This is a genomic window from Arenibaculum pallidiluteum, assembly GCF_017355985.1.
Classification (GTDB): domain Bacteria; phylum Pseudomonadota; class Alphaproteobacteria; order Azospirillales; family Azospirillaceae; genus Arenibaculum; species Arenibaculum pallidiluteum.
Genome location: NZ_JAFIQU010000005.1, coordinates 111,510 through 167,437, shown reverse-complemented (window position 1 = coordinate 167,437; position 55,928 = coordinate 111,510). Strand labels below are relative to the sequence as shown.

Annotated in this window: 52 protein-coding genes (2 of these 52 cut by a window edge); 34 read left to right on the top strand and 18 right to left on the bottom strand. The window is 71.2% G+C overall.

What is annotated here, in order from left to right; translation table 11 throughout:
* The 6 genes from prsT to JUB13_RS12685 form a co-directional block, all read right to left on the bottom strand.
* Positions 1 to 1,251, bottom strand: the start of a protein-coding gene (gene prsT, locus JUB13_RS12710; protein ID WP_207479396.1) for an XrtA/PEP-CTERM system TPR-repeat protein PrsT. The gene continues 1,503 nt to the left of window position 1, outside the view; only the first 1,251 of its 2,754 coding nucleotides appear in the window; it begins with the start codon at positions 1,249 to 1,251; the stop codon falls past the left edge of the window.
* Positions 1,252 to 1,292: 41 nt separating this feature from the next.
* Entirely contained in the window at positions 1,293 to 2,666 is a 1,374-nt protein-coding gene (gene prsR, locus JUB13_RS12705; RefSeq protein WP_207479393.1) for a PEP-CTERM-box response regulator transcription factor, read from the bottom strand.
* Positions 2,663 to 4,717 carry an XrtA/PEP-CTERM system histidine kinase PrsK gene (gene prsK / locus JUB13_RS12700; RefSeq protein ID WP_207479391.1) on the bottom strand — a complete coding sequence of 685 codons (2,055 nt, stop codon included), beginning with the start codon at positions 4,715 to 4,717 and terminating at the stop codon, positions 2,663 to 2,665. The genes prsR and prsK overlap by 4 nt, the downstream gene beginning before the upstream one ends.
* A 111-nt stretch (positions 4,718 to 4,828) precedes the next feature.
* Positions 4,829 to 6,175 (bottom strand): putative O-glycosylation ligase, exosortase A system-associated, encoded by a 1,347-nt coding sequence (locus tag JUB13_RS12695; RefSeq protein ID WP_207479388.1) that lies wholly within the window; start codon positions 6,173 to 6,175, stop codon positions 4,829 to 4,831.
* A 23-nt stretch (positions 6,176 to 6,198) separates the two neighbouring features.
* The gene (locus JUB13_RS12690) at positions 6,199 to 7,830 is read right to left on the bottom strand and encodes a hypothetical protein (protein ID WP_207479385.1); all 1,632 of its coding nucleotides are present in this window, start codon (positions 7,828 to 7,830) and stop codon (positions 6,199 to 6,201) included.
* A gap of 9 nt (positions 7,831 to 7,839) precedes the next feature.
* Positions 7,840 to 9,045, bottom strand: a complete 1,206-nt coding sequence (locus tag JUB13_RS12685) for a glycosyltransferase family 2 protein (protein ID WP_207479383.1) — start codon at positions 9,043 to 9,045, stop codon at positions 7,840 to 7,842.
* A 272-nt stretch (positions 9,046 to 9,317) separates the two neighbouring features.
* On the opposite strand from JUB13_RS12685, the gene JUB13_RS12680 reads away from it, so the two are divergent.
* The 16 genes from JUB13_RS12680 (at position 9,318) to JUB13_RS31335 (ending at position 27,934) form a co-directional block, all read left to right on the top strand.
* A complete protein-coding gene (locus JUB13_RS12680; RefSeq protein ID WP_207479380.1) occupies positions 9,318 to 9,719 on the top strand; it encodes a GtrA family protein in 402 nt (133 codons plus the stop codon).
* Positions 9,720 to 9,917: 198 nt separating this feature from the next.
* Positions 9,918 to 10,541 carry an XrtA/PEP-CTERM system exopolysaccharide export protein gene (locus tag JUB13_RS12675; RefSeq protein ID WP_207479377.1) on the top strand — a complete coding sequence of 208 codons (624 nt, stop codon included), beginning with the start codon at positions 9,918 to 9,920 and terminating at the stop codon, positions 10,539 to 10,541.
* A 15-nt stretch (positions 10,542 to 10,556) separates the two neighbouring features.
* A complete protein-coding gene (locus tag JUB13_RS12670; protein WP_207479375.1) occupies positions 10,557 to 12,164 on the top strand; it encodes an XrtA system polysaccharide chain length determinant in 1,608 nt (535 codons plus the stop codon).
* A gap of 19 nt (positions 12,165 to 12,183) precedes the next feature.
* Positions 12,184 to 13,143, top strand: coding sequence for a P-loop NTPase family protein (locus tag JUB13_RS12665; RefSeq protein WP_207479372.1), 960 nt, complete (start codon positions 12,184 to 12,186; stop codon positions 13,141 to 13,143).
* Positions 13,144 to 13,161: 18 nt separating this feature from the next.
* Positions 13,162 to 14,604 (top strand): TIGR03016 family PEP-CTERM system-associated outer membrane protein, encoded by a 1,443-nt coding sequence (locus JUB13_RS12660; RefSeq protein WP_207479369.1) that lies wholly within the window; start codon positions 13,162 to 13,164, stop codon positions 14,602 to 14,604.
* Between the two features lie 126 nt (positions 14,605 to 14,730).
* Complete coding sequence (locus tag JUB13_RS12655; RefSeq protein WP_207479366.1) at positions 14,731 to 15,771, top strand: XrtA/PEP-CTERM system-associated ATPase; 1,041 nt, start codon at positions 14,731 to 14,733, stop codon at positions 15,769 to 15,771.
* Between the two features lie 5 nt (positions 15,772 to 15,776).
* On the top strand, positions 15,777 to 16,655 hold the full coding sequence (locus JUB13_RS12650) for an XrtA system polysaccharide deacetylase (RefSeq protein WP_236024918.1): 879 nt from the start codon (positions 15,777 to 15,779) through the stop codon (positions 16,653 to 16,655).
* The gene (locus JUB13_RS12645) at positions 16,655 to 17,701 is read left to right on the top strand and encodes a FemAB family XrtA/PEP-CTERM system-associated protein (RefSeq protein WP_207479361.1); all 1,047 of its coding nucleotides are present in this window, start codon (positions 16,655 to 16,657) and stop codon (positions 17,699 to 17,701) included. The genes JUB13_RS12650 and JUB13_RS12645 overlap by 1 nt, the downstream gene beginning before the upstream one ends.
* Positions 17,702 to 18,109: 408 nt before the next feature.
* Positions 18,110 to 19,654, top strand: coding sequence for an exosortase A (xrtA, locus tag JUB13_RS12640; RefSeq protein ID WP_207479359.1), 1,545 nt, complete (start codon positions 18,110 to 18,112; stop codon positions 19,652 to 19,654).
* 3 nt (positions 19,655 to 19,657) lie between these two features.
* Positions 19,658 to 21,565 carry an XrtA/PEP-CTERM system amidotransferase gene (locus tag JUB13_RS12635; protein ID WP_207479356.1) on the top strand — a complete coding sequence of 636 codons (1,908 nt, stop codon included), beginning with the start codon at positions 19,658 to 19,660 and terminating at the stop codon, positions 21,563 to 21,565.
* A 10-nt stretch (positions 21,566 to 21,575) separates the two neighbouring features.
* Positions 21,576 to 21,791, top strand: coding sequence for a hypothetical protein (locus tag JUB13_RS12630; protein WP_207479353.1), 216 nt, complete (start codon positions 21,576 to 21,578; stop codon positions 21,789 to 21,791).
* A gap of 11 nt (positions 21,792 to 21,802) precedes the next feature.
* The gene (locus JUB13_RS12625) at positions 21,803 to 23,890 is read left to right on the top strand and encodes an NAD-dependent epimerase/dehydratase family protein (protein ID WP_207479350.1); all 2,088 of its coding nucleotides are present in this window, start codon (positions 21,803 to 21,805) and stop codon (positions 23,888 to 23,890) included.
* The gene (locus JUB13_RS12620; RefSeq protein ID WP_207479348.1) at positions 23,880 to 24,998 is read left to right on the top strand and encodes a glycosyltransferase family 4 protein; all 1,119 of its coding nucleotides are present in this window, start codon (positions 23,880 to 23,882) and stop codon (positions 24,996 to 24,998) included. The genes JUB13_RS12625 and JUB13_RS12620 overlap by 11 nt, the downstream gene beginning before the upstream one ends.
* Positions 24,999 to 25,021: 23 nt before the next feature.
* Positions 25,022 to 26,245: a TIGR03087 family PEP-CTERM/XrtA system glycosyltransferase gene (locus tag JUB13_RS12615; RefSeq protein WP_207479345.1), complete on the top strand. Its 1,224-nt coding sequence runs from the start codon at positions 25,022 to 25,024 to the stop codon at positions 26,243 to 26,245.
* A 110-nt stretch (positions 26,246 to 26,355) separates the two neighbouring features.
* Positions 26,356 to 27,105 (top strand): S1 family peptidase, encoded by a 750-nt coding sequence (locus JUB13_RS12610; RefSeq protein ID WP_207479342.1) that lies wholly within the window; start codon positions 26,356 to 26,358, stop codon positions 27,103 to 27,105.
* A 157-nt stretch (positions 27,106 to 27,262) separates the two neighbouring features.
* The gene (locus tag JUB13_RS31335) at positions 27,263 to 27,934 is read left to right on the top strand and encodes a PEP-CTERM sorting domain-containing protein (protein ID WP_236024917.1); all 672 of its coding nucleotides are present in this window, start codon (positions 27,263 to 27,265) and stop codon (positions 27,932 to 27,934) included.
* Positions 27,935 to 27,986: 52 nt separating this feature from the next.
* On the opposite strand, the gene JUB13_RS12600 is transcribed toward JUB13_RS31335, so the two are convergent.
* From JUB13_RS12600 to JUB13_RS12590, 3 genes are all read right to left on the bottom strand, one after another.
* Entirely contained in the window at positions 27,987 to 29,051 is a 1,065-nt protein-coding gene (locus tag JUB13_RS12600) for a GNAT family N-acetyltransferase (protein WP_207479339.1), read from the bottom strand.
* A gap of 79 nt (positions 29,052 to 29,130) precedes the next feature.
* Complete coding sequence (locus tag JUB13_RS12595) at positions 29,131 to 29,949, bottom strand: phosphodiesterase (RefSeq protein ID WP_207479337.1); 819 nt, start codon at positions 29,947 to 29,949, stop codon at positions 29,131 to 29,133.
* A gap of 28 nt (positions 29,950 to 29,977) precedes the next feature.
* The gene (locus tag JUB13_RS12590) at positions 29,978 to 30,280 is read right to left on the bottom strand and encodes an HNH endonuclease (RefSeq protein WP_207479335.1); all 303 of its coding nucleotides are present in this window, start codon (positions 30,278 to 30,280) and stop codon (positions 29,978 to 29,980) included.
* Positions 30,281 to 30,403: 123 nt separating this feature from the next.
* Here JUB13_RS12590 and motA point away from each other — a divergent pair, with 123 nt between their 5' ends.
* Positions 30,404 to 31,267, top strand: coding sequence for a flagellar motor stator protein MotA (motA, locus tag JUB13_RS12585; protein WP_207479332.1), 864 nt, complete (start codon positions 30,404 to 30,406; stop codon positions 31,265 to 31,267).
* Between the two features lie 3 nt (positions 31,268 to 31,270).
* Positions 31,271 to 32,287 carry a flagellar motor protein MotB gene (locus JUB13_RS12580; RefSeq protein WP_207479329.1) on the top strand — a complete coding sequence of 339 codons (1,017 nt, stop codon included), beginning with the start codon at positions 31,271 to 31,273 and terminating at the stop codon, positions 32,285 to 32,287.
* Here the strand turns inward: JUB13_RS12580 and JUB13_RS12575 are convergent.
* The 3 genes from JUB13_RS12575 to asnB all read right to left on the bottom strand — a co-directional run bounded on the left by JUB13_RS12575 (position 32,268) and on the right by asnB (position 36,152).
* Positions 32,268 to 32,810, bottom strand: a complete 543-nt coding sequence (locus JUB13_RS12575) for a 2'-5' RNA ligase family protein (RefSeq protein ID WP_207479326.1) — start codon at positions 32,808 to 32,810, stop codon at positions 32,268 to 32,270. The two genes, JUB13_RS12580 and JUB13_RS12575, sit on opposite strands and share 20 nt — an antisense overlap.
* 106 nt (positions 32,811 to 32,916) lie before the next feature.
* On the bottom strand, positions 32,917 to 34,107 hold the full coding sequence (locus JUB13_RS12570) for a glycosyltransferase family 4 protein (RefSeq protein ID WP_207479323.1): 1,191 nt from the start codon (positions 34,105 to 34,107) through the stop codon (positions 32,917 to 32,919).
* Positions 34,108 to 34,121: 14 nt separating this feature from the next.
* Positions 34,122 to 36,152: an asparagine synthase (glutamine-hydrolyzing) gene (gene asnB / locus JUB13_RS12565; protein ID WP_207479321.1), complete on the bottom strand. Its 2,031-nt coding sequence runs from the start codon at positions 36,150 to 36,152 to the stop codon at positions 34,122 to 34,124.
* A 204-nt stretch (positions 36,153 to 36,356) separates the two neighbouring features.
* Here asnB and JUB13_RS12560 point away from each other — a divergent pair, with 204 nt between their 5' ends.
* On the top strand, positions 36,357 to 37,610 hold the full coding sequence (locus JUB13_RS12560) for a glycosyltransferase (protein WP_207479318.1): 1,254 nt from the start codon (positions 36,357 to 36,359) through the stop codon (positions 37,608 to 37,610).
* Here the strand turns inward: JUB13_RS12560 and JUB13_RS12555 are convergent.
* Positions 37,607 to 38,107 carry a MarR family winged helix-turn-helix transcriptional regulator gene (locus JUB13_RS12555; protein WP_207479316.1) on the bottom strand — a complete coding sequence of 167 codons (501 nt, stop codon included), beginning with the start codon at positions 38,105 to 38,107 and terminating at the stop codon, positions 37,607 to 37,609. The two genes, JUB13_RS12560 and JUB13_RS12555, sit on opposite strands and share 4 nt — an antisense overlap.
* Before the next feature lie 177 nt (positions 38,108 to 38,284).
* On the opposite strand from JUB13_RS12555, the gene JUB13_RS12550 reads away from it, so the two are divergent.
* Positions 38,285 to 38,707 (top strand): organic hydroperoxide resistance protein, encoded by a 423-nt coding sequence (locus JUB13_RS12550; protein WP_207479313.1) that lies wholly within the window; start codon positions 38,285 to 38,287, stop codon positions 38,705 to 38,707.
* Positions 38,708 to 38,797: 90 nt separating this feature from the next.
* Here the strand turns inward: JUB13_RS12550 and JUB13_RS12545 are convergent, their stop codons facing one another.
* The 3 genes from JUB13_RS12545 to JUB13_RS12535 form a co-directional block, all read right to left on the bottom strand.
* The gene (locus JUB13_RS12545) at positions 38,798 to 38,959 is read right to left on the bottom strand and encodes a hypothetical protein (protein WP_207479312.1); all 162 of its coding nucleotides are present in this window, start codon (positions 38,957 to 38,959) and stop codon (positions 38,798 to 38,800) included.
* 79 nt (positions 38,960 to 39,038) lie between these two features.
* A complete protein-coding gene (locus JUB13_RS12540; protein WP_207479309.1) occupies positions 39,039 to 40,106 on the bottom strand; it encodes a TauD/TfdA family dioxygenase in 1,068 nt (355 codons plus the stop codon).
* A 78-nt stretch (positions 40,107 to 40,184) separates the two neighbouring features.
* Entirely contained in the window at positions 40,185 to 40,727 is a 543-nt protein-coding gene (locus tag JUB13_RS12535; protein ID WP_207479306.1) for a MarR family winged helix-turn-helix transcriptional regulator, read from the bottom strand.
* A gap of 99 nt (positions 40,728 to 40,826) precedes the next feature.
* Between JUB13_RS12535 and JUB13_RS12530 the strand changes: the two genes are divergently transcribed.
* Complete coding sequence (locus JUB13_RS12530) at positions 40,827 to 41,807, top strand: DMT family transporter (protein WP_207479303.1); 981 nt, start codon at positions 40,827 to 40,829, stop codon at positions 41,805 to 41,807.
* Here JUB13_RS12530 and JUB13_RS12525 read toward each other — a convergent pair.
* Positions 41,731 to 42,630 (bottom strand): LysR family transcriptional regulator, encoded by a 900-nt coding sequence (locus JUB13_RS12525; protein WP_207479301.1) that lies wholly within the window; start codon positions 42,628 to 42,630, stop codon positions 41,731 to 41,733. The genes JUB13_RS12530 and JUB13_RS12525 overlap by 77 nt on opposite strands.
* 174 nt (positions 42,631 to 42,804) lie before the next feature.
* Between JUB13_RS12525 and JUB13_RS12520 the strand changes: the two genes are divergently transcribed.
* The 13 genes from JUB13_RS12520 to JUB13_RS12460 all read left to right on the top strand — a co-directional run bounded on the left by JUB13_RS12520 (position 42,805) and on the right by JUB13_RS12460 (position 55,842).
* The gene (locus JUB13_RS12520; protein ID WP_207479298.1) at positions 42,805 to 43,821 is read left to right on the top strand and encodes a zinc-binding alcohol dehydrogenase family protein; all 1,017 of its coding nucleotides are present in this window, start codon (positions 42,805 to 42,807) and stop codon (positions 43,819 to 43,821) included.
* Between the two features lie 170 nt (positions 43,822 to 43,991).
* Positions 43,992 to 44,771, top strand: a complete 780-nt coding sequence (locus JUB13_RS12515) for a GntR family transcriptional regulator (RefSeq protein ID WP_207479295.1) — start codon at positions 43,992 to 43,994, stop codon at positions 44,769 to 44,771.
* Positions 44,768 to 45,604, top strand: coding sequence for a 5-dehydro-4-deoxy-D-glucuronate isomerase (kduI, locus tag JUB13_RS12510; protein WP_207479292.1), 837 nt, complete (start codon positions 44,768 to 44,770; stop codon positions 45,602 to 45,604). Before JUB13_RS12515 ends, kduI begins: the two co-directional genes overlap by 4 nt.
* A complete protein-coding gene (kduD, locus tag JUB13_RS12505) occupies positions 45,601 to 46,380 on the top strand; it encodes a 2-dehydro-3-deoxy-D-gluconate 5-dehydrogenase KduD (protein ID WP_328702929.1) in 780 nt (259 codons plus the stop codon). Before kduI ends, kduD begins: the two co-directional genes overlap by 4 nt.
* 12 nt (positions 46,381 to 46,392) lie before the next feature.
* Positions 46,393 to 46,746, top strand: a complete 354-nt coding sequence (locus JUB13_RS12500; RefSeq protein WP_207479290.1) for a cupin domain-containing protein — start codon at positions 46,393 to 46,395, stop codon at positions 46,744 to 46,746.
* Between the two features lie 34 nt (positions 46,747 to 46,780).
* A complete protein-coding gene (uxaC, locus tag JUB13_RS12495) occupies positions 46,781 to 48,181 on the top strand; it encodes a glucuronate isomerase (RefSeq protein WP_207479287.1) in 1,401 nt (466 codons plus the stop codon).
* Positions 48,182 to 48,299: 118 nt separating this feature from the next.
* A complete protein-coding gene (locus tag JUB13_RS12490) occupies positions 48,300 to 49,289 on the top strand; it encodes a TRAP transporter substrate-binding protein (protein ID WP_207479274.1) in 990 nt (329 codons plus the stop codon).
* Between the two features lie 62 nt (positions 49,290 to 49,351).
* Positions 49,352 to 49,894: a TRAP transporter small permease gene (locus JUB13_RS12485; protein WP_207479272.1), complete on the top strand. Its 543-nt coding sequence runs from the start codon at positions 49,352 to 49,354 to the stop codon at positions 49,892 to 49,894.
* Positions 49,885 to 51,168 (top strand): TRAP transporter large permease, encoded by a 1,284-nt coding sequence (locus JUB13_RS12480; RefSeq protein ID WP_207479269.1) that lies wholly within the window; start codon positions 49,885 to 49,887, stop codon positions 51,166 to 51,168. Before JUB13_RS12485 ends, JUB13_RS12480 begins: the two co-directional genes overlap by 10 nt.
* A 13-nt stretch (positions 51,169 to 51,181) precedes the next feature.
* Positions 51,182 to 52,651, top strand: coding sequence for a mannitol dehydrogenase family protein (locus tag JUB13_RS12475; RefSeq protein WP_207479267.1), 1,470 nt, complete (start codon positions 51,182 to 51,184; stop codon positions 52,649 to 52,651).
* Entirely contained in the window at positions 52,648 to 53,286 is a 639-nt protein-coding gene (gene eda / locus JUB13_RS12470) for a bifunctional 4-hydroxy-2-oxoglutarate aldolase/2-dehydro-3-deoxy-phosphogluconate aldolase (RefSeq protein WP_207479264.1), read from the top strand. The genes JUB13_RS12475 and eda overlap by 4 nt, the downstream gene beginning before the upstream one ends.
* Positions 53,287 to 53,356: 70 nt before the next feature.
* Positions 53,357 to 54,901: a UxaA family hydrolase gene (locus JUB13_RS12465; protein ID WP_207479261.1), complete on the top strand. Its 1,545-nt coding sequence runs from the start codon at positions 53,357 to 53,359 to the stop codon at positions 54,899 to 54,901.
* Positions 54,901 to 55,842, top strand: a complete 942-nt coding sequence (locus JUB13_RS12460; RefSeq protein WP_236024916.1) for a sugar kinase — start codon at positions 54,901 to 54,903, stop codon at positions 55,840 to 55,842. The genes JUB13_RS12465 and JUB13_RS12460 overlap by 1 nt, the downstream gene beginning before the upstream one ends.
* A 66-nt stretch (positions 55,843 to 55,908) precedes the next feature.
* On the opposite strand, the gene JUB13_RS12455 is transcribed toward JUB13_RS12460, so the two are convergent.
* A protein-coding gene (locus JUB13_RS12455) for an aldo/keto reductase (RefSeq protein WP_207479259.1) crosses the window boundary here: on the bottom strand, positions 55,909 to 55,928 show its 3' end. It continues 967 nt past the right edge of the window; the window shows 20 of its 987 coding nt (coding positions 968–987); its start codon lies beyond the right edge, outside the window; the stop codon is at positions 55,909 to 55,911.

Sequence of the window (55,928 nt, the reverse complement as noted above, 5' to 3'; positions counted from 1 at the left end):
CATGCCCAGCAGGGTCAGCACGTTCTGGGCCTGGCGCGCGGCACCGGGATCGCCGCTGGCGGCGATGCGCTCGTAGGCCTTCGCGGCCGCGTCCGCGTCGCCCTCGCGCATGCGCACGCCGGCCATGAGCTGCAGCGCCGGCACGTCGCCGGGATAGTCCGCCAGCAGCTTCTCCAGCGTGTCGGCGGCCGAGCGCAGGTTGCCCATCCGGATCTGTGTCAGCGCCTGCATGCGGCGCGCGCCGATGTTGTGGGGCAGCGCCTCGGCATAGCGCGAGAGCGCGCGCTCGGCCTGGGCATACTGCTCGAGCTGGAACTTCACCACGCCCTCGAGAAGCTGCGCGGGGGCGAAGGACTGCACCAGCGGCTGGATCCCCGTAAGCAGCGAGTCCGCCTCGCGGAAGCGGGAATTGGCGGTCAGCGCGGTGGCCAGCAGGTACTTCGCCATGGCGTTCTCGGGCTGGCGGGCCAGCACCTCGCGCGCCCGGGTCTCGGCGCCGGGGACGTCGTTCATCTGGATCGCCAGCCGGCCCTGCGCCAGCTTCACGCCGACATGGTCGGGGGCGATCCCCGCGGCCTTGTCGAGCGCCGCCTTCGCGTCGTGCAGGCGGCCCACCGCCATGTCGATCTCGCCCTTCATCAGGAGCGCCTCGAGGGAGCCGGGCTCCAGCGCGAGCAGCTTCTCGACCTGCGCCTCGGCCGCCTGCGGGTCGCCGAGGCCGAAGAGCAGCCGCGCCAGCGCGAGGCGCGCGGGCACGTCGCGCGGCTCCTCCGCCAGGATCGCCTCGTACTGCGTGCGCGCATCGCCGAATTCGCGCAGCGCCACGTGGGCGTCACCGCGGACCATCATCTTGGCGCGCGCGTCCTCGGGCTTCCTGGCGCCGATGCCGACGACCTTGAAGACCTCCTCCGGCTTCCCGGCACCGACCAGGGCGCGGCCGAACAGGATCTCGATCTCGTCGCCGCGCCGGCCCTCCCAGACGCGGCGAAGCTCCTTCTCGGCCGCGGGGGCATCGGAATTCTGCAGATGGATGCGGCCCAGCAGCAGGCGCGCGTCCAGGTTCTCGGGGTCCTGCTGCAGCGCGTTGCGGAGCTGGATCACCGCGGCCTGGACCTTGCCGTCGTCGAGCTCCTGCACGGCCTCGCGCAAGAAGCGCCGCGAGCGCTCGGGATCGTTCGCCTCGGCATGCCCCGCCGCCAGCAGCGCGAGGGACGAGACCGCCAGGATCCGGGCGATCGGAGGAATGCGCATGGTCATCTCCCTGGTTCCTCTTCGTGTCCGCGGGCCGGCGTTCAGGCCGTGCCGCCCTGGAGGTTGTGCTGCTTGAGCAGGCTGTAGACCGTGGGCCGGCTGACGCCGAGCAGCTTGGCGACCTCCGACAGGTTGCCGTCGGCCGCCGCCAGCGCCGCCGACAGGGCACGCCGCTCGGCCTCGTCACGGAGCTCGCGCAGCGTCGCGAGCCCGCCGCCCGCGCCGTCGCCGTCCTCGGCGCCGGCCGGCGCCTGGATGCCGAGGTCGAAGGCTGTGACCACCGGGCCGTCGGCCAGGATCACCGCGCGCTTCACCTTGTTCTCGAGTTCGCGCACGTTGCCCGACCAGGGATGCGCGCGGATTGCGGCGATGGCGTCGGCGCCGAGCTTCAGGCGCTTGCGTCCCTGCGCCTCGCCGTAGATCCCGAGGAAGTGGCGGGCCAGCACGACCGCGTCGTCGTCGCGCTCGCGCAGCGCCGGGATGCGCACCGTGATCTCGTTGATGCGGTAGTAGAGGTCCTCGCGGAACAGCCCCTCGGCGATGCGCTTCTCGACGTCGCGGTGCGTCGCGCAGACGAGCCGCACGTCCACCGGGATCTGGTCGCGGCCGCCGACGCGCTCGATCACCCGCTCCTGCAGGAAGCGCAGCAGCTTGACCTGGAGCGTCATGGGCATGTCGCCGATCTCGTCCAGGAACAGCGTGCCGCGGTGCGCGCACTCGATCTTGCCCTTGACCTGCCGGACCGCGCCGGTGAAGGCGCCCTTCTCGTGGCCGAAGAGCTCGCTTTCCAGCAGGTTCTCGGGGATCGCGCCGCAGTTGATCGCGACGAAGGTGCCCTTGCGGCCCGACAGGTCGTGCAGCGCGCGGGCGACCAGCTCCTTGCCGGTGCCGCTGTCACCGAGCACGAGGACCGAGGCACCGGAGCGCGACACCTTCTCGACCATGCGGCAGACCTGCTGCATGGCCGGGCTCGCTGTCACGATGCCGCAGAAGTCGGGCCGGCGCGAGCTCGCGAGGCGCCGGTTCTCCTCCTCGAGATCGTAGAGCGCGAAGGCGCGGGCCACGATCATGCCCAGCACCTCGGCATCGATCGGCTTCTGGTAGAAGTCGTAGGCCCCGAGGCCCACGGCCTGGACGGCATTGCGCCGGTCCTCGTTGCCCGTGACGACGATGACCTTGGTCTCGGGCGCGATCGCCAGGATCTCCTCCAGCGCGCGCAGCCCCTCTGTCGCGTCGTCGGCGCTGGGCGGCAGGCCGAGATCGAGGGTCACCACGGCCGGCCGGTGCGCCCGGACCTGCCTGAGCGCCGCCTCGCGGCTGTCGGCGGTCAGGACCTCGTAGCCGTCGAAGGACCAGGTCAGGCCCCGCAGGATGCCGGGATCGTCGTCGACCAGCAGCAGTCGGCGTCCGCTCATACCGTCTCCACTCCTTGTTCTGCGGCTGCCGCGCCGATGCACAGCGGCAGCGTGATCCTCGCGATGGTTCCCTCGCCGGGACGGCTCTCGACGTCGAGCCGGCCGCCCCAACCCTCGACGAGCGCGCGGCACTGGAACATGCCCAGCCCGAAGCCCGCCTCCTTGGTTGTCGAGAAGGGCCGGAACAGCTCCTCGGCGACGAAGCGCTCGGTCATGCCGGGCCCGTCGTCCGCGACCTCGATCACCGCCTCGCCGGAGCCGGTCCGACCGGCGACCCGCACCCGCCCGCCCGCCTCGGCCGCGTTATGCACGAGGTTGTCCAGCACGCTCTGGAAGCCGTCGGGCTCGACCCGGACGCGATCCCCCGGCAGCGCGCGCACCATGACGGCGCCCGGCTCCAGCCGCGGGTGGCGCGCGCGAGCGAGAAGGTCGTCCAGCGCCACCGGGACCAGGCGCGGCTCGGTCGCGCTGGCGTCCTTCAGGCGCACCAGCATGGCTCGCATCTTGTCCACGGACTGGCCGATGGTCGCGAAGGCGTCGCGGCGGAACTCCGGCTTGTCGCCGTGGCGTTCGGCGTGCTGCACGATCAGCGAGAGTTGGCTGACCAGGTTCTTCAGGTCGTGCGCCATGAAGGTGAAGTTCTGGCTCATCCGCTCGAAGCGGCGGGCGAGCGCGAGGTCGCGCGCCACCTGCTCCTCGGCGATGTAGCTGCCGATCTGCACGCCCAGGATGCCCAGCAGGTCCTCGTCCTCCCAGGTCAGCGCGCGCGGCGCGCGCGGCTGGACGATCAGGACGGCGCCGACTGGCACGCCCCGGGCTGAGAGCGGGACCAGCAGCCAGGGCTCGTCGAGCTGGCGCAGCCAGGCGAGCGAGGCCTCCTCGCCCGCGCCGTCCGCGAGATCCATGCCGAGGCGCAGGTCCAGCACCTCGCGCCGCTCGTCGAGACGGGCCGCGAGGCCGGAGGGCAGCGCCGCGAGCGGGGCCGAGCCCGGCCAGTTCCAGCGGGCGGCGAGGCCGTAGCGTTCCCGGGCGTCGCGCAGGAACAGCGCGCCGCCCCCGGCATCCAGCACCTGGGCGACGGCGGCGATCGCGCGCTCGTGAAGATCGGCGCCGCCGGGGCCCATGGTCGCGATGAAGCGCAGCCATTCCCGCCGGTAGTCGTAGGCGAAGCTGAAGAAGTGGCGCGAGATCAGCACGCGCAGGCGCGCCCGCAGCCCGCCCGAAAGCAGCAGGGCAGCCAGCAGCACCGCGGCTCCGACCAGGAACAGGATCTGCACCAGCGGCCCGATCCCGAGCCCGGTCTCGCGCATCAGGTAGCCGCCCGCGGCGACCGCCACGAGGTAGATGCCGCTGCCCAGCAGCGCCGTCGTGTGGAAGACCGCCTCGCGCGAGACCGACACGTCCAGCGAGAGGGAGCGGATCCGCGCCGCGCCCACCAGCAGCAGCGGGATCACCAGCGTGTTGACCAGTGGCCGCGCCGTCGCGGTGGTGATGTCGACCGCCCGGAACAGCAGCGCCTCGGAATAGTGGAAGAGGTCGAAGGCGAAGATAGTGCCGGCGCCCAGCAGCAGGTGCTTGAACGACCAGCGGGCCGAGGCGCTCGTCCAGCGGAACAGGTTCTCGACCAGCAGCAGGCCGACCACCGCCAGACCCAGCCGCGCGATCAGCGCCACCACCGGATCGACGGGAACAATGGCGGCGCCGAGCCCGACGGCGAGAAGGGCGACGCCGGTCGCCAGCTCGGGCCGGGCGAGCAGTCGGCGCCCGTCATCGGGGTTGACCTGGCGCATCAGCAGCACGAGCAGCACCAGCCAGCCTCCGGTGCGCAGGATCTCGGCTGCTTCGGCGAAGCCGGCGGGCACCGGCAGCAGCATCGCCGCGAGCTCCGTCCCGGACCAGATCGACGCCAGCGCCGCGGCCGCGACGAAGCAGACCCCGGCCAGCCCGCGGCGCCACCCGGCGGCGAGCAGCAGGGCCATCGCCGCGAAGGCGACGCCGGCGATCGCGTGGCCGGCCAGGTACAGGGTTTCTTCGGTTGCGAGATGGGCCATGGGATCCGTCTTGCGTTGGCCGGAGTTTGACGCCCTAGCCGCGGCCGCAGGAGACGAGGGATCGGATTAGCCGCAATTTCGGGCGAGCGCCCCGTCCGGCTCCCCGCGGGATTAACCCGGTCCGCCGGAAGCCGCGGCAGCCAGCGTCCTGGGCACCGGCGAGAGGCGTCGGCCGCGGCGTGCTGCGGGCGCCGGCGCGGCGGCGGCCAGCGCCTCGCGCGCTGCGCGCTGGGTCAGGCAGGCGATGGCCCCGACCAGGAAGAAGCCGTCGTAATAGGCCAGCGACAGCGCCGCGCCGCCGATCATGTAGCCCAGCAGCGAGACCTGGCACATGCGGCCGAGATCGCGCGCCCAGGCGAGTTCGGGCCTGTCCTGAGCGAGCCGCACGGCCCGGCGCGCGTCTCGCCAGATCACCAGCAGGATCGCCAAGAACAGCCCAAGTCCCACGAACCCCTGGTCGCCGAGCACCTGGAAGTAGATGCTGTGCGAGGCAAGGCCCCGCCCCTCGCTGGCGATCAGGCTGTCGGGATTGTACCGGGCGAAGATGCGGGCATCCTCGGTCGCCCCCAGCCCTGCCCCGACGAGCGGCCTGTCCACGGCGGCATTGAACGCGAACTGCCAGGCCTCCAGGCGGCCCGTGAACGAATCGTCCTGCTGTGCGGACTTCAGCGTGTCCATCCGCTCGAACCACCGGTCCGGCATGATCGCGAGGCCGGCGGCCAGCACCAGCACCGCCGCGACGGCCGTCACGAACTTGTGCCGCGACTTCAGCCACAGGAAGCCCGCCATTCCCAGCATGGCCAGGAAGCCGCCGCGCGAGAAGCTGCCCAGGATCGCCAGTGCCGAGAGCGCCATGGCCGCCGCGAGGCCGTGGCGCACCATCGGATGGCGGGCATGGGCGCGCAGGAAATGCATCAGCGGCAGCGTCATGACGAGCGCCAGTGCCAAATGGTTGCGGTCCTCGATCTTGGTGTTGGGCGGGCCGAGAACCATGCCCCCGGCGCCCGTCAGGATCGTCCAGAGGCCGCCCTTCACGCCGAAATAGGCCAGCGAGAGCACCAGCATCCAGGTCAGCGCGACGATTCGGACCGGCTTGGTCGTCAGGCCGAGCACGAACAGGATCAGCAGCAGCGCCTTCGTGTTGAGATCCCACCAGTGGGCGGAGCGCTCGGGCGCGAGGCTGAGCTGGGCGCACAGCGTCATCCAGCCGATGAAGAGGACGACGAGCCAGGTGAAGGCCTCGTTCGGCAGCGCCTTGCGGTCGCGCGAGATCAGCCATCCGAGCGCCGTGACCGCCACCATGAGCTGGTTCAGCGGCAGCGTTCCGGCGATGCCCCAGCCGAGCTGGTGCGGGTTGTTCAGGCTCAGCCACACCCAGGCCAGCACGCCCGCGAAGGGATGGGCGAGCGCCAGCGCCGCGAGGGCGGCCACGAAGCCGAGAAGCAGGTAGTCCCTCATGCCCAGTCACTCATGGGTGTCACTCACGGGCCTGTCGCTTCTGGAAAGTTCGTCGGCGAGCGCCGCCGGAAGACGGCCGCCGGCCAGGCCTTCTCCCCTCCGCCCGCGGTGACGCGCTCGAAGGCTGCATCCTCCGTCATGGCGGCCGCCATCGGGCTGTCGCGGCCGAGGACGAAGACGTCGGCCCGCACGGCGGCCTGGTCGGCATTCAGGTCGGCGGGGACGGCTGCCGCATCGCTGTTCCCGAGGAAGGGCACGTCCGCCATCCAAGCGAGATAGAGGCCGAAATGGGTTCCGTCGCGGACCGAGGCGACGCCGCGGACCCCCGTGCCCAGCGCCGCCGCTGCCGGGCGGGCCGCTTCCAGGTGTGCATGCTTGCGTCCCAGGACCATGAAGGCAGCCTGGTCCGCCGCGGGCACGGCGAAGGACGCCGCGACCAGAGCGGCGGGCAGCCATCGCCGCACGGGGCCGAGTGAACTGCCGACGGCGTGGCTGAGCCCAAGCGCGGCGCCGAGCAGGATCGGAATGCTCGCCACGAAGTAGCGGTCGTCGCCGGCGTAGACCGGCAGGTACGCGGCGGCGACGCATGAGGAGAGCGGCAGGGCGAGCCGCCAGGGCTGGGCGCGCCATCCGGCTCGGCCGAGGCCGAGCGCCGCGAAGACCGCCGCGGCGAGGCCGAGCCCGGCCATGTCGAAGCGGGCAAGGCGGCGCAGGACCTCCTTCGCATTGCCGGCGACGAGGCCCGCCTGGTGGCGGAGATGGGCTGCGCTCTCGAACGGGGACCAGTCCTCGTAGGGAAAGATCGTCGGATCCTCCCAGGTGGTCAGCCGGCCTGGAGGCGGCTCGTGATGGATTCGGAAGGTCGGATGCCCGCGGTCTCGGTCCGGCGGACCAGCGATCGCGTGGTTCGGCGCGCCGCTGGTGGAGAAGGTTGGCGCTCCGTAATGCAGCGACAGCGCAAGGATCCACGGCAGGGCGACCGCACCGAGCCCCAGCCCCGCGGCGAGGGCACAACGCAGCGACGCGGTCAGCCCGGCCCGTCCAAGCCACCAGCGCAGGCCCTGGACGCAGCCCACCGCCAGCACGGCTGTCGGCAGCATCACTGCCTTCGCGAGATAGGCGAAGCCGAACAAGACGCCCGCCTGCAAGCCGCAGCGCGCATCCATGTCCTCGTCGACCAGCCTCGCCATTCCGGCGAGCAGGAGACCCGCCGCCAGGAGGTCCGGCGTCACGGCCACGATGGACCAGACGGCCGCGAGCAGGGCCGCGATCCAGAAGCCCGCCCGCAGCTCGGCGGGCGGCAGGCGGAACGCGGCGAGCAGGGCCCCTGCCCCATGCAGGAAGACGAGGCCCGACAGGCCCATGGCGACGCGCATGGCCACCACGGGATCCAGGCCCAGGCGCAGAAGCGGCGCTGCGAGCCAGGGCAGAAGCTGCCCCCAGTAGCCCGTCACGGCCAGAGCCCAGCGCCCCTCGGACCAGTAGAGGGCCAGCCGGGCATAGGCGACCCCGTCCGGATTCGCGAAATCCTTCGCCGCCACGCCTGCGAGCGCAAGCAGGACGATGGCCGCGCCCCAGGGCAGCAGCCTCGCCCCGCGCTCGAGGCGAAGAGCGCCGGATGCTGCGCCCCCCGCCGTATCTGCCCAGCCGGTCACGGCGCCGTCCTAGCCGCGGCGGCCGAGGTCGAGGATGGCGGCCAGGAAGGCGCCGATCGCGATCTGGCAGCCCGCCAGCAGCGCCGTCAGCGAGGGCACCAGCCCGCGCATGAACATCTGGTAGTTCAGGTCGCCGAAGCCGCCCATCCCCCATGTCGCGATGGCCGCGAAAGTCCCTCCTGCGCCGGCGAGCACCACGACGCCGCCCAGCATGAGAGCCCGCTCGAGCGTGAAGGCGCGTCGGTACGCATCGAAGGTCTCGCCCAGCGGCAGCAGGTCATGGTTGATCGCGAACTGCTTGGCCAGCAGGAAGAAGACGATGAACTGAAGCCCGAGCAGGGTGCTCGCCATCGCCATCATCAGGCTGTGCACGTCCAGCACCACCCCGCCGAGGGCGAGCGGCCCCGGCAGGACCGCGGCCATCAGGGCGAGCCCCAGCGCCGTCAGGGTCACGCCGGGATACAGGAACAGCCAGCGGGGACTGTGCACCAGCAGGAACTTCAGGTGCCGCCAGCCGTCGCGCCAGCTCCGCAGGTGGGGCGGCCGGTCGCGACCGTCCTTGGACAAGGTCGTCGGCACCTCGGTGATGCGGAGCCGACGCAGCGTCGCCTTCACGACCATCTCCGAGGCGAACTCCATGCCCTGGGTCGTCAGGCCCAGTCGCAGGATCGCCTCGCGCTCAAAGCCGCGGAGCCCGCAGTGGAAGTCGTTGGACGGGCTTCCGAAGAACAAACGCCCGATGAAGGTCAGGACGGGATTGCCGAGATAGCGGTGCAGCGGGGGCATGGCGCCGGGCTTGATACCGCCCTTGAAGCGGTTGCCCATCACCAGCTCGTGGCCTTCCCGCAGCTTCTCGACGAAGGCGTCGAGATGCTCGAAATCGTAGCTGTCGTCGCTGTCGCCCATGACCACGTAGCGGCCGCGTGCCGCCCGGATCCCTGCCCCCAGCGCCGCGCCGTAGCCGCGGAGGGGGACCGGCACGACGCGCGCGCCCAGCGCGCTCGCGATGGCCTGGCTGCCGTCCGTGCTGCCGTTGTCGGCGATCACCACCTCGCCCTTCACGCCGCTGCGCCGCAGGTAGCGCTGCGCCTTCTCGATGCAGGCCGGCAAGGTCCGCGCCTCGTTCAGGCACGGCATCAGGATCGTCAACTCGCAATCCGTGGCGGCATCCTCGGCCGCTGGAAGCTCCGCGGTCTTCTCGAGCAGGACGGGCATCGGCACACCCCTTGATGGTCTTCGCCCCGTGCCTTGGCGCCACGGGCGGATACCGACAATTGCGCGGATCTTCATCGCGGGGTGAGCGCTCTCCGAGCGTAGCCCGAGCGCCTCCGCGCCGAAAGAAAGGGGTATGTCGCACGGCGTTCCCTGCGCCGCGGCAGGCACCCCGCGAAGGCATTGGCGACGCAATCAGCCTAAGCCGACGGGCGGCCTGCCGCCCTGGCGCGCCGTGCCGTTGAATGCCGCCGCCGAGAACACCCGGAGTCCTCATGCGTGTGCGGTCGGAGATCATCAAATTCGCCGTCGTCGGCGGCGCGAACACCGTCATGGACCTGGCCGTCTTCGTCGCGCTCATCGGCTTCGGCGTCCCGCCCCTCATGGCCCACGCGGCCTCCTACGGCGCGGGTACCATCCAGAGCTTCTTCCTGAACCGGAGCTGGACCTTCGGCGGCAGCAGCGCGGGACACAGCCCATGGCGCCAGTTCGGTCGCTTCGCGACGGTGAACCTCGTCAGCTTCCTGCTCGGCAGCATGATCCTCTGGGCCGGCCTCGGCATGGGCCTGCCGCCGCTGGCGGCAAAGCTCGCCTCGATCCTCGGCGGCTTCTTCTGCAATTACGGACTGAACCGGGCCTTCGTCTTTCGGGTGCCGCTCAGCCCCCGAAGCGCCTGAAGCGGCGCATCCGCCGCACCACCGGATCGAGTGGGGTAGCGCCGCCGCCGGCCGGACGCACCGCTTACCCCCGCGGCGGTAAAGTCTAAAGCGCCTTACCCGATAGATCGGGCGGCTGCCTAGACTGCCGCCAGCCTAAGAACCCCTCAGTCCCCGCCCGCGGCCTGGTCCGGAGCGGGGCCGCGCAAGAGGTGATCGATGCCGCTCGCCCCATCCAGACTGATCTCCGTCGCCGGATCGCTTGCCCTCGCCGCCCTCGTCTCGGGCTGCGCCGGGAACAAGCCGGCCGCTCCCAGCCAGGTCCAGATGACCTCGACCGCCGCCCCGGATTACCGGATCGGACCGCTCGACACGGTGCAGGTCTTCGTCTGGCAGGCCCCGGAATTCTCCGTCACCGTCCCGGTCCGGCCCGACGGCCGCATCTCGACGCCGCTGATCGAGGATCTCGTCGCCGCGGGCAAGACCCCGACGGAGCTTGCGCGCGACATCGAGGAGCGGCTGAAGCTCTACGTCACCGACCCGCTCGCGACGGTCATGGTCAGCAACTTCGCAGGCCCCTTCGACCAGCAGGTGCGCGTCGTCGGCCAGGCGATGAAGCCGGCCGCCGTGCCCTACCGCGCCAACATGACGGTGCTGGACCTCCTGATCCAGGTCGGTGGCCTGACCGAGTTCGCGGCCGGCAACCGCGCGGTGCTCGCCCGCGCGGGCAACAGCCAGACCTTCAACGTGCGGCTCGACGACCTGCTGCGCGACGGCGACATCAGCGCGAACGTGCCGGTGCTCCCCGGCGACGTGGTGATCATCCCGCAGAGCTGGTTCTGAGCGCCGGACGCGACCATGGACCAGGAAATCCGGCAACTGATCCGCGCGCACCTCTACGGGCTGTGGGAGCGGCGCTGGCGCGTCGTCGCCGTGGCCTGGACGATTTGCGCCCTCGGCTGGACGGCAGTCGCCGTCCTGCCCAACCGCTACGAGAGCTTCGCGCGGGTCTACGTCGACACCTCCACCCTGCTCAGGCCCCTGATGCAGGACTTGGCGGTGCGGCCCGACGTCGAGCAGCAGGTGGACGTCGTCCGCCGGACGCTGCTGTCGAGGCCGAACCTCGAGCAGCTCATGCGCATGACCGACATGGACCTGACGGTCACCACGCCGGTCGAGCAGGACACGCGCATCAAGGAGCTCCAGCGCGACATCCAGCTCAAGTCCGAGGGCGGTCAGCTCTTCACGGTCTCGTACGAGCACCGGGATCCCGCCGTCGCCCAGCGGGTCGTCCAGGCGCTTCTGAACATCTTTGTCGAGCAGAACGTGGGCTCGAACCGGCGCGACATGGAATCGGCGCGCCGCTTCATTGAGCAGCAGATCCGCGACCACGAGAAGCGCCTGCGCGAGACTGAGCAGCGCGTGGCCGAGTTCCGCACGCGCCATGCGGCGCAGCTCGCGACGCATGACGAGATCAAGACCGCGGCGGAGGAGGCGGCGACGGAGCTTCGCAGGGTCGAACTGCAGCTCGAGGCGGCGATGTGGACCCGCGACCAGCTCCGCTTCGAGCTCTCGCGCACGCCCGACGCCCTGAAGCCGGACCGGCTGCTGGGGGCCGGCCCGTCGGCCGATCCCGCGGCGGCCCCGAACCCGCAGGCGACGACGCTGCGCCAGATGGAAGAGCAGCTCGCCTCGCTCCAGGCCACCAAGACGCCGCGCCATCCCGACGTGATCGCGCTCAAGCGCCGGATCGAGGCCTTCCGCTCGGAGATCGCCGGCAACCCCGCGGCGCCCGATGGTGCCGGGACCGGGACCGTCGCCAACCCCGCCTATGTCCGGGCCCAGGAGAACCTGCGCCGCGCCGAGCTCGAGGTCGCGACCCTGACCAAGCGCGCCGACGCCCGGCGCGAGGAGGTGCAGTCGCTGCGACGTCAGATCACGGCGCTGCCCGACATCAACCTGCAGCTCGCCGAGGTGAACCGCGACTACGACGTGGTCCGGAAGAACTACGACGAGCTCGTGCAGCGGCGCGAATCGGCGGAGCTCGCCGAGAAGCTCGCAAGCCAGACGAAGAACGTCGAGTTCCGGATCGTCGACCCGCCGATCGTGCCCGTGAAGCCTTCGGGCCCGAAGCGCGTCCTGTTCTTTGCCGCGGTCCTGTTCCTGGGCCTGGGTGCGGCGGTCGGCCTCTCGGTCCTGACGACCCAGCTCAAGGACTCCTTCGGCAGCGCCGAGCGGCTGCGCAACCGCTTCGACCTGCCGGTGCTGGGCGCGGTCAGCGCGGTGGTGCTCGACGTGAGCCCGGTCGTCCGCGCGCTCGAGATCGCCATGGTCGCGACGATGGGCGCGCTGCTGCTGAGCATGTTCGCCTTCCTCGTCTACCTCTTCCAGTTCGCGGCGGTACCGCCGGACATCTACTCGCACGTCGCGCGCATCGTGGCCGAGCTTCGGCTGCTCTGGACCTGAACTCCCCTGGGGTGCCTGGATGAATCTGATCGAGAGAGCCGCTGCGCGGATCACCGAGGAGGCGCCGAGATCGCTGCTCGAGCGGGCCGAGGCCCAGGGTCTCTTCGCCACCGTCCCGCCGACGGCGCATGTCGTTGCGCCCGCCGTGATACCCGCCGTGATACCCGCTGCGACACCCGCCGCGGAGCGGACCGGCGCTGCATGGCCCGACGCGTTGCCGAAGCCTCCCTCCCGGGACGTCACGGCCGGGATCGCAACGGTCGCGCTGGACCGGGCAGCCCTCGCCGCGGCCGGCTATGTCCTGCCCGAGGGCCGGCGCGACCGGCTGGCCGAGGAGCTGCGGATCATCCGCCAGCGTCTTGCGCCGCCCGGCGCGGTCCCCTTGTCCTCGGTGATGATCACCTCGTCCTGGGCCGGCGAGGGCAAGACCTTCTTCGCGCTGAACCTTGCCCTGGCCGCCGCGCGCGACGAGGACCGCCCGATCCTGCTGGTCGATGGCGACCTGCGGCGCCAAGGGCTGAGCCGGATCCTCGGTCTCGGCGAGTCGCCGGGCATTCATGCTTTCTTGGAGGGATCGGAGCCCTTCGAGGCCTGCCTGCGCCGAGTCGAGGGCCTTTCGCTGACCATCCTGCCGGCGGGCCGCAACGCGGCCTCGGAAGAGCCCATGACCGAGCCGCAGATCCGCCAGCTCGTCGAAATGGCGGCGGCCAGGATGCCGGATTGCCTCGTGATCTACGATGCTCCGCCGCTTCTGGCGGCGACCGAGGCGATCCTGCTGGCGCCCCAGGTGGACCAGGTGCTGTTCGTGGTCGAGGCGGACCGGACGCCCGAGCGGGCGATCTCGGCGGCACTCGACCTCTTGTCCTCGACCGAGCATGTGAGCATGGTCTTGAACAAGGCGCCGGCACGGCGCGGCGACGACACCTTCGGAGCGTACTACGCGCCGCAGGACGATGCCGGGCAGACGGTGCGGTCGTGACCACGAGGGGGACCCATCTTGCGCCTGCGCAAGGTTCTGCGGCCGACGGCCGCGGCCGCCGTCTGCGTGATGTCGGGTTGGACGGCGGGCCCTGCGGCAGCCGCGAATCTGCGGATCGAGAACGCGGTCTCGGGCTCGGTCACTGCGTCCGACAATCTGCGCCTGGAACCCGCGGGCTCCAAGGAATCCGGCTTCATCCTGGGTCAGACCGGGCAGACGTCGGTCCGGGCCGACGGCAACCGGCTGGACGCGGCGCTGGACCTCTCGCTCGACCTGATCGAGACGCTGGGATCCGAGCGCGAGGTGACGCTGCGGCAGACCGGCTTCGGCTTCGGCACGGCCGAGCTGCTGGAGGACCTGCTGTTCGTGGAGGCCCAGGGCTCGGTCCAGCGCGTGCTGCTGGATCCCGCCCAGTCCAGCGGCCTGACGGCCAATCCCTACTCCACCCAGGAGGACCGGGCGAACGCCTATTCCCTGTCGGTCTCGCCCTGGCTCCAGCACGACTTCGCCGGCTGGGCCCAGGGAGAGCTGCGCTATCGCCGCTCGGAGGTGCTGATCAGCGAAGGGGTCGGCGACAGCTCGGTGGACGAGGCGAGCGCGAGGCTGCGGAGCGGGCGACGCTTCGACCGGCTGAACCTGGATGCCCTTGCGGAGCGACACGAGACCGAATCCGAGACGCGGACCGGCGATCTCGAGCGCACGACCGCCCTGCTGGACGGCCGCTGGTTCCTGTTCCGGCAGTTCGCGGTGGTGGGCTCGGCGGGCTACGAGACGATCGAATCGCCGGGCCTGACCGGTCCGCCGGACGGAGCGATCTGGACCGCGGGCATCTACACGCGCCCAGGGCCGCGGACCGAGCTGGAGGCCCGCTTCGGGCACCGCTACGGCGGCTCGATCTGGGAGGGATCCGGCAGCTACAAGCTATCGGAGCGGGTGGTGGTGCGCGCCTCCTACGGCGAGTCGATCGAGACGACGCAGCAGTCGCTGCTCTCGCTGGGCTATGCGCTGGACCCCGTCACCAACCGGATCATCGATCCGCGCACCAGCCTGCCGGTCGAGGCGGATGCCGGCAACGGCCTGTTCAACCAGGTCTACCGCTCGAAGCAGGGCACGGTCTCGGTGACGGCGGCCTTCTCCCGGACGGAGGCGACGCTCGCCTACACCGATACGGTGAGGGATTTCGACCTGCGGCCGGACGACCACGTGCGCCAGTTCAGCTCGCGCATCGACCATCGGCTGACGCCGCTGCTCTCCGGCGCGGTAGCGTTGGGATACCAGCGCTACGATCAGTCCGCGACGGCCGAGTACGGCACCTTCCTCGGCCGGGTCGAGCTGAGCCGGCGGCTGTCCACGGACTTCCGGCTGACCGGGGCGCTGTCCCATTCGCGGCGCGAGGCCGACAGCGGGACGCCGGGCTACACCGAGACCGCCGCAACGGTCTCCGTGCGCCTGGACTTCTGACCCGGTACGGCTCCGGCACCGCTCCCAACCATTCCCTGCAGACGGCGCACGGCGCCGGCCCGGCCCTGCGCCGGGCCGGGCGCCCCGGTGCGCGCCCCGCCCCGACACCGCGAGGATAAGGGACCCATGTACGAGAGCTTCTACAAGTTCAGCGGCCAGCCGTTCCGGCTCAGCCCCGACCACCGGTTCTTCTTCAACAGCCAGGCCCATCGCAAGGCGCTGGCCTATCTACGCTACGGGCTGAGCCAGGGGGAAGGCTTCATCGTGGTGACGGGGCCGGTCGGCACCGGCAAGTCGACGCTGGTCGCCCAGCTTTTCGCGGAGATCAGGCAGGCCCCGGTGGTCGCCGCCCAGATCGCGACCACCCAGATCGAGGCGGACGACGCCGTCCGGCTGGTGCTCGCCGCCTTCGGCGTGACGCCGCCGACCGCCGACAAGGCCGCCATGCTGAAGGCCTTCGAGACCTTCCTGATCCAGCAGCACCGTGCCGGAAAGCGCGTTCTGCTCGTGATCGACGAGGCCCAGAACCTGCCGCGCCGGACGCTTGAGGAGTTCCGGATGCTGTCCAACTTCAACCTGGGCGGACAGCCGCTCTTCCAGAGCTTCCTGCTGGGCCAGCCGCAGTTCAACGCGATCCTGGCCGATCCCGACCTGGAGCAGCTCCGCCAGCGGGTGATCGCCTCGCACCAGCTCGAGCCCATGACGGCGGCAGAGACGCGCGCCTATGTCGAGCACCGCCTGCGCCTGGTCGGCTGGACCGGCCGGCCGTCGCTGGCCGAGGACCTGTTCCCCCTGGTCCATGAGGAGACCGGCGGCGTGCCGCGCCGCATCAACACCGTCTTCAGCCGCCTGCTGCTGATGGGCGCGCTGGAGGAGCGCGAGCATCTGGACGCCGCCTGCGCGCGGACCGTCCTGGCCGAGCTCAGGAGCGAGCTGGCCGAGAGCCTGGACCGCGCCCCGCGCCGCACCGCGGCCGAGGCGCCGGCGCCCGCCACGGGCGCGGCCGATCCCGCCCTGGCCGACCCCGCCCTGCAGGAGCGACTCGCCAGGCTGGAGGCGCGCGTCGAGGCGCAGGAACGCAGCCTCCAGGAGGCGGCCGAGGCGCTGCTCGGCCTGATCGCCGCCGGCCTGCCTGCCGGCACGCCCGCCCTGCACGCGGCGGAGTGACGTCCATGACCGGCACGATGCCCGCGAGGGTCGTGAACGCCATGTCCGTGGACGTGGAGGACTACTATCAGGTCTCGGCCTTCGCGGGCACCATCCCGCGCGCCGAATGGGACCGCTGGCCCGACCGTGTCGGCACCAGCACGCGCGCGTGCCTCGCCCTCTTCGCGGAGCGGGACGTGCGGGCGACCTTCTTCGTGCTCGGCTGCGTCGCGCGGCGGCATCCCGACCTGATCCGCGAGATCGTCGCGGGCGGGCATGAGCTCGCCAGCCACGGCATGTCCCACCACCGCGTCTGGGAGCTGTCGCCCGCGGAGTTCCGCGCCGATGTCCGCGACACCCGCCTGCTGCTTGAGGATCTCGGCGGTGTCCCGGTGCGCGGCTACCGCGCGCCGAGCTTCTCCATCGACCGCCGGTGCTGGTGGGCCTACGAGATGCTGGCCGAGGCCGGCTATGCCTACAGCTCGTCCATCCACCCGATCGCCCACGACCACTACGGCATGCCGGACGCGCCCCGCGGCCCGTTCGAGCCCGGGTCCGGGATCACCGAGATCCCCGTGGGCACGGTGGAGCTCGGCGATCGCCGCTTCTCCTGCGCCGGGGGCGGCTTCTTCCGGCTGCTGCCCTATGCCTGGAGCCGCTGGGGCATCGGCCGCGTCAATGGCGCCGAGGGACGGCCGGTGGCCTTCTACTTCCATCCCTGGGAGATCGACCCCGGACAGCCGCGCGTGCCCGGGGCGCCGTTGCGCTCGCGCCTGCGCCACTACACCAATCTCGGCCGCATGGAAGCCAAGCTGCGCCGGCTGCTCCGCGACTTCGCCTGGGACCGCATGGACGTCGTCCATGGAACCGCCCAACCGCTGGCAGAACCCCTGAAGGTGGCCTGATGACCGTCGCCCTCTCCATCCCCACGGTCCGTCCCGCCGCAGCTGCCGACGAGGCGTCGTGGGAGAGCTTCGTCGCGCGCTGCCCCGAGGCGACCTTCTTCCACCGCTGGGGCTGGCGCCGCGCCATCGAGACGGCCCATGGCCACCGGACGCACTATCTCATGGCCGAGCGCAACGGCGAGACCGTCGGCATCCTGCCGCTGGTCCAGCTCCGCTCACCGCTGTTCGGGCATGCGCTGGTCTCCACCGGCTTCACGGTCGGCGGCGGCATCGCGGCCCTGGACGCCGCCGCCGAGGCGGCGCTCGCGACCGCGGCGGCCGAGCTCGGCGCCCGCCTGGGCGCGGCGCATGTCGAACTGCGGCACCGGCGGCCCCTGGGCATCGGCTGGATCGACAAGTCCGACCTCTATTGCGGCTTCCGCCGCGCGATCCCGGAGGGCGGCGACGATGCGATCCTGAAGGCGATCCCGCGCAAGAAGCGCGCCGACATCCGCAAGAGCCTGGGCACGAACCTCGTGACCGAGCTCGGCGACCTCGACCGCTTCTACGCGCTCTATGCCGAGAGCGTGCGCAATCTTGGAACGCCCGTGCCCGCGCGGGCCTGGTTCCGCGCGCTCCGCGACGCCTTCGGCGAGGACTGCGAGATCGCCGTCGTGCGCGGCGAGGCCGGCGACCTTTCGGCGGTCATGAGCTTCCATTTCAGGGACGAGGCCCTGCCCTACTATGCGGGCTCGGTCCCCGCAGCGCGCCCGGTCCACGCCTACGACTACTTGTATTTCGACCTGATGCGCCGGGCCGCGGCGCGCGGCGCCCGCATCTTCGACTTCGGGCGTTCCAAGCGAGGGACCGGCCCCTTCGACTACAAGACCTACTGGGGCTTCGAGCCGGAGCCGCTGCACTACCAGTTCCACCTGCTCCGCGGCGGCACGCTGCCCGAGGTGAACCCGCTGAACCCAAAATACCGTCTGATGGTCGAGGGCTGGCGCCGACTGCCTCTGCCCGTCGCCAACCTGCTCGGCCCGCATCTGGCGCGCCAGCTCGGCTGAGCCGGCGCGCCTCAAGACAGTTGCGCGATGGCGTAGACCAGGGCCGCCCAGAACGCGAGAAGCACAGTCACGATCACTGCGATCGCCGCCTTGGCCGAAAGCATATGCACCCCCGTTGCACTCGCCGGGCAAGCAGCAAGAGCCATGCCAGGGCGGGCGAACCCGCGGGTTTCCGCCGGAGCCGGACCGAAACCCGGCGTCCAGTGTAAAGGCCTCCGACTCCTGCGCCGTCCCGGGATCCGAATGGGTAGTCCGCCGCAGCGGCGTCACCGGGCGGAATTCACCCGAAATCGCGGATAGGTTCCACCACGGCGCCCGCCGGCAAGCGCCGCATTTGACCTAGATTTCGCCTGCGATCAGCCCGCCGGCCGGTTGCCGCCGGCACACTCGCCCGCAGATCGGAGCGACATGACGGATCAATCCATTCCCGTGCAGGCTGCGGCGTATCCGACGCCCTGGACCCGCGCCTGCGCGATCTTCGGCTGCCTCGCCGCGCTGCTGACCTGGTCCATGTGGGGGGCGGTCGCCAGCATGGCGGCGACTTGGTGGAACGACGTCACCTACAATCACGGCATGCTGGTCCCCGCGATCAGCCTCTATCTCCTGTGGGCCGGCCGCGACGCCCTGCGAGCGCTGGCGCCGCGTCCGGAGCCCCTGGCCCTGCCGGCACTTCTCCTGTGCATCGGCGGCTGGCTCCTGGGCCGCGCGGCCGAGGCGCAGGTGGTCGAGCAGGCCGCCTTCGTGGGCGCGCTGATCGCGCTGGCGGTCGTCGTCTTCGGCCGGCGCGCGGCGCGCGCGGCCTGGTTCCCGCTGGCCTTCCTCGTCTTCATGGTGCCGGCCGGCGACGTGCTGATCGCGCCGCTCCAGGACTTCACCGCCGCCTTTTCCGTACAGCTCCTGCGCCTGGTCGGCATCCCCACCTATGTGGAGGGCGTCCTGATCTACATCCCGAGCGGCGCCTTCGAGGTGGCCGAGGCCTGCGCGGGGCTGCGCTTCCTGATCGCAAACGTGGTGGTGGCGGCGCTCTTCTCCTATCTCGTCTACGACCGCGCCTGGAAGCGCGCCGCCTTCCTGATGACGGGAATCGCCCTGCCGATCCTCGCCAACGGGCTGCGGGCCTTCGGCATCATGGTTCTCGCCCATGCGACCGATCACCAGATCGCGGCGGGCGCCGATCACATCATCTACGGCTGGGGCTTCTTCTCGGCGGTGATGCTCGCGCTGCTCTGGATCGGCAACCGTTTCGCCGACCGGCCCGTGGGACTGCCGGCGCTGACGCTGCCGCGCCGTGCCGACCGCCCGGGTGCAGGCATCACTGCCGGCCCCGCGGCGCGCTGGACCACCCTTGCCGCAGCCGCCGCGATGATCCTTGCGGGTCCCGCCTATGCGAGCCGCGTGATGGGCGAGCCGGGCACCGCCCCCCGGCGCGCGCTGACCGCGCCCGTCGCAGCGGCGCCGTGGGTGCCGACAGGCCACGCCGCGGACTGGGAGCCGCATTTCGTCGGGCCGGACCGCACCCTGCGGGCGGCCTGGTCCGCCGGAGCGGAACGCGCGGAGATGGCTCTCGCCTGGTACGACTGGCAGCGCCAGGGCGCCGAGGCCGTCAATGACGGAAACCGCTTCGCCGACGACACCGTCTGGACGCGCGTCGCGACGCGGACCGTGACCTTCTCGGGAATGCCGGCCCGCATGGACGTGCTGCGCGCCGGCGGGCGGAACCGTCTGGTGCTGTCCTGGTACTGGGTGGACGGGCGGCTCACGCCCGACGCGGTGGTCGCGAAGCTGCGCCAGACCTGGACAACGCTGACCGGTCGCCGCCGCAGCGCCGCGATCCTTGCCCTCAGCGCGCCCTTCGACGAGCGCCCCGAGGAGGCTCTCGCCGCGCTGGAGAGGATGGCCGGCGCCCTGCCGCCGCTCGAGGTGTGGCTGAACTCCAACGTGGCGGAGGGCTGAGCCATGTGCGGGATCGCAGGCGCCTTCGACCTCATCGGCCGCCGCCCCATCGCGCCGGCGCGGCTGCGGCGGATGACGAACCGTCTCGCCCACCGCGGGCCGGACGGGGGCGATGCCCATCTGGAGCCCGGTGTCGCGCTGGGCCACCGGCGGCTGGCCATCATCGACCTCGCGGGCGGACGCCAGCCGCTCTTCAACGAGGACGGCCGCATCGTCCTGATCTGCAATGGCGAGATCTACAATCACCACGAACTCCGCGAGGAGCTGCGCGCCCGCGGCCACAACTTCCGCACCGGCAGCGACTGCGAGGTGATCGTCCATGGCTGGGAGGAATGGGGCGAGGACTGCCTGTCCCGCCTGAAGGGCATGTTCGCGCTGGCGCTCTGGGACGGACGGGGCGGGACGCTGCTGCTGGCGCGCGACAGGCTCGGCGAGAAGCCGCTCTACTGGACGCGCACGCCGGACGGCCTGCTGCTCTTCGCCTCCGAGCTGCCGGCGCTTCTCGCCGGGCTGGACGAGGAGCCCGAGATCGATCCGCTGGCGGTCGAGGACTACATGGCCTTCGGCTACGTGCCCGACCCGCGCACCATCCGCAGGGGTGTCTTCAAGCTGGCGCCAGGGCACCGGCTGCTGCTCGCCCCGGGGAGGCCGGCCGCGGCCCCCGTGGCCTGGTGGGACCTGCGCTTCGAGCCGCGGGGAACCGAGCCCGCTCCGGAGGAGCTGCTGGAGCGGCTGCGCGGCTCCGTCCGTGGCTGCCTCGAATCCGAGGTGCCGCTCGGCGCCTTCCTGTCGGGAGGGGTCGATTCCAGCGCGGTCGTCGGCTGCATGGCCGAGGCGCTGAGCACGTCCGTGCGCACCTGCTCCATCGGCTTCTCGGACCCGCGCTTCGATGAGTCCGCCCATGCTGCCCGGGTCGCCGGGATCTTCGGCACCCGCCATGCCTGCGACACCGTCGAGGTGGACGCGGCTTCCCTGATCGACCGGCTGGCCGAGGTCTACGGCGAGCCTTTCGCCGACGATTCGGCGCTGCCGACCTACCTGCTCTGCGGCATGGCGCGGCGGCAGGTCACGGTGGCGCTCTCGGGCGATGGCGGGGACGAGGTCTTCGCGGGCTATCCCCGCTATCTCGCCCATGCCCGGGAGGAGCGCGCGAAGGGGCTGCTGCCCGCGGCGCTGCGCCGGCCGGTCTTCGGCGCGCTGGCCCGGTCCTACCCGAAGCTCGACTGGGCACCGCGCTGGCTGCGCGGCAAGAGCACCTTCGAGGCGCTGGCGGCCGATGCGGCCGGCGGCTGGTTCCGGGCCGTGACCCTTGCGCCCACGCCGCTGCGCCACCGCCTGCTGTCGGGGGACGCGCTGCGCGCGCTGGACGGCTACACCGCCGAGGACACCGTGCGCCTGCACGCAACGCGCGCCGGCACCAACGACCCGATCGCCCGCGCGCAGTACGTGGACATCAAGCTCGGCCTAGCCGGCGACATGCTGGTGAAGGTCGACCGCGCCAGCATGGCCCACGGGCTCGAGGTCAGGGCGCCGATGCTCGACCACACGCTTGTGGAATGGGCCGCAAGCCTGCCGACGGCGGCGAAGGTCGGAGGCGGCACCGGCAAGAGCCTCCTGAAGAAGGCCATCGAGCCCTGGCTCCCGCGCGAGGTGATCTACCGTCGCAAGCAGGGCTTCTCGACGCCGCTGGCGGGCTGGCTGCGCGGCGGCCTCTCCGAGCGCGTGCGCGCGGCGGTGGACCGCTCGCCCCTGACGGAGAGCGGCCTCTTCGACGCCGCCGCGCTGAAGCGCTGCGCGGCCGAGCACGCCTCGGGCCTGCGCGACCACGGCCGGGTGCTGTGGTCCCTGCTGATGTTCGACGCATTCCTGCGCACCGGCACGGCCGCGGCCATGCCGGCGGCGGCCGAGTAGGGGCGCCGGCATGGACACGCTCTACTTCCTCTTTGGCCTCGTCATGGTCGGCATGGTCTTCCACTGGGCCGTCACCCATGACCGCAAGCCGCCGACCGGCGGGGTGTTCGGAATCAGGGACCCGTCGGATGCCCCCGCTCCGACCCGCCGGAAGCCGCCCCACGGCCGCCGCGCCGCCGCGCCGCGCGGCGGCCGCCCCAACCCGCGCCAGACCATCAAGCAATGAGGAGTCCCGTCTTGCACCATGTCGCTCTCGTCGGCGCCGGATACATCGCGGACGTCCACGCGGAGGCGCTGAAGGCGCTTCCTTCGGTCCGGCTGGCCGCGGTCGTCGACCCGGCGCGCGGGCGCGCCGAGGCGCTGGCGCGCCGCTGGGGCATCCCGGCCGTCTACGGCTCCATCGAGGAGCTGATCGCCGCCGGAACCTGCACCGTCGCGCATGTCCTGACCCCGCCGCCCCACCACCGCGCCCCGGCCGAGGCCCTGCTGCGCGCCGGGCTGGACGTGCTGGTGGAGAAGCCGATGGCCGAGACGGGCGCGGACTGCGCCGCCCTGCAGGAGGCCGCGCGCAGCGCCGGACGCGCCGTCTCCGTGAACCAGAACTTCGTGCATCACCCGGCGCACCGCGCGCTCAAGGAGGCGGTCGACCGCGGCGAGCTCGGCCCCTTGCGGCATGTCTGCGTGCTCTACAACATGCCGCTCGCCCAGCTTTCGGCGCGCCAGTTCGGCCACTGGATGTTCGACCGGCCGCGCAACCTGCTGCTGGAGCAGGCGGTCCACCCGATGTCCCAGATCGAGGACCTGCTCGGCCCGATCGGCGAGATCTCGGTCACGCCGGCGCCGGCGCGCCGGTTCGGCGACATCGAGCTGAACACCACCTGGCTCGTGTCCATGACCTGCGCGCGGGGGACCGCGCAGCTCCAGTTCTCGCTGGGCCAGACCTACCCGGTCTGGCAGGTCCAGGCGTTGTGCGACGACGGCATGATGACGGCTGACTGCATCAACGACCGCGCCGTCCGCCAGGAGCCCGGCAAGGGCATGGACTGCTTCGACTCCTTCCAGAGCGGGCTGGCAGCGGCCCGCCAGCTCGCGGCGCAGAGCCGGCGGAACCTCGCCTCCTACGCGCTTTCGGTGCTGAAGCTGAAGCCGCGCTCCGATGCCTTCTTCCGCAGCATGTCGGGAAGCATCCGGGCCTTCTATCAGGCCCTGGAGACCGATCGCGCCTCGCTCGACGGGGCGCTGGGCCGGAGGCTGGTCGAGGCCTGCGAGCGCATCGCCGCGGCCGTCCCGGAACGGGCCCGCCGGCGCCCGGCCCCGGTGCCCCAGAACGCCGCCTGCGACGTCCTGGTGATCGGCGGGACCGGGTTCATCGGCCAGCATCTGGTGGGAAAGCTGACCGCCCGCGGCAGCAAGGTCGCCGTGATGGCCCGCAACCTGAACAACCTGCCCGACCGCTTTCACGGGCCCGGCGTGGTGCTGGTGCGCGGCGATGCCTCGCGCGCCGAGGACGTGCGCCGCGCGGTCGAGGGCGTCCCGGTGGTGATCAACCTGGCCCATGGCGGCGGCGCCACCACCTGGGAGGGCATGGAGCGCGCCATCGTGGGCGGCGCCCGCGGCGTGGCAGAGGCCTGCCTCGACGCCGGGGTGCGCCGCCTGGTCCATGTCGGCACCATCGCGGCGCTCGACCTCGGCGACCCGCAGGCGGTCATCACCGGCGAGACCCCGCCGGATCCCAGGGCCGAGACCCGGGACTTCTACACCCGCGCCAAGGCCGCGGCGGACACCCTGCTGATGCGCATGCATCGCGAGCGCGGCCTGCCGGTGACGATCCTGCGCCCCGGGGTGGTCGTCGGCGAGGGCGGCATCGCCTTCCACTCCGGCATCGGCTTCTACAACCGCGAGCGCCACTGCCTGGGCTGGAATGCGGGGACCAATCCCCTGCCCCTGGTCTTGGCCGAGGACGTGGCCGACGCCATCCTCCGCGCGATCGAGGCGCCGGCGGCCGTGGGCCGCAGCTACAATGTGGTCGGCGACGTCCGGCTGACGGCCCGCGAGTACACCGAGCAGCTCGCGAGGGCGCTTGGCCGGCCGCTCGTATTCCACCCGCAGAGCCTCGGCTTCCAGTTTGCGGTCGAGCTCTTGAAATGGGCCGTCAAGAAGGCGGCGGGCCGCAAGGATGCGGCCTTCCCCAACCGCGCGGACCTCGCCTCGCGCGGGGCGCCCGCGCGCTTCGACACCGAGGACATCAAGCGTGACCTCGGCTGGCAGCCGGTCGCCGACCGCGCCCGCTTCATCGAAAGGGCCTTCGCCGTCCATGCCGGCTGAACCGCAGCACCTCCTGCATGTCTTCTCGACCTTCGCGGTGGGCGGACCGGAGGTCCGCTTCACCACGGTCGCGAACCGGCTGGGACGCCGGTTCCGGCACACGATCGTCGCCATGGACGGGAAGTTCGACTGCGCCGCGCGCCTCGATGCGTCCCTGGACGTCGATCTGGTCGGGGTGCCGCCGGGTGGCGGTCGGGGGCTGAGCCCAGGACGGCTCGCGGCCTTCGCCCGGATGATCGGGGAGCGCCGGCCCGACAGCCTGCTGACCTACAACTGGGGCGCGATCGAATGGGCCCTGGTGCATAGGTTGCGCCCGCGCTCCCGGCACGTCCATTTCGAGGACGGCTTCGGACCGGACGAGGCTGACGGACGCCAGATCCCGCGGCGCGTCTGGTTCCGGCGGCTATCCCTCACCGGCCGCACGCGTGTGGTCGTGCCCTCGCGGCTTCTGGAGCGGATCGCGAAGGAGGTCTGGCGGCTCGACCGGAAGCGCGTCGAATACGTCCCCAACGGCGTCGATATCGGGCGGTTCGCGCCCCGGCGGGCGACGCTTGCGGGCCTGCGCCCCGGCGCGCTGGTGGTGGGAACCGTCGGCGCCCAGCGGGCCGAGAAGAACTATGCCCGGCTCATCCGCGCCTTCGCGGCGCTGCCGCGGAAGGACGTCGGGGATGCCGGCCGCCAGCTCGTGCTGGTCGGCGACGGGCCCGAGCGGCCCGCGCTGGAGGCGCTGGCGCGCAGGCTCGGCGTGCAGGACGACGTGTTGTTCCCGGGGTCGCTCGCCCGGCCCGAGGACGCCCTGGCGGCCTTCGACGTCTACGCTCTGTCCTCGGACACCGAGCAGATGCCGATCAGCCTGCTGGAAGCGACGGCGGCGGGTCTTCCGGTGGTCGCGACCGATGTCGGCGACGTCCGCGCCATGCTGGCGCCGGAGAACGACGGCTTCGTCGTGCCCAAGACGGACGAGCACGGCTTCGGCCGCGCGCTGTCCCGGCTGCTCGGGGATCCCGCGCTGCGCGGGCGCATCGGCGAGGCGAACCGGGAACGCACCGTCGCCGAATACGACCTCGACCGCATGGTGGCGTCCTACGAGCGCCTCTTCACGAGCTGATCCACGAGCCGACTGGGGGATCGATGGCCGACATCCTGTTCCTGACCCACCGGATTCCCTTCCCGCCCAACAAGGGCGAGAAGATCCGGCCATACCAGATCCTGCAGCATCTCCGGTCGGAGCACAGGATCCATCTCGGCTGCCTGATCGACGACCCGCACGACTACGAGCACGAGCCCGTGATGCGGGTGATGACCGAGAGCGCCCATTTCGCGCGTGTCGACAGGCGCTGGGGCAAGCTCCGCTATCTCGACGGCCTGCGCCGGGGCGCACCGCTCAGCTTCGCCTTCTTCCGCGACGCCGGGCTGATGGCCTGGGTCGACCGGGTCCTGCGCGAGACGCGCCCCGAGATCGCCTATGTCTTCTCCTCGGCCATGGCGCAGTACGTGATCGACCACCCGCTGCGCCCGCGCCGGATCGTGATGGACTTCGCCGACGTGGATGGCGCCAAGTGGGCGGAGTACGCGACCCGCGCCGGCGCGCCGATGCGCTGGGTCTACCGGCGCGAGGCCCGGCTGGTCCTGGCCGAGGACCGCCGGATCGCCCGGGCCGCGGACGCCTCGCTCTTCGTCAGCGAGCCCGAGGCCGAGCTGTTCCGGACCCTCGCCCCCGAGAGCGCGGAGCGGACCTGGGCCGTCGGCAACGGGGTGGATGCCGAGTACTTCTCGCCGCGCCCCCTGCCCTCGCCCTATCCCGACGGGGCCCCGACCTTCGTGTTCACCGGGCATATGGGCTATTGGCCCAATGTCGACGCGGTCTGCTGGTTCGCCGACGCGGTCCTGCCCGGACTGCGCCGGCGGGTTCCCGGCGCCCGCTTCGCGATCGTCGGCGCCGACCCGGCCCCGGCGGTCCGGTCGCTGGCGGCCGATCCCGGCATCCTCGTCACCGGCCGCGTCCCCGACGTGCGGCCCTACATGGCCCATGCGGCGGCGGCCGTCGCGCCGCTTCGGATCGCCCGAGGCATTCAGAACAAGGTGCTGGAAGCCATGTCCATGGCGCTGCCCGTCATCGCATCGCCGCAGGCCTGGACCGGCATCGATGCCGAGCCCGGGCGCGAGCTGCTGCTGGCGGAGAGCGCCGACGACTTCGTCGAGGCCGCGGCCGCCGCCGCGGCCGGTGTCCATGACGGCATGGGGGCGGCCGCGCGGCGCTGCGTGGTGGCGCGCTACAGCTGGCCGGCGCGCCTCGCGGCGCTCGACGCGGTGATCGCGGCGCCGCGCCCGCGCGCCGCACGGGCGGTCGCCTGAGCATGCGCGGGCTGGCGGCGTTCGGTTTCGTATGTCTCGTCCTCGCGGGCTGCGCGGCTCCGGCGCCGGAGCGCGTCGCCCTCGCAGGCCGTCCGGAGGTCGTCCCCTGCATGGACCCGACCCGCGGTACCGTCAGCCGCGTGCCGGCCGACGCCTGCCCGGGCGGGCCGCTCAGCGCTGCGGAGGCGGAGGGGATCGAGGCCCGGCGCGCGCAGGTCGCACGTGCCATCGTCGCGGCCCCGCGCTCGGCCGGGCCTGGCCGGCTGGCCGGCGTCGGCAGCGGCTTCGCCGTCGGTCCCGGCGGCGAGGTGATGACCAACCACCATGTGATCGACGGCTGCGCGGCCCTGACCGTCTTCGCGCCCGGCCGCGGCCGCCACGTGGCGCTCGCGCTCGCCTCGGACGCGGAGGCCGACCTCGCTGTGCTCCGCGCCGGGACCCGGGCCGAGACCTGGGCGCGCTTCAGCGCGGCCCCCGGACGGGCGCGCTCGCTGCATGGTGCCGTCGTGGGCTTCCCTGCGATCGGCGCGCCGACCGTGCTGGCGACGCTGACCGCAGTGCATGCCGGCGATCCCACGCAGGCACCGGTCTTCCCCCTCGGCGGCCCGATCCGCCATGGGCACAGTGGCAGCCCCGTTCTCGACCAGTCGGGGCTCGTGATCGGGGTCGTACGCGGCCGCATCGACCGCGCGGACGGCGGCAGCGACGTCGGCATCGCGGTGGCTCCCGCCGCCGCAATGGATCTGCTTGCGCGTGCAGGGGTCAAGGCCGACCGGGCCGAGCCCGGCGATCCCGCGGGTGACGACGTCCTCCTGGCCGAGGCGCGGCGCTGGACCTGGCGTGTCGAGTGCTGGCGCTAGCGGGCGACCCCGCCCGCCCTTCAGCTTCCCATCGTGTCGGAAAATCTTACACAGCCGCCGGATCCCGGGGTGTGGATCCGCGCTGTGCCTGGCCTCGAGCGCCATGGCGCGATGCTTGCAGCCGTCGGCCAAAGCCCCCCGAACCCCGAGGCCAACGATGAAGACACCTGCACGCGCCCTCCTGGCTGCCACCCTCGCAGCCGCCTCTCTGGCCGCTGCGGATCAGGCCGACGCCGCAACGCTCTATGCGAACCGGAGCCTCTTCGGAGCCGCCATCGGCATGAGCGTCACGGACGACTACAGCAACCCCGAATACCTCCGCGGCGACATCATCGACGGGCCAGACTACGACTATCACAGCGATGCGCGCATGAGCGCGATCTTCGGCGAGACCACGTACCGGACCACCTTCTTCCCCGACAACAACGCCATCACGAACCAGCCCGGCAACCCGGCCTACTGCGCGGCGTGCAACGGCTCCTTCGCACTGTCCTTCGGAACCACGTCCCTTGCCGAGGGCGGCGGGGTTTACGGCGTCGCCTTCGACATGATCTATCTGATCTTCTCGCCCACCGCGACGGTGAGCTTCGCCTCCGGCGCGACCATGGACTTCCGCCTGAGCGGCAGCTTCTGGGGCATCACCAGCGACGATCCCATCACGGGCGTGCATATCGGCGGTCCCGGCGGCCAGGTCCGCAACGACTTCCTGGTCGTGATGGACAATCTCACCATCGCCGCCGCGCCAGTGCCCGAGCCCGCGACGATCGCGCTGCTGGGCTTCGGGCTCGCCGGCCTGGCGGCCGCTGCACGCCGGCGAGATCCGGCCTGACCAGCGGCGGCCGGTCCAGGGCCTGACTTCCTCCGCCAGGCTGACGCGCGTCTCAGCCCGGCGCGATGCCGCGGCGCCACAGCCGCGGCAGCAGGTTCCGCGCCGCCCCCGACAGGCCCGACAGGGTGGCGGGATCGTAGGCGGCGAGGCCCCAGCGCTGGCGCCTGTTCGGCAGCCAGTCCTGCTTGTAGGGGTCGTCCCCGCAGCCGAAGTCGACCTCGTCCGCGGCGCCCTGCTCCAGCAGGTCCTCCATCATGTGGCGCGTCAGCAGCGAGCCGGGCGACCACCGGCCGAAGGATTCGGCATAGGCGAGCTTGAAGATCGTGGCGCGGCGGCGCCAGACCAGCCAGACCTGGGCGGCCGCCGGCTCCCCGTCGATGGTCATGGCGCCGACCCGCACCGCGCCCAGCGGCATGCCCCGTCGGATCAGCGCCGGCATGAAGCCGGGGTGCGGCTCCGGGGCCTTCCAGCTCTGCGCGTAGACGGTCTCGTAGAGGGCGACGGCGCGCTCGGGGTCGGTCACGACGGCGAATTCCGCGCGGTGACCGGCGCGGCCCAGCGCGCGCGCCTTGCGCGCCACCGTGTTGCGCAGGCGCTGCGGCCGCCCGGACCAGTAATCCCCGAAGCCTATCCCGGCCACTGGCTGGTACCAGTTGCCGAAATGGGGCCAGGTTTCCGTAAGCCATCCAGCCCTGCGCAGCCCGGCGCGAAGAGGTCCGGGATCGTCCAGCGCCTGGAAGCGGAGCCGTCCCGGCCGCTCGGAACCCCGGCGCAGCGCGCGGGCCCAGTGCTCGACCGCCTCGGCGAGCGCCGAGCCGCCGTCGTCATCCTCGCGGCGGGGCGGACCGAACCTGCAGGTGTAGAAATTGGCGATCGCCCCCAGCAGGGCCCCCTCTCGCGCCATGGGCAGCGCCAAGAGCGGTCCCCCACCGTCGCAGACCAGGTGGATCTGGACCGACGAACCCGGTGGAAGGCAGGTCCCCGCCAGGATCTCGAACCACGCCGCACTGTCGAAGAAGTCGGCCGGCGGCGGCAGCCGCAGCCCCGTCAGGGTGGCCGATCGCTCGAGAACCAGGGGGCAGGATGCCGCCGCGGCGGAGAGTGGCAGGCCGGTCATGGATCGGTCCTACCATCAGGGCCCGCCGGACAGGCAGCCCCGCATCGGCGCTACCACGCCCGAACGGATAAGACCCAACTCAGGCGACGGGGGCGCCGTCGCGGAACGACCGGGCCGGGCCGAACTTGCCGACCGGCACGAGATGCGTGACCAGGCCGCCTCCGGGCAGCAGGGCGTGCAGCAGGTATCCCGGCGGCTCGAGGCGGTAAGCCATGGGCGGGTCGGGCCGCAGGTCCAGGTTGATCTGGTGGGCGGTCGATGGCGCGACGACGGCGAGCGTGCCCGCCCACCGGAGCTGGACGGAGCGGTGCAGGTGTCCGCACAGCAGCCGCTCGACCTGCGGGTTGGCGGCCAGGATTGCCGCAAGGCGCTCGGCCCCGCGCCGCAGGTTCCAGGCATCCATATAGTCGACGCCGACGGCGAAGGGCGGATGGTGCATGAAGACGAGGGTCGGACGGTCCGGCGCTTCGGCCAGCTTCCGCTCGAGCCAGTCCAGCCGCGCCTCGCAGAGCTCCCCCTCGACGCGGCCGGGCGCGAGCGTGTCCAGGAACAGCATGCGCAGCGGCCAGTCCTCCACGGCGTACTGGACGAACCCGTCGAGCTCCAGCGGCCAGCCCTGCGCGGCGAAGGTCGCGAGCAGGAGCGCGCGCCGGTCGTGGTTTCCCGGAATGGCGAAGACCGGCTGGCGCAACGACGCCAGGATCCCGGCCAGGCGCTCGTACTCGGTCTCGGTGCCGGCATCGACGAGATCACCCCCAAGCACGACGACGTCCGGCACCGGGCTGCGCGCAGCGATCTCGGCCAGGGCCGCCGCCAGCGCCGCGCCCGTGTCGACCTCACCCATGTAGTCGTCGCCGCTGGGTCGCACGTGGCAGTCGCTGAGATGGGCGATCAGCATCGGGGATCCTCCCTCGTGGCGGGCGGCGTCAGCGCCGCCGCCCGCCGCGGTGTCTTGCCATGAACTCCGGCGGCTTCCCGTGTATCCAGCGGCGGAACGCCTCGATCTCGGGATGGCCGCGGAGCCGTTCGATGGTGTGGTACCAGTCGCGGAGCTCGCGCTCGCTCAGCACCGCGTGGATCTTGCCATGGCAGATCCGGTGCAGCAGCACGGTTTCGGTGCCCTTGTAGCGCCGCGGCACCAGGTGGTGCTCGTTCACGCTGGCGCCGCGAACCAGCGGCCGGTCGCAGAGTGGGCAGATCGGCAGGTCTCGATGCGGGTCGGCGGGCATGGCCTTCAGATCGGGCGCGAGCCGGGCGATGACAAGAAAGCGGCTATGCCTTCGCACATATAGGTAACCTCAGCCGAAAGTGGTATACGACCCACTTTCCCCGGCCTTCGCGTACAAGCCCCCATGCTCCCAATCATCGGTATCGTCACGATCTTCATCATGGTCTTCGGCGGCTACATCCTCGCTGGGGGCAAGATGTCGCTGATCATCGCCGCCCTCCCCTTCGAGATGATGATGATCGGCGGCGCCGCGGTCGGCGCCTTCCTGATCTCCAATGGCGGCCCCGTGCTGAAAGGCGCGCTGGGCGGCATGAAGCAGGTCTTCTCCGGCCCGAAGTGGAAGAAGGACGACTACCGCGACCTTCTGACCCTGCTCTTCATCCTGACGAAGACGATGAAGACCAAGGGCCTGATCGCGCTGGAGCAGCACCTGGACAAGCCGCACGACAGTGCGATCTTCCAGAAGTTTCCCAAGATCATGCACGACCACTTCGCGCTGGACTTCATCTGCGACACGCTGCGCATGGTCAGCATGTCCATGGACGACCCGCACCAGGTCGCTGATGCCATGGAACGCCTGCTCAAGAAGCATCACCACGAGGCGCTGAAGCCCGGCGACGCGCTCCAGTCGATGGCGGACGGTACGCCGGCCCTCGGCATCGTCGCGGCCGTGCTGGGCGTGATCAAGACGATGGCCTCGATCGACCAGCCGCCGGCCGTCCTGGGCAAGCTGATCGGCGGCGCGCTGGTCGGCACCTTCCTGGGCGTGTTCCTGGCCTACGGCTTCATCGGCCCCTTCGCCGCGCGCTACCGGCAGATCGTCGACGAGGACGGGCAGTTCTACGCCGTGATCCGGGATGCCATCATCTCGCATCTGAACGGAAACGCGCCGCAGGTCTCGGTCGAGGTCGCGCGCGGCAATGTTCCGTCGCCGATCCAGCCCAGCTTCGCGGAGCTGGACGAGGTCCTGAACGCGACGGCGGTCTGAACCATGGCCGAAGGCGACAACAACAAGCGCCCGATCATCATCAAGAAGGTCGAGGAGGGGCATCACGGCCATCACGGCGGCGCGTGGAAGGTCGCCTATGCCGACTTCGTGACCGCGATGATGGCGTTCTTCCTGCTTTTGTGGCTGCTGGGCTCGACCACCGAGGAGCAGCGCAAGGGCATCGCCGACTACTTCAACCCGACGGTAGCCGTGTCCAGCGGCCCGAGCGGCGCCGGCGGCGTCCTGGGCGGCGTCAGCATCTCGGTGAAGGGCTCTTCGGCGGGGACCGGAACGCCCATGGGAATGGCCGGCATGCCCGTCGGTTCGGCGGCGGCCATCGGCGGCATGGAGGACAGCGAGGAGGAGAACGAGGAGACGGCGCAGCAGCCGGGGCGCGGGCCTGGGGACCATCAGGGTGACCGCGAGGATGAGGCGCGCGACCGCGCACCGGAGCGCCCCCTGTCCGCCGCCGAGCGCGCCGCCGCGATGCGGGCCGCCGACGCGGCCAAGGCGGCCGAGCGGGAAGAGGGTCCCGAGGCGGAGGAGCGCCGGTTCACGGCCGCGGGGAAGGCGCTGCGCGAGGCGCTGGGCTCGATCCCGGAACTGCAGGACATCGCCCAGAGCGTCGTCGTCGACCGCACGCCAGAGGGCCTGCGCATCCAGATCGTCGACCAAGCTAACTATTCCCTGTTCCCCAGCGGCGGCTCCATGATGGAGGCCCGGACCGCGCGGCTGCTGGAGCAGGTGACCCACGCGATCTCCTCCCTGCCCAACAAGGTCTCGATCCGCGGCCACACCGACGCGCGCCCCTTCGCTCAGGGATCCGGGCGAGACAACTGGGCCCTGTCCACCGAGCGCGCCAACGCCACCCGCATGGCGATGCAGGCGGCCGGCCTGAATCCCTCCCGCATCGCCAACGTGGTCGGCCTCGCCGATGTGGAGCCGTTCGTCGCGGGCGATCCCATGGCCCCGCAGAACCGCAGGATGTCCATCGTCCTGCTCACGGGCACGAAGGACTGAGGGACGCGAAGGGGAAGCGCCCGGCGGCCTGCCAGGGGCCGCCCATGTAGCGCCACAGCAGCAGCCCCTCGGCCCGCACCTGCCGCGGGCTGAATCCGGTGCGGAGCGCGGCCAGCAATGCCGCGGCCGCCTCGGGCGCGGCCTTGTTCTGGACCGTGACGTGCGGGCGGAAGGGCTGGCGGTCCTGGGCCCGGAGCCATCCCTGCCAGTGGCCGGCCAGATCCTTGCGCAGCGCCTGGAGCCCCGGCGACTCCAGCGTGAAGGCCACGCCTCGTCCCAGCGGCTGCAGTCCCGTGACCGCCATGGCGAAGGGCGCGAGCGCGCCCGCAACGCCCGCGAGGACGGCCGCGACCTCGGCCTCCGCCTGGCCAGGCAGGTGGTGAAAGAGCGTGAGATGCGCGGGGATCAGGTTTCGTTCCGGCGGGAAGTGAGCCCGGCGCAGCGCCTCGAACCAGGCCTGCGAGCCGGAGTCGAGCGCCAGGGTGACGATCAGCGGCGGTGCTTCCTCGGTGTCGGCGGTCATCGGCCCTCCGCCCCGGCGGCCAGCTAACCGCAATCATGCACCGGGGACACGCACCAAGGTGCGGTCCCGGCCCGGCACGGCAAGCCCCACGCGTCGGATGGGCCGACTATTCCGCCGGCTGGACGAGGGCGCCGGTCCTCCGCGCCGTCCGCTCCGCCAAGGCCTCGGCCGCCAGTCCCAGGACCCGGTCGGCGTTGCGGTCCCAGGTCAGGTCGCGCTCCTCGATGGTGCGGCGCGCGCCCGCGCCGAGCTGGGCCCGCAACTCCGGATCCTCGCACAGCCTTCGCAGCGCAGCGCCGAACCCCTCTGGCGCACTCGGCTCGAACAGCAGCGCGTCGCGCCCGTGCTTCAGGATCTCGCGGATGTTGCGCGTGTCGGGCGCCAGGATCGCACAGCCCAGGGCCATGTACTCGAACAGCTTCAGCGGCGAGGCATAGGGCGTGACGCCGGGCTGCAGCGCAATATCGAAGGCGGCGATGTGGTCGGCCACCACGTCGCGGCCGACGATGCCCGTGACGGTGACCCGGCCGGCGAGCCCGCGCCGCGCCGCCTCGGCCTCCAGCGGCGCCCTGCCCGGCCCGTCGCCGACCACCAGCAGATGCAGCGCCGCGTCCTGCTCCACTAAGTCCAGCGCCCGGTCGAGCGCGTGCCATGCGCGCAGGAAGCCGGTGAAGCCCAGCACCGTCCGGCCCTCCAGCCCCAGGCGGCGCTTCGCCTCGTCGCGCCCCGGAGCGCGGGCGAAGCGGGCGGGATCGATGCCGTTGGGGATCACGGCGATGCGGGCGTCGGGGACGCCCGCACGGCGCACGTAGTCCGCGAGCACGTCGGTCACCGGCAGGACCCGGTCGGCTCCGCGCCAAGCCGCGCGCTCGGTCCAGGCAGCCAGCCGGCGCAGCGCGAGACCGCCGGAATGCCGCGCCCGCTCCTCGCAGAGGGGGGCGTTCACCTCGGAGAGAAGGGGCACGCCTGCGCTCCGCGCCAGCCAGACGCCGGCCAGGGTGAAGAGGTTGTAGCGCTCGTAGACGAAGTCGGGCCGGAACTCGCGGAACGCGCGGCGCAGCCGCCGGTACGCGACGATGTTGTAGCCGAGCTCCAGAAGCTCGTAGACCGGCCGCGGCAGCAGCGCCTTCAGCCGGTCGACCCAGCCGGCGTCGGCGCCGAATTCGGCTTCCTCGATCTGCTCGGGACCCGTCACCATCACGGCGTGGCCCCGGCGCCGCAGGGCCGCGATCAGCTCGTCCATGTGCACGGACTGCCCGTCGCGCGAGGCGATGCGGTGATGGAAGAGGATGCGCATGCGTCCTGCCCTCCTCAGCCGATCGCGCGGGCGGCGCCGGACGCCGCCACGGCCCGCGTTCCTGCCGGCGACGCCCCAGGTGTATGGCCGGATACCCGTCCGGCATCGCCGGCCCAGTGCCGGCGCCATTCCTGGAACATCAGCACGGTCCACAGCGAGTACTGCCAATTGCGCGTGCCCGACAGATGCTCGGCCCAGCGGCGCCGGACGGGCGCGGCCTCGATGCCGGCATCGGCCAGGGCGGACGCCGAGAGCAGGTCCTCGGCCCAGTCCCGCAGCCCGCCGCGCAGCCAGTGCGAGATCGGGATCTCGAAGCCCTGCTTCGGCCGCTCCACCAGCGCGCGCGGGACGTAGCGGTCGAGAACGCGCTTGAGGATCCGCTTGCCTTCCCCGCCGGCATGCTTGAGCTCCGGAGGCAGGCGCCAGGCGAATTCCACGACCCGGTGATCGTCCAGCATCGGCGCCCGCGCCTCGAGCGAAACCGCCATGGTCGCGCGATCGACCTTCGCCAGGATGTCGTCGGTCAGGTAGGTCGTCACGTCCAGGAGCTGCAGCCGCTCGACGAGGTCGTCCAGCGCGCGGATGCCGCCGCCGCCGGTCCAAACCGCTTCGACCGGCTCGGTCGCGCCGGGTACCAGGTCGCCCGGGCGATCCCATTGGCTCAGTATCTGGCGATACACCAGCTCGGGCTCGGCGAGGTCGAGCACGGCCGCGATCTTGTGGGCGCGGTCGCCGGTCCGCTTGGGACGGAGGCCGCCCGGAAGTACGGCCGCCAGCCGGTCCCAGCCCTCGGGGCTGATCCCGCGCAGCGCGCCGGCGAGCCCGCGCCGGAGCCCCGCCGGCAGGACGCCCAGCCGGCCGCCGAGAACGCTTGCGAATCCGTAGCGAGGATAACCCGCGAACAGCTCGTCCCCACCGTCGCCGGAGAGCGCGACCGTCACCTGGCTGCGCGCCAGGTCGGCCACGAGGAGGGTCGCCACCTGCGAAAGGTCGGCGAAGGGTTCGTCGAACCATTCCGGCAGCCGCGGGACCAGCGCCAGCGCCTGCTCGGGCGAGACGTAGAGCGCCTCGTGATCGGTGCCGAGGTGCCGGGCCACGCGGGCGGCATGGGGCGCCTCGTCGAAGTCCTGTTCGGCGAAGCCGATGGAGAAGGTCTTCACCGGGCGGCTCGAGAGCTGCTGCATGATGCCGACGATCAGCGAGCTGTCGACGCCCCCCGACAGGAAGGCGCCGAGCGGCACGTCGGCCACCATGCGGCGCTTTACGGCGTCGCGCAGCAGGGTGTCCAGCGCCTCCACGGCTTCGGCCTCGCCGCCCCTGAAGCGCCGCTCGGCGCACGCCGCCGCGACGGTGGCGGCATCCCAGTAGGTCCGCGAGGTCGGGGTGCCGTCGGGCCCAAAGCTCAGGATCCGGCCCGGCTCCACCTGGGCGAGGCCGCGGTGAATCGAGCGCCTGCCCGGCAGGTAGGCGAAGCGCAGGAATCCCGCCAGCGAGTCGCGGTCGATCTCCGAGCGCCAGGCGGGATGCGGCCGCAGGGCCTTCGGCTGGGAGCCGAAGAGGATCGTATCGCCCATGCGGCCCCAGTAGAGCGGCTTGATCCCGAGCCGGTCCCGCACGAGGTGCAGCCGCCGCTCGAACCGGTCCCAAACCGCGATCGCGAACATGCCGTTGATGCGGCGCATGGCCTCCGGAACGCCCCAGGCCTCGCAGGCCTCGACGATCACCTCTGTGTCCGAATGGCCGCGGAAGCGGACGCCGCGGGCCTCCAGCGCGGGGCGGATCTCGTCGGCGTTGTAGATCTCGCCGTTATAGGCGATCACCGTGCGTCCGCTCGCCGAGACCATGGGCTGGTCGCCGGCCGGCGTCAGGTCGACGATGGCAAGGCGCCGGTGACCGAGCGCGACGCCGGAGGCCTCGTCGGCCCAGGCGCCTCCCCCATCGGGACCCCGGTGCAGCATGGCATCGGCCATGGCGCGGACGATCCGCAGCATCTCGGCGCGCGGACGCGCCCGCTTGAGATCGAGGAAACCGGTCAATCCGCACATGACTTGGCGAGCCCCACACCGTCTCGGGTCGATGCAACGCTAGCCGGGCTCGCGGCGGCGCGGCGCGGCGCATCGGGCGATCACCCGACCATCTTTGGAGGGAAACCACGTGGCATCGGGCTTGAAGCGGTAATCCGCATGGAGCCTTGCCGGCAGCGCCTCCACCCTCACGATGGTGGGACCGGCGCTGCATCCAAGGATCCCATGCGACAGGCCCTGAACACGCTCCCGCCCCGCGACCTGCCCACATCCGAGGCGCTGGCCGCCGACGCGCCCCGGCTCCGCGTCCTGTCGCTCAGCACTGTCTTTCCGAACCCCGGCGCGCCGCTGCACGGGCTCTTCGTTCAGGAGCGGCTGCGCCATCTGGCGGCACATGCCGACATCCGGGTCGTCGCGCCGGTCGCGCGCTTTCCCTGGCGCCCGCACAGCACCGTGACCGCCGAGCGGCGCGCGGGCCTGCCCGTCGCGCATCCGACCTTCCGCTACGTTCCCGGGATCCTGAAAGCCACCGACGGGTTTGCGCTCGCGATCTCGGCCCTGCCGACAGTGCGCCGCCTGATGCGCGAGACCGGCGGCTTCGACCTGATCGACGCCCATTTCGCCTATCCCGAGGGCTTCGCCGCGGCGCTGCTGGGGCGCTGGCTCGGACTTCCCGTGGTGATGACCGAGCGCGGGACCCTGCCCATGATCTGGGAGGATCCCTTGCGCGGACGCGCAGCCCGCTGGGGACTGCGCCAGGCCGACCGCGTCATCGCGGTGGCGGAGCCGCTCGCGGCGCTGGCGCGGGCCGCGGGCGTTCCGGGCGAGCGCGTATCGGTGATCGAGAACGGCGTCGACGCCGCCCGCTTCCACCCCCGGGACAAGGCCGAGGCGCGCCGCGCCGTCGGATGCGGTCATGCGGGGCCGCTGCTCGTCTCGGTCGGGCACTTGTCGCCGCGCAAGGGCTTCCACCGGGTGCTGGATGTCCTGCCGGAGCTGCTGCGCGACGTGCCGGACCTGGCCTTCGCGATCGTCGGCGGCCCGGGCAAGGAGGGCGACAACAGCGCGGACCTCGCGCGGCGGATCGCCGAGCGCGGCCTGGAGCGCCACGTGATCATGGCGGGGCCCCAGTCGCCCGAAGGCGTGGCGGACTGGCTGGCCGCCGCCGACGTCTTCGTCCTGGCGAGCGACCTCGAGGGCTGCCCCAACGTCGTGTGGGAGGCGATGGCCTGCGCGCGGCCCGTCGTGGCGAGCCGCGTCGGCCATGTCGGCCACATGGTCCCCGACTTCGCCGGCATCGTCTTCGGCGATGCCGAGGATCGCGCCGCCCTGCAAACCGCCCTCGCCCAGGCGCTGCAGCGCCCGTGGGATCCCGCACGGATCCGCGCCCATGCCGAGGCGCATACCTGGGAGGGCGTGGCAGAGCGCGTCCTGGCCCAGTGGCGCCTGGCTGCCGGGCTTTCTGCGGAGCGCCGCTAGGCCGGAGCGTCCCCGCCCCGCTCCTCCTCGCCGGAGAGGGAGCGGCGGAGGTGCTCGAGATCCGCGCGGAGGCGCTCCAGCGCCTCTGATTGTAGCCCGATGGCGCAGCCCATCATCGCGGGCACCGGCTCCGCGCGCGCCCTGAGCGCGCGGCCTGCTTCCGTCAGCCGGATGCGGACCCGGCGCTCGTCCGCGGGATCGCGCTCCCGGGTGACGAGTCCGCCCTCCTCCAGGCGCTTGAGCAGCGGCGTCAGCGTCGCGGAATCGAGCGAGAGCCTTTCGCCGATATCCTTCACCGAGCCGCCGTCCTCCTCCCAGAGCACGAGCATCACGAGGTATTGGGGGTAGGTCAGGCCAAGGGCGTTCAGGATCGGCTTGTAGCGGCGCGAGAAGGCGAGCCCCGCCGAATAGACCGCGAAGCAGAGCTGGCGGTCGAGGGCGAGCGCGCCCGCCGCGAGCCTGTCCCTGGCGATCTTGTCCGCTGCGGTGTTCTGCATTGAGGCCGGCCTGCTCCGAAAAGAAACCGGCAGCCTAGGCAAGGGGTCTCCCGCAGCCGAACGCGAAGACCGCATGACCGATATGCGCGCTATTTCTTTGCGTGCGATTTAATCGTGCGATACTCATCTCCATACACCAACGCCGCTCCGACGCGGCCAGACAAGGGAGCAACGACGATGGCGATCCTCTACACGACCAAGGCGAGCGCGACGGGCGGCCGCGAGGGCACGGCGGCCAGCGAGGACGGCCGGCTGCAGGTCCAGCTTTCCACGCCGAAGGAGCTCGGCGGCGGCGGCGGTACCGGCACCAACCCCGAGCAGCTCTTCGCGGCGGGCTATTCCGCCTGCTTCCTCGGCGCCCTGAAATACGTCGCCGGCCAGGAGAAGGTGAAGGTCCCCGCGGAAGCCTCGGTGACCGCGACCGTCGGCATCGGCCCGCGCGAGGACGGCACCGGCTTCGGCCTCGACGTGGCGCTCGCCGTCTCGCTGCCCGGCATCGACCGCGAGACGGCCGAGCGGCTTGCCGGCAAGGCCCATGTGGTCTGCCCGTACTCGCACGCCACCAAGGGTAGCCTCGACGTCCGCGTCTCGGTGATCTGACCGCATCCTGACCCCGACCGCGCGTCGTCGTCCCCGAGCCTCCGACGAGGCTCGGGGACGGCGCGCCACGCGCCGGCAGGGCCGTGGCGTTCACGCCGAGGTCGTGTTGATGCTGTCCTGCGTCCCCTGCGATCCCGGCTGCCGGGCGGTCGGGGGCTCTCCGGGCCTGTCGGCCGGGACCTTGTGGTTCGGATCCTGATTCGGGCTGGAGACATCCTGCTCGGTCTGGCTCCGGTCCTTCTCCGTGGTCATCGGCTGCGCTCCACTCGGCTGGGACCAGGTGAACCGGCATTTCCGGCACGGGTTCCGCGGATGGCCGCCGACGCGGACCTCAGATCGCGTCCAGCGGCGCGTTCAGCATGGTGCCGGGTACGATGATCCCGCCGCGCGCCCCCGGGACGACGGAGCCGAAGCGCTCGGCATAGGCCGGCGGCAGGGGCCGCGTTCCGGCGGCCAGCCAGAGTCGCAGCAGGTGCCTCTTGCGCTCGGGCTCCGGCCAGTCCTCGAAGTCCGTCCGGTCATGCAGCAGAACGTGATTGTTGACGAGCTGCACGTCGCCGGGCTCCAGCGCCATTGTGAAGTTGAGCGCCGGGTCGTCGGCCAGCGAGTCGAGGAGGTCCAGCGCCGCCGCGAGATCGGGCGTGATCCGCGGCGCATCGGGAAATCGCTGGGCGGAATCGACATACTGCCGCTGGTAGATCGCCGACAGGTGCCCCTGGTACCAGTTGAACACCGGGATCATGAAGTAGGGCCTCTGCCCCTCCGGCACCTCGCCGCGCCGGTCGGTCGCGATGGGCTCCAGCAGCAGCTTGAGAAGCTCCGGCCGCCTCCGCCGCATCTCGTTGAAGATCGTGACCGAGCTCACGAGCGCCGAGAGCCCTCCCGCCCGCGCCGTCTTCAGGCAAAGCAGGCCGACCACATCGCAGGAATCCGTGTGGAAGGTCTGGCGCTCGCGCGTCTGATAGATCCGCACGGCGGGATCCCTGGAGCTCAGCCCCAGGTCGCGGACATGGCCGAGGACGTGGCCCTTGGCGTTCTGGGACCGCGCGCTGCCGAGATGCGTTCCCAGCCCGAAGAAGGCGGCGGCCGCCTCGCGGATGGACCATCGCTCCACCGGCAGCCCCCGCAGCAGCGCGAAGCCCCGGCCGTCCAGCACCTCCTTCAGGACGGACAGGAGCCTCGGCCCGAGCGTCGGCAGCGGGAAGTCGTCCCGCGTCAGCGTCGCGATCTCCCGGCCGCTCTCGGCGATCCGCCTTGCGGCGGCGTCCAGCTCGGCGACCTCGCTGGGCTCCAGCGGGATGATCCAGTCGCGCGAGCGCGCCATGTCGGGCCCGTACCAAGCCGAGGGGCCTGTGATCTCGGGCGGCAGCCCGTCGGTCCTCGCGGCGTCGTCCGGCATCTCGCTCCTCCCCAGTGCTTGTCGAGGGGGCGCACTCTATCACCGGATGGCTGCGTCGCCAGATGGCTGCACGGCCGCTCAGTCGGCGCGGCTGCGCTGACGCACGATCTTATGGAGCTTGCGCAGCAGCACCTCCAGCGCGCGGCGATCCTCGGGGGCGAGGCCGTCCAGCAGCCCGGCCTCCACCTCCATGTCGGCGCGGAAGGCGGCCTCGACGATCTGCCGCCCCTGCGCGGTAAGGCGGACGGCGAGGCTGCGGCGGTCCTCGGCCGAGGGCTCGCGCGCGACGAGCCCCGCCTCCTCGAGACGGCGGAGCCGATGCGTGAGCCCACCGGAGGAGATCATCAGCAGATCGTAAAGCCGCGTCGGCGTCAGCGTGAACGGGGGGCCGGAGCGCCGCAGGGCCGCCAGCACGTCGAACTCGCCGCCGTCTATCCCGAACCGCGCGAAGTTCGCCTCGATGACGGGGCGAGCCAGGCGCGTGATGCGGTAGGCGCGCCCGAGCAGGGCCATGGGTTCGGTGTCCAGCCCCGGCATCTCCCGCGCCCACTGGGCGCGCAGCTCGTCGACATGGTCCGGCTCGGCATCGCCTGCGGACTGGGTCGCGTCCTTCGGCACCATCGGGTCCGCCTCCTCGGCATTCCGTGATAGCCCGGATCCGGCTTGACGCAAAGCGGCGAACGGATATCTTTGCACAAAGATATTCCGGAGATGATCGACATGGCGGAGTGCCTCCTCCTCGATCCCGCCAGCAGGCAGACGGAGTCCAGGCGGCTGGAGCCGCTGCTGCTGCTGCTCGCCGTGGGCGGCCTGATCGGCGCCACGTTTCCGGCGGCCAAGCTCGCCGCCGCGGCAGGCGTCGCGCCGCTGGGCTGGGCGTACGGGATGTTGCTGGGCGCCGGGGCTACTCTGTCGGCCCTCTCCCTCGCCACGGGGGCGCCGCGTCCGCGGACAGGACGTCTCCTGCGCTACTCGGCGGCCTCCGGCCTGCTCACCATGGCGCTGCCCAACATGATCCTCTTCGCGGCGGTGCCGCGCCTCGGCGCCGGCTTGGCGTCGGTCGTCTACACGCTGCCGCCGCTCCTGACCCTGCTGATGGCCGCAGCGATTGGGCTGGAGCGGCCGGGCCCCCGACGGCTCCTTGGGATCGGCATCGGCTTCGCGGGTGCGGCGCTGATCGTCCTGCCGCGAGGCGCGCTGCCCTCCCCGGACCTCCTGGGCTGGATGGCGCTCGCCCTCGCCATTCCGGTGTCGGTCGCCGCGGGCAACGTGTACCGGACCCTGCGCTGGCCGGCGGGATCGAGCCCGCTGACCCTGGCCGCCGGAACCATGCTCGCGGGCGCCGCATGGGTCGCCGTGGCGGCGCTCGCCGGCGGTTGGCCGCCCCTGGTCCTTGGCTCGGCGCTTGCGACGCCATGGCTGCTGGCGGCGCAGGTCGCGGCATCGACGCTCCAGGCGGTGCTCTTCTTCCGGCTGCAGAGCGTGGCCGGGCCCGTCTATCTCAGCCAGATCGGCTACGTCGCGACCGCCTGCGGCCTTGCTTCCGGCGCGCTCGCCTTCGGCGAGACCTACTCTCCCTGGGTCTGGGCCGGGGCTGCGGTGATCGCCGCAGGAGTCATGATCGTCAACGGACGGGCTCGGTCGACCCGGCGACCGAGCCCGTCCGCAATGCCGGCGCAAGGTGCTCGACCAGCGCCCTGACCCGCGGCAGGTCGCGGCAATCGGCGTGCACGCCGAGGTACAGCGTCCTCCCCGGAGCCGGCGGGGAAGGCACCCGCACGAGGCCCCGGGCGCCTTCGGCCAGCACGGTCGGCAGGACGGCGAGGCCGGCTCCGGCCTCCGCCGCGGTGGCCATCGCACCGCGGTCGTTGCACCGGAACGCGATCGTTGCCTCGCGCGCCAAGGCGGTCAGCCACACGGTGTCCGCCGCCGCCGCCAGCCCCTCGTTCAGGAGGACCAGCGCGTGCCCCGGCGCGCCCTTTGCGAAGTCGGGCACTCCGTGCCGGTCGAGATAGGATGGCGCCGCATAGAGCGCGTAGGCGATGTCGAGCAGCTTGCGCTGGACGACCTCCTGCTGCTCGAAGGGGACGAGGCGGAATGCGATGTCCGCCTCTCGGCGCGCCAGGCTGTAGGCCCGCGGATCGGTCACCAGCTCCACCGTGACGCGCCGCTGCACGCGACAGAACTCCGCGATCAGCGGCGCCAGGAACATACGGCCGATCCAGTCCGGGCTGGTCGCGCGCACGAATCCGGCGACGCCGACATCGCGCCCGGCGTTCCCGCGCTCGATCGCCAGCGCCTCGGCCTCCATGCGCTCGGCCGATTCCAGGACGGCGCGCCCGGCGGCGGTCGGCACGTGCCCCGAGGGAAGCCGGTCGAAAAGCCGCGTGCCAAGGCGGGATTCCAGCTCGGCCAGGCGCCGTCCCATGGTCGGTTGGCTGACGCCGAGCGCCCGGGCACCGGCTGAAAGGCTGCCGTGCCGCGCGACGGCCAGGAAGCTTCGCACGTCGTCCCAATCGATCATGTAGAGAACCCCGCGATGACAGCCCGGCCCCATTCAGAATTGTAGAGGACATCTACGCCACCGGTGAATGGGCCACGGAAAGCCGCGGGCATAACTTCGATGCCTGATCCCGGGACGCATGCCGTCCCGCCGGGAATACCGCACCAGCAAAGCCACACCAGGAAGGACCGTGACATGAAGGCCATCGGCTTCACCCAGAACCTGCCCGCCGAGGACGCGGGCAGCCTCATCGACTTCGAGACCCCGACGCCGACGCCCGGCGCCCGCGACCTGCTGGTCCGGATCGAGGCGATCTCCGTGAACCCCGTCGACACCAAGGTCCGCAAGAGCCGCAAGCCGGAATCTCCCGAGACACCGGTGATCCTCGGCTGGGACGCGGCGGGCGTCGTCGAGGCGGCCGGTCCGGAGACGAGCCTCTTCCGCCCCGGCGACGAGGTCTTCTTCGCGGGTGACCTGACCCGTCCCGGCACCAATGCCGAGTTCACCTTGGTCGACGAGCGCATCGTTGGCCGCAAGCCGCGCAGCCTGTCCTTCGCGGACGCGGCCGCGCTGCCGCTGACCTCCATCACCGCCTGGGAATCGCTGTTCGACCGGTTCCGCATCCCCGTCGGCAAGTCCCGGACCGGCGATGCGATCCTGATCCTCGGCGCGGCAGGCGGCGTCGGCTCCATCGCCGTGCAGCTCGCCCGGCGCCTGACCGGGTTGACCGTGATCGGCACCGCGTCGCGTCCGGAGTCGCAGGCCTGGGTGCGCGAGCGCGGCGCCCATCACGTGATCGACCATTCGGCTTCCGTGCCCGAGCAGCTCGCCGCGATCGGGCACCCGGCTGTGCGCTATGTCCTGTCGCTGACCCATACGGACCGGCACTGGGACGCGATCGTCGAGAGCGTGGCGCCGCAGGGAGCGATCTGCTTCATCGACGATCCCGCGGGCCTGGACGTGATGCGCCTGAAGCGCAAGGCCGTCGCCCTGCACACCGAGCTGATGTTCACGCGCCCGATGTTCCAGACGCCCGACATGATCCAGCAGCACCATCTGCTGAACGAGGTTGCCGACCTCGTGGACGAGGGCCTGCTGCGCACCACGGCCGGGCAGATGATGGGACGGATCGACGCAGCCACGCTGCGCCGGGCCCATGCCGCCATCGAGAGCGGCCGTTCCATCGGAAAGATCGTGCTGGCCGGATTCTGACGGTCCGCGCGGGATCCGGATCGCGACGCCCCGCCGGCCAGGCCGCACCTGGCCGGCGGAGGTAGGTCGAGCGGCTTATCTGCGGGGCGAACAATCCGCTTGCCGCGAAAACTGATATATTAGTATATCTCCGCGAGCCCGAACCGGGCGGCACCGGCACAGGCTCGCAGATGAAACCCGAAGGCGCCAGACGAGATTTCCGCGACGGCGGACCGCGGTCGGCCTCCGTACCTGCCGCCCCCGCGCACCGCGGAGGCAAGCGCTCGGACACCGCCGCCTCGATCATCTACCGCGAGCTGCGGCGCGGGATCGCGTCGCTGCGCATGAAGCCTGGCGAGGCGATCTCCGAGAAGGAGATCGCCCAGACCTTCGGCGTGAGCCGGACCCCCGTGCGCGAGGCGCTTCTGCGCCTGGCCGACGAAGGGCTGGTCGAGATCTTCCCGCAGTCCGGCACCTTCGTCTCGCGCATTCCGGTCGATTCGCTTCCCGAGGCCATCGTGATCCGCAAGGCGCTCGAGGAGGCGGCGGTCCGCTACGCCGCGCAGCGGGCGACTCCGCGGCAGATCCAGAGGCTGCACGCGAACCTCCTCCTGCAGGAGGAGGCGGCCACCGCGAACGACCACGAAGCCTTCCACGAGGCTGACGAAGCCTTTCACGAGATGATCGCCGAGACGGCGGGCTATCCCGGCTTTTGGACGCTGAGCCAGCAGCTCAAGGTCCAGGTTGACCGCTACCGGCTGCTGACCCTGCCCGTCCCGGGCCGGATCCCGACGGTGATCGCGGAGCACCGGGCGATTCTGCAGGCCATCGAGGATCACGATCCTGAGACCGCGGCGCGCAGCATCGCCTTCCACCTCGACTCCCTGAGCGCGCGAATTGGCGACGCCCAGGAGGCGAATCCCTTCTACTTCACCGGCGCTATGGCGCCGACGGAGCTGGACGCACGATGAAGATCGAGATCCGCCACACCTCGCACCCAGACGCGGTGCGCGGCTTCGATACCGATGCCCTGCGCCGGCACTTCCTGGTGCCCGCGCTGTTCGAGGCCGACGACATCCTCCTGACCTACACCCATGTCGACCGCTTCATCGTGGGCGGCGCCATGCCGGTGAAGGGAGCCCTTCGGCTGGAGGCCTCCAAGGAAATCGGCACCAAGACCTTCCTGGAGCGGCGCGAGCTCGGCATCGTCAATGTCGGCGGCGCCGGCCGGGTCCGGGTCGACGGCACGATCTTCGAGCTGGCCTCGCGCGACTGCCTTTACGTCGCCATGGGCAGCACGGACGTCTCCTTCGAGAGCGCCGACGCCCAGGCGCCCGCCAAGTTCTACCTCTGCAGCACGCCGGCCCATGCTCGCTACGAGACGCGGCTGATCTCGATCGCCCAGGCCAAGGCCGTGCATCTGGGCGACCCCGCCCAGTCGAATCAGCGCACGATCTACCAGATGATCCATCCGGACGTGCTGCCGACGGCCCAGCTCCTCCTCGGCCTGACCGAGCTGAAGCCGAACAACATGTGGAACACCATGCCGTGCCACACCCATGACCGGCGCAGCGAGGTCTACTTCTACTTCAACCTGCCCGAGCAGGCCCGCGTGGTGCATCTGATGGGCGAGCCCGAGGAGACGCGCCACCTGTTCGTCGCCAACGAGCAGGCCGTGCTGTCGCCGAGCTGGTCGATCCACAGCGGCGTCGGCACCAGCAACTACACCTTCATCTGGGCCATGGCCGGCGACAACCAGGACTTCACGGACATGGACATGGTGCCGATGGACGGGCTCCGGTGAGCGCCACTGCTGCATCGGGGAGGAACCCCTTCGACCTCGGCGGGCTGACCGCCATCGTGACGGGGGCGAACACCGGCCTCGGGCAGGCGATCGCGGTGGCGCTCGCCGAGGCCGGCTCGGCAGTGGCGGGCATCGCACGCTCGTCGCTGGACGAGACCGCCGCGCTGGTCGAGCGCACGGGCAGCCCGTTCCTCGCGATCCAGGCCGACCTGTCGACCATCGAGCCCGTCGAGCGCATCGTCGAGGCGGCTCAGGCCTGGCGCGGCTCGGTGGACGTGCTCGTCAACAACGCCGGGATCATCCGGCGTGCCGATTCCCTCGACTACACCGAGGCCGACTGGGACGCCGTAATGGACGTCAACCTGAAGTCGGCCTTCTTCCTGGCGCAGGCGGCCGCGCGGCGGTTCGTCGCTTCGGGCCGCGGCGGCAAGATCATCAACATCGCCTCCATGCTGTCCTTCCAGGGCGGCATCCGCGTCCCGGCCTATACGGCCAGCAAGAGCGGCATCGCGGGGATCACGCGCCTTCTCGCCTGTGAATGGGCGCAGAAGGGCATCAACGTCAACGCGATCGCACCGGGCTATTTCGCGACCAACAACACCGAGGCACTGCGCGACGATCCCAAGCGCAGTGCCGAGATCCTGGGCCGCATTCCCGCCGGGCGCTGGGGCCAGCCCTCCGATCTCGGCGGGGCCGCGGTGTTCCTGGCTTCCGCCGCGTCAGACTATGTTCATGGCGTTGTGCTGCCGGTCGACGGCGGCTGGCTCGCCCGTTAGAGGAGAACGAGAATGTCCGTGACCGCCGACCCGCGCACCGATTCCTTCGTCAGGGACAGCAAGGCCGAGTGGGAAGATCTCGGCGCAGGCGTCCGGCGCAAGATCCTGGGCTACAGCGACGCCATGATGATGACCCGCGTCGCCTTCGAAAAGGGCGCGGTCGGCCCGCTGCATAGCCATCCCCACAGCCAGAGCGCCATCATCGAGAGCGGCGTCTTCGACGTCACCATCGACGGGCGGACCGAGCGCATGGGCAAGGGCGACGGCTACATCGTGAAGTCGAACGTGGTGCACGGTGTCGTCGCGATCGAGGCCGGTGTGCTGCTGGACATCTTCACCCCACCCCGCGAGGACTTCCTGGGCTGACGCCCCGAGCCGGCCGCAGAACCGAGGACAAGACATGCTGCACGAGGACAGGCTCTTCCCGAGCGACGCGACCCAGCGGGCGATCGCCCGCCGGCTCTACGCCGAGGTGCGCGACCTCCCGATCGTGAGCCCACACGGCCATACCGATCCGGCATGGTTCGCGGGCAACGCGCCGTTCCCGGACCCCGCGACTCTGTTCGTGGTGCCCGACCACTACATCTTCCGCATGCTCTACAGCCAGGGCGTGACGCTGGAGAGCCTGGGCATCGCGCGGCGTGACGCCGGCACGGTCGAGCGCGATCCCCGGCGGATCTGGCGGACCTTCGCCGAACACTGGCACCTATTCCGCGGCACGCCGACGCGGATGTGGCTGGACCATGCATTCGAGACGGTGTTCGGCGTCACCGAGCGCCTGTCGGCGGACACCGCGGACGTGATCTACGACCGCATCGACGCCGCCCTCAAGACACCGGAGTTCCGGCCGCGCGCCCTGTTCGAGCGCTTCCGGATCGAGGTCATCGCGACGACCGAATCACCCCTCGATCCGCTGGATCATCACCGCGCGATCCGCGAGAGCGGCTGGAAGGGGGGCGTCGTGACGGCCTTCCGTCCCGACCCCGTCGTCGACCCGGATTTCGAGGGTTTCGCCGCGAATGTCGAGGCGCTGGGTGCGCTGACCCGCGAGAACACCGCGACCTGGCAGGGCTATCTGTCGGCGCTCGCCGCGCGCCGGGCCTATTTCCGGGAATTCGGCGCCACCTCGACCGACCACGGGCATCCGACGGCCGCCACGGCCGACCTGTCCCGGGACGAGGCGGCCCGGCTCTTCGATAAGGCGTTGCGCGGCGCGCTGACGCCCGACGAGGCCGAGCTCTTCCGCGGCCAGATGCTGACCGAGATGGCGCGCATGAGCCTCGATGACGGGCTCGTGATGCAGATCCATCCGGGCTCGTTCCGGAACCACAACGGACGCCTCTTCGAAGCGTTCGGCCGGGACAAGGGCGCCGACATCCCGACCCGCACGGACTATGTCCGCGCGCTCAAGCCGCTGCTGGACCGCTTCGGGAACGAGCGCGACCTCACCATCATCCTCTTCACCCTGGACGAGAGCACCTACGCCCGCGAGCTCGCCCCGCTCGCCGGCCACTACCCCGCCCTGCGGCTGGGTCCGGCCTGGTGGTTCTTCGACAGCCCCGAGGGGATGATGCGCTACCGGGAGACCGTCACGGAGACCGCCGGCTTCTACAACACGGTCGGCTTCAACGACGACACCCGTGCCTTCTGCTCGATCCCGGCGCGCCACGACGTGGCCCGGCGGGTCGACTGCGCCTATCTCGCCCGGCTGGTCGCAGAGCACCGGCTGGACGAGGACGAGGCGCGCGAGCTGGCGGTGGATCTCGCCTACCGCCTCGCAAAGCGCGCCTACAAGCTCTGAGGACGGCCTACCCCGCCGCACGAGGAGCAGGACTGGACCGGAGCATCGCAAGCGACCGCGCCGGATCGAGAGCGAAACGAAACTGACATAACGACACGGATCACTTGGAGGAGACACCATGAGCTTCACGTTCAGATCGATCCGCGCCCTGGCGCTCGCCGCATGCGCCGCGGGCGCCCTGCTGGCGACCCCGGTTGCGGCCCGCGACTTCCGCTCCGCAGACATCCACCCGACGGACTACCCGACCGTCGAGGCGGTGCGCTACGTCGACAAGCTGCTGAAGGAGCGGACCAACGGCCGTCTCGGCGTCCGTGTCTTCCCGAACGGCGCGCTCGGAAACGAGAAGGATACGATCGAGCAGCTCAAGATCGGCGCGCTCGACATGATGCGCATCAACGTGGCTCCGCTGAACAATGTGGTGCCCGAGACGCTCGTGACGGCGCTTCCCTTCATCTTCCGCTCGACCGAGCACATGCGTGCGGTGCTCGACGGCCCGGTCGGCGACGAGATCCTGGCGGCCATGGAAAGCCAGGGCCTGGTCGGCCTCGCCTTCTACGACAGCGGCGCACGGTCCATGTACACCGTGAACAAGCCGATCAAGACGCTGGCCGACCTGAAGGGCGCCAAGATCCGCGTCCAGCAGTCCGACATGTTCGTCTCGATGGTCCAGGCGCTCGGCGCGAACCCCACGCCGATGCCCTTCGGCGAGGTCTACACCGCACTGAAGACCGGGATCGTCGACGCGGCCGAGAACAACTACCCGTCCTACGAGTCCTCGCGCCACTTCGAGGCTGCCAAGTACTACTCGAAGACCGAGCATTCCATGGCGCCCGAGGTCCTCGTCTTCTCCAAGGTCGCCTGGGATCGCCTGCCCAAGGAGGACCAGGCGGAGATCCGCAAGGCCGCCAAGGAGTCCGTCCCCTACATGCGCAAGCTGTGGGACGAGCGCGAGCAGAAGTCCCGCGAGGTCGTCGAGAAGGGCGGCGCCCAGATCTCCGAAGTCGGGAACAAGCAGGAGTTCATCGACGCGATGAAGCCGGTCTACGACAAGTTCGCAGCCGACGCGAAGCTGAGCTCCCTGGTCAAGCGCATCCAGGACACGAAGTAAGCCTGACAGCGGCGCCGTTCCCTTCGGGGGGGCGGCGCCGCATCCGCGCAGAGGGCACGGCAATGGATATCGAAATGAACCGGGTCGCGGCGGTGGCGCACCCGCAGGCCTCCGGATGGTTGACGCGGATGAACGCGGCCATCGCGCGGACGGGAATGTGGATCGCCGTCGCGGGGCTGGTCGCCATCGTGGCGGTGGTCTTCTATCAGGTCTTCGGCCGCTACGTGCTGAACAGCTCGCCGACCTGGGCCGAGAGCCTGGCCCTGGTCCTGGTGCTCTACGTGACGCTGATCGGGGCCGCCGTCGGCGTACGCGACGCCGGGCATATCGGCCTCGACTCGCTGCTCGTCCTTCTGCCCGACAGGGTGCGCAGCAAGATCGAGATCCTGATCTACGCCCTGGTTGGGACCTTCGGAGCCTGCATGGCCTACAACGGCTGGCTGCTCGGCACCTCGGTCGCCTCGTACATGCTGCCGAACCTTCACGTCTCGGAAGCCGTGCGTTACGTGCCGCTCGTCCTGTCCGGGGTGCTCATCGTCCTGTTCTCGATCGAGCACGTCATCGCGCTGCTCCGCGGCGAGGAGGTCGCGCCGTCATGGAACTGATCATCCTTTCGGTGAGCTTCTTCGGCTTCCTCATCCTGGGCGTACCCGTCGCCTTCGCCATCGGCCTCTCGGCCTTGTGCACGATCCTCTACGAGGGCCTGCCCGTCGCCGTCATCTTCCAGCAGATGATGTCGGGCATGAACATCTTCTCGTTCCTGGCGATCCCGTTCTTCATCTTCAGCGGCGAGCTGATGCTCCACGGCGGCGTCGCCGACCGGATCGTGGCGGCCGCGCGCAGCATGGTCGGGCACATCCGCGGCGGCCTCGGCATGTCCAACGTCGTCGCCTGCACGCTGTTCGGGGGCGTCGCCGGCTCGCCAGTGGCCGACGTCTCGGCCATGGGCGCCGTGATGATCCCCATGATGAAGCGCGAGGGCTACCACGCGGACTACGCCGTCAACGTGACGACCCATGCCGCCCTGGTCGGCGCGCTGATGCCGACCAGCCACAACATGATCATCTATGCCCTTGCGGCCGGCGGAAAGGCGTCCATCGGCGCGCTGATCGCGGCGGGGCTGGTGCCCGCGCTGATCCTGATGATCTCGAACCTGGCGGCGGCCTACATCGTCGCGGTGCGCCGCGGCTACCCCGCCCTGTCCTTCCCGGGCTGGGCGATCGTCTGGCGCACCCTGGCGGCGGCGGCGCCCGGCCTGCTGATCGTCGTCATCATCCTGGCGGGCATCACCTCAGGCGTCTTCACGGCCACCGAATCGGCCTCCATCGCCGTGATCTACTCGCTGCTGCTGACGCTGTTCGTCTATCGCAGCATGACATGGCCGGCCTTCCTGCATGCCGCCGGCAAGACCGTGAAGACCACGGGCGTCGTGCTGCTGCTGATCGGCGTCTCCACCATGTTCCAGTACCTGATGGGCCTCTACTCGGTGGCCGATCTGACGGGCGAGATGATGGCAGCCATCTCGACCAACCCCTGGGTCATCTTCCTGCTGATCAACATCATCCTGTTCCTGCTCGGCACCTTCATGGACATGGCGAGCACGATCCTGATCTGCACGCCGATCTTCCTGCCGATCGCCATGCAGTACGGGATGGACCCTGTTCAGTTCGGCATCGTGATGCTGATAAACTGCGCCCTCGGCCTCAACACGCCGCCGGTCGGGACGACCCAGTTCATCGGCTGCGCGATCGGAGGCGTTTCGGTCGGCGAGGTGATGCGTTCCATCCTGCCCTTCTACGGGGCGCTGTTCGCCACGCTGCTGCTCGTCACCTATGTGCCGGCATTCTCGCTGTGGCTACCGAGACTGCTGCTGAACTGAAGAACGGAAGACCATGAGACTCCATCCCGACCGCCTCGGGTCCCTGCCCGCGGACGTCGCCCGCCCCCGGTACGACCGTGCGTCGCTGGGGACCGGGATCGTGCATCTCGGCATCGGCGCCTTCCACCGGGCCCACCAGGCCGTCTATACCGAGGACGCCATGGCGGCCCAGCCGGGCGCCTGGGGCATATCGGGCGTCAGCCTGCGCAGCCCGGATACGCGCGACGCGCTCGAGCCCCAGGGCGGCCTCTACACGGTCGCCGTCCGCGACGCCGCCGGCGAGCGGCTGCGCGTCGTCGGCTCCGTGACCGAGTTGCTCGTGGCTCCCGAGGATCCTGAGGCGGTGCTCGTGCGCCTATCCCGGCCCGAGGTGCGCATCGCCAGCCTGACCGTCACCGAGAAGGGCTACTGCCACGATCCCGCCACGGGCGCGCTGGACGAGGACCATCCCGGCATCCGGCACGACCTGGCGGAGCCGCACCGTCCGCAGACGGCCCCCGGCTTCCTGATCGAGGCGCTGGACCGGCGCCGGCGCGAGGGCCTCGCCCCCTTCACCGTCCTGTCCTGCGACAACCTCCCGAACAACGGCGAGACCGCGGCGCGGATCCTGCGCCGCTTCGCCGAGCTGCGGGACCCCGCCTTCGGCCGCTGGTTCGAGGACAACGTCGCCTGCCCCAGCAGCATGGTCGACCGCATCGTCCCCGCGACCATCGACGAGGACCGGGCAAGCGTGGCGCGCGGCCTCGGCCTGGAGGACGCCTGGCCGGTGATGACCGAGCCCTTCACCCAGTGGGTGATCGAGGACCGCTTCTCGGCCGGGCGCCCGGCCTGGGAGGAGGTCGGGGCGGAGCTGGTGAAGGACGTCCGACCCTACGAGCACATGAAGCTCCGGCTGCTCAACGGCAGCCATTCCTGCATCGCCTATCTCGGCTATCTCGGAGGGCACGCCACCGTCTCCGACACCATGGCCGACCCCGCCTATGCCCGCCTGATCCGCGGCCTGATGGACCAGGAGGTCACGCCGACGCTCCACGTGCCGCCGGGCGCCGATCTCGGCCGCTACAAGGCGGCGCTGATCGAGCGCTTCCGCAATCCCGCGCTCAAGCACCGGACCTGGCAGATCGCGATGGACGGCACGCAGAAGCTGCCGCAGCGCCTTCTGGGCACGATCCGCGAGCGGCTGGCGGCGAACCAGCCGATCGACCGTCTGGCCCTGGGCGTCGCCGCCTGGATGCGCTACGTGACCGGCCGTGACGAGCGCGGCGAGGCCATCGACGTGCGCGATCCCATGGCCCCGCGCCTCGCCGCCATCGCGGCGGAGGCCGGCACGGATCCCGCAGCCCTGGTGCGTGGCTATCTCGCCCTGCGCGAGGTCTTCGGCGACGACCTGCCGCGCAGCCCCGCCTTCGCCGAGCCCGTCACCGCGGCCCTCGGCCGCCTCTTCGCCCAGGGCGCCCGCCGCACCGTCGAGGCCATGCCATGACCCTGCCCCGCATCGAACCCGCGCTCCGCGGCACCCGGGTGATCCCGGTGCTCGTGCTCGACGACCCGGCCCAGGCCGTCTCCATCGGCCGCGCGCTGGTAGCCGGCGGGCTGCCGGTGCTGGAGGTGACGCTGCGCACCCCGCGGGCGCTGGCCTGCGCGGAAGCCATCGCGGCCCAGGTGCCGGGGGCGATCGTCGGCCTCGGCACGCTGACGCGCCCCGAGCACTTCGCCCAGGCCCGCGATGCCGGGGCGAAGTTCACGGTGAGCCCTGGCCTGACCGACCGGCTGGCCCAGGCCGCGCTCGCCTCGGGCATTCCCTACCTGCCTGGCACGGCCACCGTGACCGAGGCGCTGATCGCCCTGGAGCACGGCTTCTCCGAGCTGAAGTTCTTTCCGGCCTCCGTTGCCGGCGGCGCCCCCGCGCTGAGGGGCATGGCTCCCCTGCTCCCCGATGTGCGCTTCTGCCCCACCGGAGGGGTGCGCGCCGAGATCCTGCGTGACTATCTGAGTCTTTCCAACGTCTTCGCGGTCGGCGGCACCTGGCTGGCGCCGGCCGAGGCGGTGGCGCAGGGGCGCTGGGACGAGATCGAGCGCCTGGCGCGCGAGGCGGCGGCGCTGGCCGCCGCTGCCTGACGGTTCAGCCGCCCGCTTTCTCACCCCGGCCGCGCGGCGCGGCCGGGGCTCCTCCACCCGAGGCCCTTCCATGCAGACCGTCCTGACGCCCGTTTCCCAATCTCCCGTGGTCCGCCTCCATCCCGCCGACAACGTGGTGATCGCCCGGTCCGAACTGCGACCGGGAACGGAGATCCCGGTCGAAGGGATCACGGTGCGCGACCTGGTCCCCGCCGGCCACAAGATCGCGACCGCCGCCGTCGCCCTTGGCGAGCCGGTGCGCCGCTACAACCAGGTGATCGGCTTCGCGACCGAGGCGATCGCCCCTGGCGACCATGTGCACGTCCAGAATCTCGGCATGCAAGACTTCGCGCGCGACTACGCCTTCGGAGCCGACGCGCGTCCAACCGACTTCGTCCCCGAGGCCGAGCGTGCGACCTTTGAAGGCTACGTCCGGCCGACAGGCGCGGTAGGCACCCGCAACTTCATCGGCGTGCTGACCTCGGTGAACTGCTCGGCCACCGTGGCCCGGCTGATCGCCCAGACGGCCGAGCGCGAACTGCTGCACGAGTTCCCCGGCGTGGACGGGGTCGTGGCCCTGACCCACGGCACCGGCTGCGGAATGGCCGGCGACGGTGAGGGCTACGCGATCCTGCAGCGCACGCTGTGGGGCTATGCGCGCAACCCGAACTTCGCGGGCGTGCTGATGGTCGGCCTTGGCTGCGAGGTCAACCAGATTGACTTCCTGCTGGACGCCTACGGCATCAAGCCGGGACCGCATTTCCAGGTCATGAAGATCCAGGACCGCGGCGGCACGCGCCAGACCGTGGCGGCCGGCGTCGAGGCCGTGCGCGCCATGATGGCCGATGCAGACAAGCTGCGCCGCACCACCGTTCCCGCCAGCGCGCTGGTCGTCGGCCTGCAGTGCGGCGGCTCGGACGGCTATTCCGGCATCACCGCCAACCCCGCGCTGGGCGCCGCTTCGGATCTGCTGGTGCGGCAGGGCGGCACGCCGGTCCTGTCGGAAACCCCCGAAATCTTCGGGGCCGAGCACCTGCTGACTCGGCGCGCCCTCAGCCGCGAGATCGGCGAGAAGCTGGTCGAGCGCGTGCGCTGGTGGGAGGATTACACCGCCCGCCTGGGCGGCGAGATGAACAACAACCCCTCGCCCGGCAACAAGGCCGGCGGCCTGACCACGATCCTCGAGAAGTCCCTCGGGGCGGTCGCCAAGGGCGGCACCAGCGCGCTGGTGGAGGTCTACCGCTACGCCGAGCCGATCACCGCCAAGGGCTTCGTATTCATGGACACGCCGGGCTACGACCCGTGCTCGGTCACCGGCCAGGTGGCGGGCGGCTGCAACCTGATCTGCTTCACCACGGGCCGCGGCTCGGTTTCCGGGTTCAAGCCGGCGCCAAGCCTGAAGCTCGCGACCAACACGCCCATGTACCGCCGGCTGGAAGAGGACATGGACATCGACTGCGGGCCAGTGCTGACCGGAGAGGTGGACGTCAAGGAGATGGGCGAGCGCATTTTCCGGCTGATGCTCGAGACGGCCTCGGGCAAGCCCACCAAGAGCGAGGCGCTGGGCTTCGGCGACAACGAGTTCGTGCCCTGGCAGATCGGGGCGGTGATGTGATGGCAAGGCCGATGCCCCGCGTCGCATCGCTCGGCGAATGCATGGTCGAGCTCTACCGCCGCCCCGACGGGTCAACCGTGCTGGGCTTCGGCGGCGACACGCTGAACACCGCCGTCTACATGGCCCGCCTGGGCCTCGCCGTCGACTACGTGACGGCCCTGGGCGACGACAGCCTGAGCGGCGAGATGATGGCGACCTGGAGGGCCGAGAATGTCGGCACCGACCGCGTCCTGCGCGTGCCGGGCCGCCTGCCGGGGCTCTACATGATCGAGGTCGACCCCAGCGGCGAGCGCCGCTTCCTCTACTGGCGCGACGCGGCGCCCGCGCGCGACCTCTTCGCCCTGCCCGGCACGGCCGAGCTGGAGGCCGCGCTGGAAAGCTACGATCTCCTGTACCTCTCGGGCATCAGTCTCGCCATCTGGGGCGAGGCCGGGCGCGAACGGCTCTATGCCCTGCTGGACCGCGTGCGCCGGCGCGGCGGGCGTGTCGCCTTCGACAGCAACTGGCGCCCGCGCCTGTGGCCGGACCGGGAGACCGCGCGCCGCGCCTATTCCGCCATGCTGGAGCGGACCGACATCGCCTTTCCGGGCCTCGCCGACGAGCGCGACCTGTTCGGGGACGCGGATCCCGCAGCGGTGATCGCGCGCATGCGCACGGCCGGCGTGCGCGAAATCGTCGTGAAGCTCGACCGGCCGGGCTGCCTGATCGCGACCGGCGATGCCGGCTCCGCCCCGGTCGAAGTCTCGGCGGAGCCCGTGAAGCAGGTCGTCGACACCACCGCGGCCGGCGACAGCTTCAGCGCGGGCTATCTGGCCGGGCGCCTCCAGAGCCGCGATCCGGCCGCGGCCGCGCGCCTGGGCCAGCAGGTGGCCGCCGCCGTGATCCAGCACCGCGGCGCCATCATCCCGCGCGAGGCGATGCCGGCGATGGCAGAAGGCTGATCCCCCGCACGGGGGCCTGCCGGTACCCCGCGCAGGCGGCGGCCCCACGGGGCCGCCGCCTGTCTCCTACCGGTTGAGCGCCGCCA

Coding starts and splice junctions, on each gene's coding strand:
- JUB13_RS12610 (WP_207479342.1), top strand. CDS start 26,356: ATGGACCCGACCCGCGGTACCGTCAGCCGCGTGCCGGCCGACGCCTGC.
- JUB13_RS12665 (WP_207479372.1), top strand. CDS start 12,184: ATGAATCTGATCGAGAGAGCCGCTGCGCGGATCACCGAGGAGGCGCCG.
- JUB13_RS12525 (WP_207479301.1), bottom strand. CDS start 42,630: ATGATCGATTGGGACGACGTGCGAAGCTTCCTGGCCGTCGCGCGGCAC.
- JUB13_RS12695 (WP_207479388.1), bottom strand. CDS start 6,175: ATGAGGGACTACCTGCTTCTCGGCTTCGTGGCCGCCCTCGCGGCGCTG.
- JUB13_RS12485 (WP_207479272.1), top strand. CDS start 49,352: ATGGATATCGAAATGAACCGGGTCGCGGCGGTGGCGCACCCGCAGGCC.
- JUB13_RS12460 (WP_236024916.1), top strand. CDS start 54,901: ATGGCAAGGCCGATGCCCCGCGTCGCATCGCTCGGCGAATGCATGGTC.
- JUB13_RS12675 (WP_207479377.1), top strand. CDS start 9,918: ATGCCGCTCGCCCCATCCAGACTGATCTCCGTCGCCGGATCGCTTGCC.
- JUB13_RS12630 (WP_207479353.1), top strand. CDS start 21,576: ATGGACACGCTCTACTTCCTCTTTGGCCTCGTCATGGTCGGCATGGTC.
- motA (WP_207479332.1), top strand. CDS start 30,404: ATGCTCCCAATCATCGGTATCGTCACGATCTTCATCATGGTCTTCGGC.
- JUB13_RS12645 (WP_207479361.1), top strand. CDS start 16,655: ATGACCGTCGCCCTCTCCATCCCCACGGTCCGTCCCGCCGCAGCTGCC.
- JUB13_RS12535 (WP_207479306.1), bottom strand. CDS start 40,727: ATGGTGCCGAAGGACGCGACCCAGTCCGCAGGCGATGCCGAGCCGGAC.
- JUB13_RS12650 (WP_236024918.1), top strand. CDS start 15,777: ATGACCGGCACGATGCCCGCGAGGGTCGTGAACGCCATGTCCGTGGAC.
- JUB13_RS12600 (WP_207479339.1), bottom strand. CDS start 29,051: ATGACCGGCCTGCCACTCTCCGCCGCGGCGGCATCCTGCCCCCTGGTT.
- JUB13_RS12685 (WP_207479383.1), bottom strand. CDS start 9,045: ATGCCCGTCCTGCTCGAGAAGACCGCGGAGCTTCCAGCGGCCGAGGAT.
- JUB13_RS12515 (WP_207479295.1), top strand. CDS start 43,992: ATGAAACCCGAAGGCGCCAGACGAGATTTCCGCGACGGCGGACCGCGG.
- JUB13_RS12530 (WP_207479303.1), top strand. CDS start 40,827: ATGGCGGAGTGCCTCCTCCTCGATCCCGCCAGCAGGCAGACGGAGTCC.
- JUB13_RS12615 (WP_207479345.1), top strand. CDS start 25,022: ATGGCCGACATCCTGTTCCTGACCCACCGGATTCCCTTCCCGCCCAAC.
- JUB13_RS12545 (WP_207479312.1), bottom strand. CDS start 38,959: ATGACCACGGAGAAGGACCGGAGCCAGACCGAGCAGGATGTCTCCAGC.
- JUB13_RS12595 (WP_207479337.1), bottom strand. CDS start 29,949: ATGCTGATCGCCCATCTCAGCGACTGCCACGTGCGACCCAGCGGCGAC.
- xrtA (WP_207479359.1), top strand. CDS start 18,110: ATGACGGATCAATCCATTCCCGTGCAGGCTGCGGCGTATCCGACGCCC.
- JUB13_RS12575 (WP_207479326.1), bottom strand. CDS start 32,810: ATGACCGCCGACACCGAGGAAGCACCGCCGCTGATCGTCACCCTGGCG.
- JUB13_RS12475 (WP_207479267.1), top strand. CDS start 51,182: ATGAGACTCCATCCCGACCGCCTCGGGTCCCTGCCCGCGGACGTCGCC.
- JUB13_RS12670 (WP_207479375.1), top strand. CDS start 10,557: ATGGACCAGGAAATCCGGCAACTGATCCGCGCGCACCTCTACGGGCTG.
- JUB13_RS12655 (WP_207479366.1), top strand. CDS start 14,731: ATGTACGAGAGCTTCTACAAGTTCAGCGGCCAGCCGTTCCGGCTCAGC.
- JUB13_RS12520 (WP_207479298.1), top strand. CDS start 42,805: ATGAAGGCCATCGGCTTCACCCAGAACCTGCCCGCCGAGGACGCGGGC.
- JUB13_RS12635 (WP_207479356.1), top strand. CDS start 19,658: ATGTGCGGGATCGCAGGCGCCTTCGACCTCATCGGCCGCCGCCCCATC.
- JUB13_RS12500 (WP_207479290.1), top strand. CDS start 46,393: ATGTCCGTGACCGCCGACCCGCGCACCGATTCCTTCGTCAGGGACAGC.
- prsK (WP_207479391.1), bottom strand. CDS start 4,717: ATGGCCCATCTCGCAACCGAAGAAACCCTGTACCTGGCCGGCCACGCG.
- JUB13_RS12555 (WP_207479316.1), bottom strand. CDS start 38,107: ATGCAGAACACCGCAGCGGACAAGATCGCCAGGGACAGGCTCGCGGCG.
- JUB13_RS12680 (WP_207479380.1), top strand. CDS start 9,318: ATGCGTGTGCGGTCGGAGATCATCAAATTCGCCGTCGTCGGCGGCGCG.
- JUB13_RS12540 (WP_207479309.1), bottom strand. CDS start 40,106: ATGCCGGACGACGCCGCGAGGACCGACGGGCTGCCGCCCGAGATCACA.
- JUB13_RS31335 (WP_236024917.1), top strand. CDS start 27,263: ATGAAGACACCTGCACGCGCCCTCCTGGCTGCCACCCTCGCAGCCGCC.
- JUB13_RS12560 (WP_207479318.1), top strand. CDS start 36,357: ATGCGACAGGCCCTGAACACGCTCCCGCCCCGCGACCTGCCCACATCC.
- JUB13_RS12550 (WP_207479313.1), top strand. CDS start 38,285: ATGGCGATCCTCTACACGACCAAGGCGAGCGCGACGGGCGGCCGCGAG.
- JUB13_RS12465 (WP_207479261.1), top strand. CDS start 53,357: ATGCAGACCGTCCTGACGCCCGTTTCCCAATCTCCCGTGGTCCGCCTC.
- asnB (WP_207479321.1), bottom strand. CDS start 36,152: ATGTGCGGATTGACCGGTTTCCTCGATCTCAAGCGGGCGCGTCCGCGC.
- JUB13_RS12620 (WP_207479348.1), top strand. CDS start 23,880: ATGCCGGCTGAACCGCAGCACCTCCTGCATGTCTTCTCGACCTTCGCG.
- JUB13_RS12480 (WP_207479269.1), top strand. CDS start 49,885: ATGGAACTGATCATCCTTTCGGTGAGCTTCTTCGGCTTCCTCATCCTG.
- JUB13_RS12580 (WP_207479329.1), top strand. CDS start 31,271: ATGGCCGAAGGCGACAACAACAAGCGCCCGATCATCATCAAGAAGGTC.
- uxaC (WP_207479287.1), top strand. CDS start 46,781: ATGCTGCACGAGGACAGGCTCTTCCCGAGCGACGCGACCCAGCGGGCG.
- eda (WP_207479264.1), top strand. CDS start 52,648: ATGACCCTGCCCCGCATCGAACCCGCGCTCCGCGGCACCCGGGTGATC.
- JUB13_RS12490 (WP_207479274.1), top strand. CDS start 48,300: ATGAGCTTCACGTTCAGATCGATCCGCGCCCTGGCGCTCGCCGCATGC.
- kduI (WP_207479292.1), top strand. CDS start 44,768: ATGAAGATCGAGATCCGCCACACCTCGCACCCAGACGCGGTGCGCGGC.
- prsR (WP_207479393.1), bottom strand. CDS start 2,666: ATGAGCGGACGCCGACTGCTGCTGGTCGACGACGATCCCGGCATCCTG.
- JUB13_RS12570 (WP_207479323.1), bottom strand. CDS start 34,107: ATGCGCATCCTCTTCCATCACCGCATCGCCTCGCGCGACGGGCAGTCC.
- JUB13_RS12590 (WP_207479335.1), bottom strand. CDS start 30,280: ATGCCCGCCGACCCGCATCGAGACCTGCCGATCTGCCCACTCTGCGAC.